The organism is Adhaeribacter sp., from assembly GCF_057359045.1.
The window spans coordinates 1-44,928 of sequence record NZ_JBMQUD010000002.1; the positions used below are offsets into that span (position 1 = coordinate 1).

32 protein-coding genes and 1 pseudogene are annotated in these 44,928 nt (G+C 43.3%); 3 read left to right on the forward strand and 30 right to left on the reverse strand.

Going from position 1 to position 44,928, the window contains the following annotated elements; genetic code table 11:
* Positions 1 to 640 precede the first annotated feature (640 nt).
* On the reverse strand, positions 641 to 2,998 hold the full coding sequence (locus ACO1R6_RS00205; protein WP_486261265.1) for a M1 family metallopeptidase: 2,358 nt from the start codon (positions 2,996 to 2,998) through the stop codon (positions 641 to 643).
* Between the two features lie 15 nt (positions 2,999 to 3,013).
* Positions 3,014 to 3,604: a HupE/UreJ family protein gene (locus ACO1R6_RS00210; protein ID WP_486261267.1), complete on the reverse strand. Its 591-nt coding sequence runs from the start codon at positions 3,602 to 3,604 to the stop codon at positions 3,014 to 3,016.
* A gap of 68 nt (positions 3,605 to 3,672) precedes the next feature.
* On the opposite strand from ACO1R6_RS00210, the gene ACO1R6_RS00215 reads away from it, so the two are divergent.
* Complete coding sequence (locus tag ACO1R6_RS00215; protein WP_486261269.1) at positions 3,673 to 4,149, forward strand: DUF6702 family protein; 477 nt, start codon at positions 3,673 to 3,675, stop codon at positions 4,147 to 4,149.
* A gap of 142 nt (positions 4,150 to 4,291) precedes the next feature.
* Here ACO1R6_RS00215 and ACO1R6_RS00220 read toward each other — a convergent pair whose 3' ends face one another.
* From ACO1R6_RS00220 to ACO1R6_RS00240, 5 genes are all read right to left on the reverse strand, one after another.
* On the reverse strand, positions 4,292 to 5,347 hold the full coding sequence (locus tag ACO1R6_RS00220) for an MBL fold metallo-hydrolase (protein ID WP_486261271.1): 1,056 nt from the start codon (positions 5,345 to 5,347) through the stop codon (positions 4,292 to 4,294).
* A 142-nt stretch (positions 5,348 to 5,489) separates the two neighbouring features.
* Entirely contained in the window at positions 5,490 to 6,458 is a 969-nt protein-coding gene (locus ACO1R6_RS00225; protein ID WP_486261273.1) for an amidohydrolase family protein, read from the reverse strand.
* A gap of 247 nt (positions 6,459 to 6,705) precedes the next feature.
* Positions 6,706 to 7,803, reverse strand: coding sequence for an MBL fold metallo-hydrolase (locus ACO1R6_RS00230; RefSeq protein ID WP_486261275.1), 1,098 nt, complete (start codon positions 7,801 to 7,803; stop codon positions 6,706 to 6,708).
* Between the two features lie 448 nt (positions 7,804 to 8,251).
* Positions 8,252 to 8,842, reverse strand: coding sequence for a glutathione peroxidase (locus ACO1R6_RS00235; protein WP_486261277.1), 591 nt, complete (start codon positions 8,840 to 8,842; stop codon positions 8,252 to 8,254).
* 102 nt (positions 8,843 to 8,944) lie between these two features.
* Positions 8,945 to 9,397, reverse strand: coding sequence for a MarR family winged helix-turn-helix transcriptional regulator (locus ACO1R6_RS00240; RefSeq protein ID WP_486261279.1), 453 nt, complete (start codon positions 9,395 to 9,397; stop codon positions 8,945 to 8,947).
* Positions 9,398 to 9,874: 477 nt separating this feature from the next.
* Between ACO1R6_RS00240 and ACO1R6_RS00245 the strand changes: the two genes are divergently transcribed.
* Together ACO1R6_RS00245 and ACO1R6_RS00250 are read left to right on the forward strand one after the other, a co-directional pair.
* On the forward strand, positions 9,875 to 11,680 hold the full coding sequence (locus ACO1R6_RS00245) for a mechanosensitive ion channel family protein (RefSeq protein ID WP_486261281.1): 1,806 nt from the start codon (positions 9,875 to 9,877) through the stop codon (positions 11,678 to 11,680).
* 279 nt (positions 11,681 to 11,959) lie between these two features.
* Positions 11,960 to 12,562, forward strand: a complete 603-nt coding sequence (locus ACO1R6_RS00250; RefSeq protein ID WP_486261283.1) for a TetR/AcrR family transcriptional regulator — start codon at positions 11,960 to 11,962, stop codon at positions 12,560 to 12,562.
* Positions 12,563 to 12,672: 110 nt separating this feature from the next.
* Here ACO1R6_RS00250 and ACO1R6_RS00255 read toward each other — a convergent pair whose 3' ends face one another.
* From ACO1R6_RS00255 to ACO1R6_RS00365, 23 genes and pseudogenes are all read right to left on the reverse strand, one after another.
* Positions 12,673 to 13,626: a phosphatase PAP2 family protein gene (locus ACO1R6_RS00255; protein ID WP_486261285.1), complete on the reverse strand. Its 954-nt coding sequence runs from the start codon at positions 13,624 to 13,626 to the stop codon at positions 12,673 to 12,675.
* Between the two features lie 8 nt (positions 13,627 to 13,634).
* A complete protein-coding gene (locus ACO1R6_RS00260) occupies positions 13,635 to 14,246 on the reverse strand; it encodes a sterol desaturase family protein (protein ID WP_486261288.1) in 612 nt (203 codons plus the stop codon).
* Positions 14,247 to 14,251: 5 nt separating this feature from the next.
* Positions 14,252 to 14,824, reverse strand: coding sequence for a DUF4833 domain-containing protein (locus ACO1R6_RS00265; protein ID WP_486261290.1), 573 nt, complete (start codon positions 14,822 to 14,824; stop codon positions 14,252 to 14,254).
* Positions 14,821 to 15,564 carry a CDP-alcohol phosphatidyltransferase family protein gene (locus tag ACO1R6_RS00270; protein WP_486261292.1) on the reverse strand — a complete coding sequence of 248 codons (744 nt, stop codon included), beginning with the start codon at positions 15,562 to 15,564 and terminating at the stop codon, positions 14,821 to 14,823. The genes ACO1R6_RS00265 and ACO1R6_RS00270 overlap by 4 nt, the downstream gene beginning before the upstream one ends.
* Positions 15,565 to 15,575: 11 nt before the next feature.
* On the reverse strand, positions 15,576 to 18,170 hold the full coding sequence (locus tag ACO1R6_RS00275; protein ID WP_486261294.1) for a DUF5686 and carboxypeptidase-like regulatory domain-containing protein: 2,595 nt from the start codon (positions 18,168 to 18,170) through the stop codon (positions 15,576 to 15,578).
* Complete coding sequence (locus ACO1R6_RS00280) at positions 18,157 to 18,528, reverse strand: GtrA family protein (protein ID WP_486261296.1); 372 nt, start codon at positions 18,526 to 18,528, stop codon at positions 18,157 to 18,159. Before ACO1R6_RS00280 ends, ACO1R6_RS00275 begins: the two co-directional genes overlap by 14 nt.
* On the reverse strand, positions 18,529 to 18,987 hold the full coding sequence (locus ACO1R6_RS00285; protein ID WP_486261299.1) for a phosphatidylglycerophosphatase A family protein: 459 nt from the start codon (positions 18,985 to 18,987) through the stop codon (positions 18,529 to 18,531).
* Positions 18,988 to 18,989: 2 nt separating this feature from the next.
* Positions 18,990 to 20,315, reverse strand: a complete 1,326-nt coding sequence (locus tag ACO1R6_RS00290; RefSeq protein ID WP_486261301.1) for an inositol-3-phosphate synthase — start codon at positions 20,313 to 20,315, stop codon at positions 18,990 to 18,992.
* A gap of 44 nt (positions 20,316 to 20,359) precedes the next feature.
* Positions 20,360 to 21,352, reverse strand: coding sequence for an NAD-dependent epimerase/dehydratase family protein (locus tag ACO1R6_RS00295; protein WP_486261303.1), 993 nt, complete (start codon positions 21,350 to 21,352; stop codon positions 20,360 to 20,362).
* Complete coding sequence (locus tag ACO1R6_RS00300) at positions 21,349 to 22,470, reverse strand: GNAT family N-acetyltransferase (RefSeq protein WP_486261305.1); 1,122 nt, start codon at positions 22,468 to 22,470, stop codon at positions 21,349 to 21,351. Before ACO1R6_RS00300 ends, ACO1R6_RS00295 begins: the two co-directional genes overlap by 4 nt.
* Entirely contained in the window at positions 22,448 to 23,689 is a 1,242-nt protein-coding gene (gene spt / locus ACO1R6_RS00305) for a serine palmitoyltransferase (RefSeq protein ID WP_486261307.1), read from the reverse strand. The genes ACO1R6_RS00300 and spt overlap by 23 nt, the downstream gene beginning before the upstream one ends.
* Positions 23,690 to 24,902: 1,213 nt before the next feature.
* Positions 24,903 to 26,525: a hypothetical protein gene (locus tag ACO1R6_RS00310; RefSeq protein ID WP_486261309.1), complete on the reverse strand. Its 1,623-nt coding sequence runs from the start codon at positions 26,523 to 26,525 to the stop codon at positions 24,903 to 24,905.
* 1 nt (position 26,526) lies between these two features.
* The gene (locus tag ACO1R6_RS00315) at positions 26,527 to 27,582 is read right to left on the reverse strand and encodes an HlyD family secretion protein (RefSeq protein ID WP_486261311.1); all 1,056 of its coding nucleotides are present in this window, start codon (positions 27,580 to 27,582) and stop codon (positions 26,527 to 26,529) included.
* Positions 27,583 to 27,618: 36 nt separating this feature from the next.
* Positions 27,619 to 28,965 (reverse strand): TolC family protein, encoded by a 1,347-nt coding sequence (locus ACO1R6_RS00320; protein ID WP_486261313.1) that lies wholly within the window; start codon positions 28,963 to 28,965, stop codon positions 27,619 to 27,621.
* A gap of 115 nt (positions 28,966 to 29,080) precedes the next feature.
* Complete coding sequence (locus tag ACO1R6_RS00325; RefSeq protein ID WP_486261315.1) at positions 29,081 to 29,548, reverse strand: MarR family winged helix-turn-helix transcriptional regulator; 468 nt, start codon at positions 29,546 to 29,548, stop codon at positions 29,081 to 29,083.
* Between the two features lie 565 nt (positions 29,549 to 30,113).
* Positions 30,114 to 32,921 (reverse strand): hypothetical protein, encoded by a 2,808-nt coding sequence (locus tag ACO1R6_RS00330; RefSeq protein WP_486261317.1) that lies wholly within the window; start codon positions 32,919 to 32,921, stop codon positions 30,114 to 30,116.
* 376 nt (positions 32,922 to 33,297) lie between these two features.
* Positions 33,298 to 34,380, reverse strand: coding sequence for a metallophosphoesterase (locus tag ACO1R6_RS00335; RefSeq protein ID WP_486261319.1), 1,083 nt, complete (start codon positions 34,378 to 34,380; stop codon positions 33,298 to 33,300).
* Positions 34,381 to 35,122: 742 nt separating this feature from the next.
* Positions 35,123 to 36,106 (reverse strand): glycerophosphodiester phosphodiesterase family protein, encoded by a 984-nt coding sequence (locus tag ACO1R6_RS00340; protein ID WP_486261321.1) that lies wholly within the window; start codon positions 36,104 to 36,106, stop codon positions 35,123 to 35,125.
* Between the two features lie 400 nt (positions 36,107 to 36,506).
* The gene (locus ACO1R6_RS00345; RefSeq protein ID WP_486261323.1) at positions 36,507 to 37,997 is read right to left on the reverse strand and encodes a sulfatase family protein; all 1,491 of its coding nucleotides are present in this window, start codon (positions 37,995 to 37,997) and stop codon (positions 36,507 to 36,509) included.
* Positions 37,998 to 38,580: 583 nt separating this feature from the next.
* Entirely contained in the window at positions 38,581 to 39,975 is a 1,395-nt protein-coding gene (locus tag ACO1R6_RS00350; protein ID WP_486261325.1) for a sulfatase family protein, read from the reverse strand.
* A 347-nt stretch (positions 39,976 to 40,322) separates the two neighbouring features.
* Positions 40,323 to 43,184, reverse strand: coding sequence for a type I restriction endonuclease subunit R (locus ACO1R6_RS00355; RefSeq protein ID WP_486261327.1), 2,862 nt, complete (start codon positions 43,182 to 43,184; stop codon positions 40,323 to 40,325).
* Between the two features lie 33 nt (positions 43,185 to 43,217).
* Positions 43,218 to 43,556 carry a hypothetical protein gene (locus tag ACO1R6_RS00360; protein WP_486261329.1) on the reverse strand — a complete coding sequence of 113 codons (339 nt, stop codon included), beginning with the start codon at positions 43,554 to 43,556 and terminating at the stop codon, positions 43,218 to 43,220.
* A gap of 52 nt (positions 43,557 to 43,608) precedes the next feature.
* Positions 43,609 to 44,928: pseudogene (locus ACO1R6_RS00365) on the reverse strand (TrlF family ATPase); the annotation flags it as partial.

Below are 44,928 nucleotides of genomic sequence, written 5' to 3' on the forward strand. Positions count from 1 at the left end.
GTTGGGCGTATAAATTTGGATACTGTTTCCGGCATTGGGCGGAAATTTTTGTAGAAAAGGTTTAAGTTTATTTTTCCAGACTTCGCTATGCATAAAACTTGCAGATAGATTTACTTAATTTCTCCTCATACGGAATTTAGGTAATTCGGGGACAAAGCAAATAATACGTCCTGACCAAAAATCTATTAATCTTAGTAGCACTATGTGTTTTGGATCAGGATTTAAGTAAGGGTAGAAATAAGCAGGCAAAATATTACCTAAGAATATACGCCCCCTTCTAAAACAGGCTACCAGTATAACATAAATGGCAAACGGCTTATTAACTATAAAATAATTACCATTCTAAGGTCATTTTTCGGAAGGGTTCTTTGGGTAGATAGTCATACTGGCAACTAATTGTATGGCTCATTTACCTGTATTGTTTTCTAATTAGAAGATTCTTCTGGAATTCTTCCAACTCTCTTTTATGAATGAAGGGCTTAGATTGGCTAAGTTTCATGACTTGCTGCTATTAAATCTGATCTTAACCAGGTGATATAAGTAAACTAAAGGATACAAAATTGTTCTACCGGAATGTATAAAAAAAGAGGGGCTGTTTACCCCTCTCCTATTTTCTAATTCCGAGATATATGAATAATACTTAATTAGCCGGGCTGTTGCCCTCCGTGGCTTTGGGGCGGCTTTGCTGCATGGGATTAGAGCCGGCCGCAGAACCGCGGGGTAACCGTTGTTCTTTAAACAGCTCAAATTTAGAAGGCTGATTTTCCCGCGGCCAGCTATTATTCGATTCGTCTATATCGGCGGTTTCGCGCAACGGATCTAGTTTTACGCTTTTAACCTCTTTGCTTTTGGCAAATACCTTCGTCACTTTTTCTTCGTTTTTCCGCCAGATGTAAGCCGGTACGCGTTCTATTTCGGTCGTTCCGTCGGAGTACGTCCACTCCAGAATCAAGGGCATTACCAGGCCGCCAATATTCTGGAAATTTAGTTCGTAAAAATAAGTTTTGTTCTGGTATAAAGCTTTTTGCGCCGGATTAAGCGAATTATAGTACCGGGTAAATTCTTCTTTCGACGAGGCCGTTACCGCATCAGGATCGTACTTGTTGTAAAAATCGAGTAAACTGGTATCCTGCTCAACGGCAAATTTAATGCCGGCACTGCGGTTACGGCTTTGGCTAAGGGAGGTGTTCTCGCGTTGGCGGTTGCGGCGGGCCTCTACGTTTTCAATCTCCGGATTCTTCGTATCGAGGCGGAAATAGCGCATGTTGGTAATGGCAATATCTACCGGGTCGGTTCCGTAGAACCAAGCGCGCCAGAACCAATCTAAATCAATGGCCGAGGCATCTTCCATGGTCCGGAAAAAATCGGCGGGCGTGGGGTGTTTAAAGGCCCAGCGGCGCGAATATTCTTTAAAAGCATAATCGAATAATTCGCGGCCCATTACGGTTTCGCGCAAAATATTAAGCGCGGTTGCGGGCTTGGCGTAGGCATTCGGACCAAACCTGATTATATTTTCAGAGTTGGTCATGATGGGCTCCAACTGATCTTTGGGCAACTTCATGTAATCGACAATTTTGTGGGCCGGACCGCGCTGCGCCGGGTAATTGTTGTCGAATTCCATTTCGGCCAGGTATTGCAAAAAGGTATTCAGGCCCTCGTCCATCCAGGTCCACTGCCGCTCATCGGAGTTTACAATCATTGGGAAAAAATTGTGTCCAACTTCGTGAATGATAACGCCAATCATGCCGTATTTGGTTGCTTCGGAATACGTACCGTCTTTTTCCGCACGACCGTAGTTAAAGCAAATCATGGGATATTCCATACCGTTATTGGCTTCTACCGAAATGGCTACCGGGTACGGGTACGGAATGCTATGTTTAGAATACGATTGCAGCGTGTGCGCCACTACTTTGGTAGAATACCGGTTGTAAAGCGGGTAAGCCTCCGGCCCGTAATACGACATGGCCATTACTTTTTTCCCTTCGATGTTTGTAGCCATAGCATCCCAAACCAACCGTCGGCTCGCCACAAAAGCAAAGTCGCGCACGTTGCTGGCCACGTAGGTCCAGGTCTTCTTGTTTTTAGCTTTGCCTTTCATGGTTTGGCGGGCTTCAGCTAAGGTAACTACTTCTACAGGGGCTTTAGCGGTTTGGGCCTGATTCCAGCGTTTAAGCTGCGCGGCCGTAAGTACCTGGTTATAATTCTGGCACTCGCCGGTAGCCCCAATCACGTGGTCGGCGGGAGCGGTAATATTTACTTTAAAATTACCAAAAGTTAAAGCAAACTCGCCGGTACCGGTAAACTGCTTATTTTGCCAGCCCTGGAAATCAGAATAAACGGCCAGGCGGGGGTACCACTGCGCAATGGTGTACAGGTTATTGCCGTCTTCCGGAAAATATTCGTAACCGCCCCGGCCACCAATGGTTTGGCGGTCCGAAATATTGTAAGACCAGTCTACCTTAAACCGGAAGCGCTCGCCGGGACTTAACGTATTGGGCATTTCAATGCGCATCATGGTTTGATTAATGGTATAGCGCAGGTTTTTACCGTTGGCATCGGTTACTTTTTTAATTTTAACACCTAAATCTTGCCCATGCCCCATAATGCCTTGCAAGTCCCGCATCGACATTTTCTCTTTCATCTGGCTTTCGTTAAAGCTTTGGTTGTCGCTTTTGGGGTCGTGCTCGTTTTCGTCGAGTTGCAGCCAAATATAAGTAAGCGGGTCGGGCGAGTTATTAAAATAGGTAACCGTTTCGGAACCGGTAATGCGCCGTTGCTCATCGTCTAGTTCTACGTTTATATCGTAATCGGCGCGTTGTTGCCAGTATCTGGGTCCGGGCGCCCCCGATGCCGAGCGGTACATGTTGGGGTCGTGCATTAAGGTACCCAACTGCTCAAATTTATTGCCGTGGTTAGACCCCGGATTATTCTGGTGCTGCGCCCAAGCCCCGGTAGCCAAGCCCAGCAGCAGGCCAATCGATAATATTTTTTTAGACATGAATAAACGAATAATTTAAGAAAACAAAGCCCCTACCCGCGACAAAACCATGGTTAAGGCAATACCAAAAATAGCTGATGATAGAAACAGCGTCCACTCCCGGCGGGCAACTTTAAAAACTTCTAAGATAAAAAAGGTTAGTATAAGCGTAAATAAAACAATTACCAACTGCCCTACTTCTAAGCCTACATTAAACGCCAGCAACTGGAATATAATTTCTTTACCCAGCAAACTTTTGAGGTAGTTAGAAAACCCCATGCCGTGGATTAAACCAAACAACAAGGCTAAAAAATATGTAGCCCGCGGGTTAGGCTGGCGCGAAGTAAAACTTTTTTTAGGCAAAATATTGGCCAGGGTGGTGCAAAGGATTGTTACCGGAATCAGGAACTCAATTAAAGGCATAGAAACCGGTAAAAAGTTAAAAACACTTAAAGCCAGCGTTATGGAGTGACCAACTGTAAATGCTGTAACTAATATTACCACCCGCCGCCATTCGTACCAGGTATATATCCCGCAAAGGGCCACTACAAATAAAATATGATCGTACCCCTGCCAATCCAGAATATGTGCAATACCTAATTTAAAATAAAGGAGGAAGTCCTGCAAAACGGTACTTTTTGATTAATTTGGCACAAAAATAGCGCTTTAGGTGTTAATTTGAAATTAAAAATCACATGTTTCCTATATTTTTAGTCAATCTCCTGTTACTTTTTCACCCGTTTTTTGTAAGTGTAACGGAGGTAACGCACAATGCTAAAACCAAAAATCTGGAAATTAGCTGCAAAATATTTTTTAACGATTTGGAAGCCGCGCTCGAGAAACAAAATAAAACCCAGCTCGATATTTTAAAACCAGCGCAACGCGAACGCATCGACCCGCTTCTAAACAATTATTTACAACAACATTTTGGGGTTAAAATAAACGGCAAGCCGGTTGCACTTAAATATTTGGGTTACGAGATAGAACAGGATGCGGCCTGGTGCTACCTGGAAGGGCCAGCCGTAAATAAGATTAAACAGATTGAAATTAAAAACGATATTCTGTTTCAGGAACACGACACCCAAACCAATTTATTGCACATTACCGTAAACGGTAACCGCAAAAGCACCAAACTAGATAACCCCGAAAGTATTTTTAAAACCAGCTTCTGATTTAAATATTAAAGCAATTTAGTATTCATGCTTCTAATTGAATATCGTGCCATGGGGGGCTATTACTGCCAATTCTGAAGCTTTTGAATAATTTTCTTATTTAGGAACGTAAGTCCCCAGGCAAAGCTGGTGCTATTAAATTTTAAGGTTTATAATGATAACTCTCGCCCCAGGTCATTAACAAGCGGGGATAATCTGATTTTTGCAAGCGCACGTACGTCAGCCAGTAAGGCTCCCGGTGATCAATGCTGTGGCCCATTTCGTTTTCGTGACCGGTAATGACCAGCTTGGGGTTGAAACCCTTAACCAAGCGCGTTATATCAGTTGTCCAGCAATTAGGCAACACCACATCTACCGGCCATTTCCCTTTTATTTGGTCAATCCAGGTTAAATCTTCCAGATTAGACTGATCGCCGGTTTGAGAAAAAGTCATTCCTTCGGGAGTGGTAACCAGCGGAATATTATTCAGGATATTTTTGCCCTGGTGACCGGGCAATATAACTATTTTGAGGCTGGCTTTATTCTGTAAAGGCAAGGTATGCACCACCTCCGGATTGCGTTCCAAATGCTGTATATGGTTGTAAATAGGTTTATTTTCCCAAACACCCGGCGGCGTTATTACGGGTTTGCTGCTGTTAATAAACTGCTGCGCTACCCATTCATCGGCATGGTCGCCGTGAAAATGACTGATAAACAAAGCATCGCATTCGCTTATTATTTTATTCATGATAGAATCCGGTAAAGCAAAACCTTCGGCTTTCGCCGAATAAGCCCGCACCAAATCGAACGCGATGGTTACGGTAGCCGTTTTTACCACAAAGCCGTGGTTGTACAGCTTCCAGATTACGGCACCTTTGCGCACTTTGGTTTGGGCAATATTTTGTGCAGCCTGACCAATACGTTGGTGAAAGAAATGCTGCACATTCGGCCGTTTGGCCGCATTTGGCTCGTGCAGCACATTATCGAGCAAGAGCAAAGCCTGGCGCCGTTCGTCCGGCTCTTTTGTTTGGGGCTTATGTTTGGTTAATATTTTGGTTACTAAATCTAAACTGTGTTTTGCCTGCTGATTTAGAAAACCATCCGGATCTTCCCACCAGTTTAGCTTCTCTTCCGTTAGTTTTACCTGCGCCTTCGCGGAAAAAATGAAACTGCTCGTAAAAAGCATAACCAGCAACGGTATCCGGAAGAAATACAGCATACAGCACTTAGTAAAATTAACCAGAGAATATTTTGTTCGCTTCCTTTATATCAGGTATATCAGGCCAATAGAATTGTTAAAGCTTATCTCTAATAAAAATTTAGATCTTATTCCTATCCGGCATAAGTTACCCCAGTATTTCCTAAATTTTGAGTTTAAATAATTTTTTGGCGTTGTCGTAAAGTAGTTTGCGTTCTATTTTTTTGCTGGGCGATAATTTACGGATAGCCGCAATGGTCTGAGCACCCTGGCAAGCTTCGCCCTGGCCGGCGGTATCGGCACAGTCGCTGCCGTAAATTAATTTATCCTGGTGGCGTTTTATAAATTCGCGGGCGTGCTCTTCGTCGCGGGTAAGGGCGCTTAAACCCGATCCGCCCGACATATCGGCGTACATATTGGGGTAATCGCGCAGTAGCCGATCGGTTAAGCCGCCGGGCGTTACTTTGGTTTTGGGATACAATATGTTTTGGTCGGTATGGCTTTTATCGATATTGGCCCACCACGTTTGCGAATGCCCCAGGAAATTTACTTTGGGGTATTTCTCCAGCATTTTATGGAACCGCTCAAAACCCCAGTTATACATTTTGTGCTGCCAATGCATAATTACCGGTACATCGTAGGCCTGGGCCAATGCATATATTTTCTGCATTTCCGGTGAATCGCATTCAATATTAAATTTTAATTCGCCGATAACCGGTGCGCCCAACTTTAAATACTTTTCTATTTCCGGAATCGCATTGGGTACATCGGGTACTTCGTTGGCGCCAAACAAGAACTCTTTGGGGTACTGCTGGGCTACTTTATAACAAGCTTCGTTGGCAGTAGCTTTGGCTTGCAAGCCGTTAGAAACCCCGTAGTGGGTAGAGCCAGAACTTACCGGATGACCTGAAGGCAATAAAATGGTGGTGGTTATGCCCATGGCCCGCTGGTGGGCTACAAGTTGGTCGGTGGTAAGGCCATGATAATCGGTGTGCTGGTGAATATCGATGATGGGTTCAGCGGCGGGTGCGCTCAGCAAACTGCCGGCATTAAGTTTTAACGCCGATCCGGCTATTAAAAGACTGGTGCCGGCCAAAAAATCGCGCCGGGTAAAGGTTTTACTTGTAGCCATTATTCAGGTTTGTGCTTGTATAAAAAACCAGAACCCGCCGCTGCTTTATAAATTAAATAAAATGTATAGCCGCCAGGCTGGCCTGTTTTACCGTTTAGTTATGGCCAAATGTATAAACTTTATCCCCTATAAATCAAGGCCCAACCGGCGGCTAAGCTTACTTTTTGAGCATTTCTTTAATATTATATATATATCTGTATAAACGCTAACTTTCCGGAAGCAATATTCTGAAAAAGATACCGGAGTTTTATTTCACCTGGGTCCACCAGGTAGTAAATTGCTGCGCTTGGTTTTGCAGGTATACGGGTTCGCCAATAATGGGCGTTACCAGCGGAATGGTAGCAGCCTGGTTTAAAGCCGTAATTTGGGCTAAAGGTTCTGACCAGGCATGATTGGCCATGGCAAACTTACCTGAATGCACCGGAAATAATCTTTTTGCTTTTAAATCTTTGGCAGCTTGTAAAACTTCTTCCGGGTGCATGTGAATATATTTCCAGGCTGCATTGTACTGTCCGTTTTCCAGAATAGCTAAATCTATGGGTCCATGTTGGTTACCTACTTCAGCAAAATGGGTATCGTAGCCGCTATCGCCGCCAATGTATATTTTCTGGGTGGGCGTTTGTATTAAAAAGGAAAGCCAGAGCGTATTGTTGCGGGAAAATCCCCGGCCCGAAAAATGGCGCGTTGGCACGGTGTAAACCACAAAACCGCTATCCAGTACCGCTTTTTCGTACCAATCTTTTTCCAGGATATTTTCGGGGGCAAAGCCCCAGTGCTCTAAATGACTGCCTACGCCCAATCCGCAAATAACTTTCTTTGTTTTTGTTTTTAATTTACGCAGCGTTTCAAAATCTACGTGGTCGTAATGGTCGTGGGAGATAAACAAATAATCTATGGCGGGTAAATCATCTACGGTATACCGGTTGGTGCCTTTAAAAGCTTTGTTACTGCCCGGCACCGGCGAAGCGTTATTGCTAAAAACCGGGTCTACCAATAGGCGTTTACCATTAAGCTGCATAAAATAAGACGAATGCCCAAACCAGATTAATACATCCTGATCGGGTGGTAAACGTAGCAAATCAGTTTTAGTACTTGGTATATTTCCGGCCGGCTCGCGGTTGGCGACTCGCTTAAACAAAAAATCCACCATTACGCCCAGCATGTTAAAACCTTCGGTTAGTTCTGGGGTTTGGTGGATGTTCTGAAACTGGCCGTTGTGGTAGTGCGGCGATTTTTTAATTCTTTCCAGGCGTTGGCCGCTGGGGCTTTTACCAAACAGCGGTTGGCGCATATAAAAGAAAGTAACCAAACCCAGTAACGCAACGAGTGTTAGTAATACTAACATACTTTTTTTAAATATTTTAAATACTTTGTTTTTCATACATAAGACCCAGCCGGCATTAATCCTTCCGGTGGGTAAAAGCAAATTATTTATTGGCTGCCCGCTACGGAGAAGTCAACTAAATGAAATGAGTTAAATAATTTTATAAACATCAGCTACCGGAAAGTGGCCTGATACTGAACTTGTTTAGTGTTTTGTAAAATAGCAGGAACCGCTCCCATTGGTGGTGTTATCACCGCCAATATTTTAGCTTCTGCCGGACTACTTGCCGGTGAAAACACGCGGCAAGGGCAAATGCTAATACCATTTACAAAACCCTAAACAGCTTCTCTGCTTTAGAAATGCAATAATAAAAATGCCGAAAGCCTTCCTGACGGATTCTTTCGGACATTTTACTAACCAAAAATCAAAACAACAATTTTGTAAAAGCAGCTTTTAAATTGATGCGCGCCTAACTTTTAAGAGCGGTTAAAAATTCGTGGCTCAACGGCGAAACCGCTGAACCAAAATAATGGGTTAACTCGCCGGTTTCGTTTATCAGGTATTTGCTGAAATTCCAATCAGGTTGGTGTTCGTTCCAGCCATTTTGCCTGGCTTGGGTAAGCCACTGGTAAACCGGGTTTTGGGCATCGCCTTTTACAACCGAACTTTTTTTAACCAACGGAAAAGTAACCCCGTAGTTTACCTGGCAGAACTGCGCAATTTCCGCATCATTGCTTTTTTCCTGTTCCTGAAAATCGTTAGCCGGGAAACCCAGTATAACCAGGTTATTCTGGTTTTGTACGTGCAGTTGCTGCAGTTCTTCGTACTGACCGGTATAGCCGCAATTAGAAGCCGTATTTACCAACACTATCTTTTTGTTTTTAAACTGGCTAAAGTCTAATAGCTGCCCATTGTTCTGGGTAACTTTCAGGTCATAAAAAGATTGGATGGGTTTAGCGCCATTGACATTCTTTAGAATTTTGCCCCGGCCGCCCGGCGACTTACTCAGCCGCATAATTAAGGGGTATAACTTTTTTAGTAATACTTGTTTAAAGGTCATTTCTTATAGATTAAGTAGCTGCACAAAATAATTTGTATTTAAAAATTACGTGAGCTATTTAGTTTAAAAATAATATTCTGAGCACCGGTACTCCTAAATTATTTACTCCGGGGTAATAGCTTTGATTGTTTCAAATACCTGGTTAAACATACTTCTGAGTTCTTCTACGGGTCGGTCTTGTAAGCCTAAACGGCAAAGCAACTGAAACGGAATATGAATAGCTTGTTGTCGCAACTGTGTGCCGGCATCAGTTAACGCAACCACCAAGTTTCTTTCGTCGGTTTTGGAGCGCTGCCGGGTAATAAGCTTTTTAGCTTCTAATTTTTTAAGCAAAGGCGTTAAGGTACCACTATCCAGCTTCAGGCGATTGCCTAACTTTTTCACGTTCAATGTTTCTTGTTCCCACAAAACCAACATAACCAGGTACTGCGGGTACGTAAGACCCAGCGGTTCTAATAAAGGGCGATATAAATTAGTAATAGCCCTGGCCGCCGCATAAAACTGAAAGCAAATTTGCTCCTCCAACAATAAAATATTCTCTTCCTGCTGTTGCATGAAGCAAATTTAGTTTAAAATTAAATTGTATACAATTTAATAGCGTATTATTTAGATTAATATCTATAAACTTGAGTTCATGTTGCTTAAGCTATACCAAAGCTATTTGCTACTAAGCTTAAAAGGTTTAAATACTTAAATTGCAAAGCGCAATTTTCCTTCTTTACATATATTTAAAGCGCGAAAAATAAACCCGGAAAAGCGTAAACCCAACGCAAGCCGGTATCCATCGTATTATTAGCATGCGCCAGGTTTAGGTAAGCAATATAGTTTACTGGCTAAATCAGTAAATCTAAACGTAAATTTTTTATCTAAATAATTTACCGGCAATGTTGTATTTAACTTTAAGACTTAGGATTTATTCTTACTGATTTTTAATGGTTTAATCTAAATTATTACGGTTACAGATTTAGATACTACTTTAAGGCTATACATCACCAGCTTAGATTTTTTATTATTTATTAAGTTTTAACCTCAATGCCATATTTTCTAAAACACGCTTTTACACCTCTTCGATCAACTGTATTCTTTTTCTATATTCTATTATTCCTGGGCTTCGCCTTACCGGTAACAGCCCAATTGCTCCCTACCGATACCACCCAAAATCAAGTTCAGGTAACACCAACCTGGCCGGAAGATTCTTTGGGCCGGCGTACGCCCCGGGGTACCGTACAAGGTTTTATCAAAGCGGTTGCCGATGAGAATTACCAAAAGGCGGCCGGCTACCTCCATCTCGATTCTACACTTAAGACAAACCAGAATGGCGTACAGCTCGCCCAGGCGTTGCAACGCTTACTCGATAAAAATGGCCATATTTTTCCGTATTCCTGGATTAGTGACGAACCGGAAGGCCTAAAAGGTGATAATTTAGGCCTTGGCCTGGACCGCGTAGGAACTGCTACCGTGAACAACGAACAATTTGACATATTGCTGGTAAATAGAGCCGATTCGGTAAGCGGTCCTATTTGGCTGTTCTCTTCCGAAACCATCCAGCGAGTGCCCCTGAAAATAGAAGAGCCAGCCGGTACCCAACTCGTAAAAAAAGTTTCGCCGGATATATTAAAAGTGAGAAAATGGGGTGGCGTACCCATTGGCCATTGGCTAGCCGTGGTCTTGCTTATTGCCACAGCATATTTATTGGCTTGGGGTATAACGGCATTTTTTCTTTTCTTCATACCATTGGTTTGGCACAAAGCCCGCATAGAACCTACTACCGGCATTATAAAAGCCTTTTCGCTCCCCATCCGAATTTATTTATCTATCTGGATATTTGTGGTAGCCTGCCAGGAAGCAGGTATTTCCATTATAATCCGGCAGCGCTTTAGCGATATTACCGTAATTGTTGGTTTGATAGCCTTGCTCTTGTTGCTTTGGCAGTTACTTGATTTTATTACCCGGTTTTTTGAAAAACGCATGGGCCGCCACGGTAACCAGGCTGGGGTTTCGGCCATATTGTTTTTACGCCGGGCAGCAAAAATTGCAATTGTTATATTTGGTACAATTATTATTCTCGATACGTTTGGGTTTGATGTAACAACTGGTTTGGCCGCTTTGGGTATTGGTGGTATTGCTTTAGCCTTGGGTGCCCAAAAAACGGTAGAGAACTTTGTGGGTAGCGTAACCCTGATAACCGACCAGCCGGTACGCGTAGGTGATTTTTGTAAAGTAGGTGATATTTTGGGAACCGTTGAGCAGATTGGCATGCGTTCTACCCGCCTCCGAACCTTAGACCGCACCATTGTTACCATACCCAATGGCGAACTATCGTCCCTGAAAATCGAGAACTTTGCCCACCGCGACCGGTTTTGGTTTCATCCTAAATTTGGTTTACGCTTCGAAACTACCCCCGATCAAATCCGGTATTTACTCGTAGAATTGCGGTCTATCTTGTATGCGCACCCCAAAGTAGACCCGAATCCCGCGCGTATACGCTTTGTAGAAATTGGAGCTGATTCTTTAGTTCTGGATGTTTTTGCCTATATCAATGCCAAAGATAACGACGAGTTTTTGGAAGTGCAGGAAGACTTATTTCTGCGCATGATAGATGTAATAAACGCGAGTGGCAGTGGTTTTGCCTTTCCGTCGCAAACACTTTACCTGGCCCGCGACCCGGAATGGCCCAAAGAGAAAGCCGCCGCTGCCGAAGAGCAGGTACGCCAATGGCGCGAAGCCGGAGAAATGCAAATTCCAAGTTTTGAGCCCGAACGAATCCAAAATTTAAGAAATACCATTGCTTATCCGCCCGAAGGCTCCAGCCGGTACACCCCGGATAAAGGCGTATAACTGGTATTTAACATTGCAATAAATAAAGGTAAACTCAATAAACCGCTTAAAACATTCCTATAAGTTGTGGCCGATTATATAATTAACTTAAATATTTAACTATACTGGATACCGGAATAAGGCTAGTTAAAAAGCACCTATTAAGGTATCCAGTATAATTAAACCTCCATTTAATTACCGGTATGTTAATCAAACGTTAACTTATATTATTTACATTTTTTTAATGACAAATACAGATTTTTTTAATAATTTTGGACTATTAAACCGAAATGGTCGAAAATGGAAAAACTGAGTAAAGATGAAGTAATTAAAGCCGAAATTTTAAAGGGCGGGCAAAAGCTTTTTCAGCAATATGGTTTAAATAAAACCACCATGGAAGATATTGCCAAAAGCATTGGCAAAGGCAAAAGTACGCTTTATTACTACTTTAAAAGTAAAGAAGAAATTTTTCAGGAAGTGATAGAAATGGAAATGCAGCACGTTTTTGAGGCTACCGAAAAAGCTGTTGAAAATGCCACTACCGCTCCCGAAAAGCTAAAAGCATACGCAATTACCAAAATAAGAGAAAGCAGAACCCGAAAAAATTTATATAATATTATCCGGTTAGAATTACCTAACAGTTTCCAGTTGGTTTTTGAGCTGCGGAAAAAGTTTAGTACCCGCGAATTTAATATTGTCCGGAATATTCTGGAAATTGGTGTTAAACATAAAGAATGTATGAACTTGCAAGACGGCGATTTAGATATTATTGCCAGCGTTATTGTAAGTGCCTTACGCGGCGTAGAAGTAGATTTAGCTATAGAAAATAATTATCCGAATTTAGAAACCCGGTATGAGGTAATTACAGCCGTTCTACTGAATGGCCTGAAACCTCAATGTTAACCACCTCTCTTATTAAAATCTTATTCTTTTAAATTCTGCAGGATATTTTCGTAAAACGGCTTCTGGTTTTACCATGCGGCTATTAGCTGAATAAAGCAGCGATATTTATATTATCTAACAGCGTTTATCATATTCTGCACCAAGCCGTAAACTTTCCCTTTTTTATTCATCAGCCAGTTAAATAAATCGTAACCCAAAACGGCGCAAATAACACCAAAAAACACGTCTAGTACATAGTGGTGCGAAGAGTACACCGCGGCAAACCAGATACCCAGCATAATAAACCCGAAGAAAACATTTAGCCAACCCATTTTATTCCGGATACCAAATATTAATACCAGCACCGGGTAAGCCGAGTGCAACGACGGCATAGCCGCAAATACATTAGAACTTTTGGCGTAAATGCCATTAAAAATATTTACATTAAAAAAGCTATCAAATCGGGCTAGGCCAGCTGTATTGCCGGGCGTTCCTGGCAAAAAATCGAAACCGTATTGCTGTACATACCAGGGCGGCGCTGCCGGATAAACGTAATAAACCACAAAACCCAGCAGGTTTACCAACAGGAAAGTAAGCGAAAAATAAAAAAATTGGGTCTTGTTTTTTACGAATAAATAGGTGGCAAAAGCCAGGGGCACCGGAATCCAGGTTAAGTAAAATAATCCCGAAATTACATCCAGAAAGCTATTGGTATGGGCCAGCCAGTACTCGTTGGGCGTTACTGTTTGGCCCTGAAAATTGATACCAAAAATGTTTTTTTCAATCTGGTATAAATCCTGAATATGCACCGGGTTAAACCAATAATTGGGAAAAGCTTTCATAAAATCGAAAAGCACCCAAAACAAAATAAATATGGAAAACCCCTTCACAAATTTGCGGGTAGCCAAGGATATAAAAAACAGCCCATTAACTAAACCAACCAATAATAGTTGCTCGGGTTTAAAGCCAATTAAAAGGTAAGCCGCTAATAAATAAACGAGCGAAAGTGCAATAACCACCCAAGCTTCCTGGTTAAGTTTTACTTTAGATTCTTTTGGGGCAATGCGGCTGGATGTATTGAACATGAAATTAGTTAAAAATCAGATCTAAAAATTTTATCCCACAACGGCGAGCTCACCCCATAGCCTTTGTCGGCATCTGAATAATGGTGCAGCATGTGGTGCTTTTTTAATTTTTGCCAGAAAGGATGCCTAAAGTTAAAGTGATGCAAGGCGTAGTGCGAAATATCATAAATAAGGTAACCTAAAATAAAGCCAGCAAAAAAGGCATACAAAATACCCTGGGCTAATACCAGCGAAAACAAACCGTAAAAACCCAAAGCCATGGGAATACTTGCCGATGGCGGCATAACCAAGCGTTTGGCATCGTTGGGGTAATCGTGGTGCACACCATGAAAAATAAAATGAATGCGCTGGCCCCATTTAGAGGTTGGCTGGTAATGGAATACAAAGCGGTGCAACACGTATTCGGCCAGGCTCCAGAATAAAAGTCCTAACCCAAAATAACCGATAAAAACCGGCACACTTAAATTGCCGGGGGCAAGAGCTTTCCAGCCAAAATAAAATATTACGGGTAGGTAAACGTACAAAGGCACCGAAAAATGCACCTTCGACAAGGCTTCCATCCAGTCGTACTTAAACATCCGGACAGATTCTTTGGAATTAGATACAAAATTCTTTTTCATTATACTTAAGGTTTAAACCGCCGGGTAACTACTTTATCGCTGCCGGGCTCCTTACCTATTAAATCTACGTGCACCACATTGGGTACCCAAAAAGTACCGCCCTGAATACGGACAAAAACCCGGTTTAGAATTGATTGTTTTTGATTGATTTGGGTATAAACGTGGTACTTGCCATCAGCTCCTTTTTGTAGATACAAGGGCAATTTTGCGTAGCAAACAAATTTTAATTCAAACTTTTCGGGGCCTAACTTTTTTACGTTCAGGCCATAGGCAAACTTTTGTTGAATATAGCTTAAATCGCGCCGCTCTCCTTTTTCGGCGTACCGGATCCAATATATTTTAACGGGCTCTTTTTCGATTATTTCACCTTCGCTATTCAGGTTCAGTTCATAAATTACCGTATTGATATTGGGGTCACGCTGTACGTAAAACAGCAGGTTTTTAATGCCTTTGGGAACTGGCAAGGTATCGGTCTGTACGGTGGTAAATTCCCGCCCAGTAAGGCCATTTGCCAGCGCCGGTTTAAAGAGGCCAGTCATACCCAAAGTGGTTAGCAGCACTATCAGTAAATTCTTCATGCAATTTTGCCGAGTGTTCTTTCCTTTTTATTTGCTTCTTTTATTGTCAACGCTTTTTTCGCATCAAACAAACGGTTTATAGCTGTAATATTGGCCAGTACTGCCAAAAAGGTTATGGGCAAGGTAAAAATGGACATGGTTTCGAAGACATGAAACGGAATACCCGGCAAGAATAATTTATAATCGCCGCCCAGGTAATAACTGCTTACCCCACAAGCAATAGCCGATACCCCCACCAAAACTACCCGCTCGGGGCGTTGCATTAAACCGCCCTTACACTCAATGCCTAAACCTTCGGCGCGGGCCCGGGTGTAGCTTACCATCATAGAACCAATTAAGGCAATAAAAGCAAACAGCGAACTCAAAAAATAATGGTGGGAAATTAAATAGTAGCAAATGCCCAGAAACATAATCAGTTCGCTGTAGCGGTCCAGCACCGAATCGAAAAGGGCACCGAATGTAGAACCCATATTGCCTAAGCGGGCTACCTGGCCATCCAGCATATCAAACAAACCAGCAAATAAAACCAAGGCGCCGGCCCAGCCCACGTAAGACAAATCGCCGCGGTTACCTTCTTCGGCCCCCAGAATAAAAATAGCGGCCACCCCAATATTTAAAATGAGCCCGGTTACGGTAACAGCATTGGGCGTAAATCCTATTTTAATCAGCAACCGGACAAAAGGATTTATAATTTTATAAATGCCTTGTTGCAAAATATCTCTGAACTTAGATGCTTGCATACTATTTTTAATTAAAAATCGAATTTAAACCGGCCCCGGATACCTAACTCCGAAACGTTGGGATGATCCAGATAAGAAAACCGCTTTACCAGATCTACCCGGAAAAATTTAAAAATATTGCCAATGCCCACACTACCTTCTATATACGGTTTCTTTTCGAGGGTGTAAGTAATGGGCGCACCCTGCGCATCTACCGGTAATCTTAATAAGCCATGGTTGTTAGCCGGCCGGTTTTCTTCGCGCAGGCCGCCGTACAATACTTTTATCGTAGCAAATTCGCGCAGCTTGGTTTTCTTTATTAAAGGCAGTTTGTTAAAGATAAACCCGTTAAACGTGTGGTCTAAAGTAATACTGGCGTACTGGTCGCTTACAAATTCCAGGAAATTCATGAGGTTGTACGATTGCATCTGATACGAATACGTTTGGTTGGCCCGGTGAATACCCAATAAAGGAAACGGTGCCTGCCCAAAAATATAACCACCCTCGGCTACGGCATCGGTGTACCCTAACTGCGACAGACCAAACCGTTTAAATATATTTAAGGAAACGTTCTGGTAATTATACTGCCCATCGAGCAAGCCTTTTACCCCAGCTATGCCCCGCAAAGTAAATACCGGATATTTGTTTACAAAGGGCGTCCGGTAAAGTTTACCCTGGAAGAATTTTTCGTTGGGTGCCCACCGCAATTCCAACATAACCTCGGCGGTGGTTACATTGTTAACCAACTCTGTTTTGCCTTCGGCATTTACTTTCTCGTACACTAGGCTACCGGCCGGGCTCTGCTCCCATCTTTTTAACCCCAAACGGTACGAAAAATGGTTTTCATATTCGTGCAGGTATTCCAGGTTAAAGGTTTTATTATACAGCCATTTATCGTTGTTGCCCCGTTTAAACGATAACAGGAAATTATCTTCCTGCACAAATTGTAATTCCTGGCCTGGTATTTTGGTATCCTGCTGGTAACTTACCCGCAAGGAGCGCACCGGAAATTCAAAGATAGATCGGTTGGTAAAAGAGTAAGAACCGCCTAAGTAATATTTTACTTTTTCGTCTTTAAAGCCGTAAGCCGCGTAGGTTTCTAAGTTAATTTTTTTACTAAACGTATTGGTGGTGCGGCCGCCAAACCGCAGCCGAAAACCTTCGACCGGGTTAAAAGAATAAAAAGCATTAAGCGGACCAATCTCTACGTACGGGCCGGCTTTTTTATAGCCCGCAATAAAAGCGGTAAGCCAATCGGCGGTTCTTTTAAAACTGCGGTCGTTGCTTAATCTTTGAATATTGGCATAAGTATTTCTTTCGGCTGTTGTTAAAGAATCGGGGCGGCTTTCCTGCCAGAGGGCATTATTTTGCTCTTCCGCAGCAGCTTTTTCCGGTGCCAACGGCACTACCGCTAAACCCGCGTATAAACTATCCGGTCGGCTTTTGCCAGTTACGTAATTTTTAAAATGTAAAGTACGGGTGCCGTACATACCGGCCGTTCCGTTAGCCAGGAGGCCAAAGTTGGCCCGCAACTCACTTTTGGCCAAATTATATTTGCTTTCACTGCTTTTATCAAAATCGAGTTTGATGTTTAAATCCCGGACCCAGTTAATATTTACGCTTTTGCTGATGCCCATTTCTACTTTTTTCACGGCATAGCGGCCGTCCTGGGTTACGTAAAGCTGACCCTGAAACAAGAAGTCAGTTTTATTTCGGGGTTCAAACGAAAGTTCTATCAGTTTATCGCCGTTTATATGTAAAGTATCGGTAATAAAAAACTTATAAAAAGTAGGGGCCATATCGGCAATCGGGCTTAAAAACTGGCTGGTAACTACCGTAATATTGTTTTGGTAAATATCTATATCTTGGTATAAATGTTTAAAATAATCGTTTACTCCTTTTACACTCAGGTACTCGCCAAAATCAACTTTCTTTTCGGCTTTAATAAAAGTTTTCTTTTTATCGGGGTGCGCGCGCCGGTAGTTTTCCGAAACAATTTCGGTTAGATAAAATGGCAAAAGCGCCCGCCCTTTTAACGTAGTCGTGTCGAGGTTTTCGGTTAAGAAAGGAAATTTACGGAGCATGAAATTCTTGCGCAGCTTTTCCGGCGTATTCACCAAAGAAAACTGCATTTTTTCGTATTGCTCATACTCCACAAAGTTGTAACTGGCCAGGCGGTTTTGGGCTTTGTGGTCGATTACCAACCGGATTAAATCTACGGCCGGGTTATCTTTATTTTTATAACGTGCTCTTTTGGCCGAAATAACCACTTCGTTCAGCGCCTTAGAATCGGTTTCGAGTTTTATATTGATTTCCTGCACCACGCCCGGGGTTACATTGCGCGAAACGGTTTTAAACCCGATGTAAGAAAATTGTACTTTCGTTAAATTCCGGGAGGTTTTTAAAACATAAGTACCATCTATATCGGTAGCGGTACCCACTTCACTATCCTGGAAGTATACCGAAACGCCAATCAGCGGCTCGTTGGTAAGGGCATCGGTTATTTTACCTTTAATAACGGTGGGTGGGGTTTGGGCCATTGCCAACAAAGGCCCCAGCAGCCAAAGCAGGCCGCTAAATATAAGTACACGCCGGTACTTATAATATATATAACTATTGAAAGACATATCTCTTTTGAAGTAAATAATTGTAGAAAAGGCCAACCAGCAGCGAAATGGTGATTTTAGAAAGTATATAGTTTAAAGAGAGCAAGTGCGTAAGCACATAAACTCCTGCTGCATTTAATAAGAGGTTACCTAACCAAACGAGTAAGTATTTTACGGCCTGGGCCGGTATATTTTTATGAGTAGCGGCAAAAACCCAGTTCCGGTTCAGGGCAAAGTTTATAATGCCGCCCGACACCGTACCCGCCACACTACCAGGAACATACCGCCAACCCAGCAGCTCCACTGCCATAATGGTCACCAGGAAATCAACCAATGACGCTACCAAAGAGGCCGCCTGGGATTTAATAAAGGTGAACATTTAAATTAACGGTAAACGTAAGAGTATAAAAATTTGTAAAGTTAAATTTGCCAATATCCCCGCCAACACATCATCCAGCATCACGCCCCAGCCGCCCCGCATATTCTCCGCTTTCCGGATAAATAACGGTTTGGCAATGTCGAAGTAGCGAAACAAAACAAGCGCCGTAAACAGTGCAGGTAAAGTAACCGGCACCCACAGCAAACTAATGCACATGCCGGCTACCTCATCTATCACTACTTTTTTATTGTCCTTTCCCCACAAAGGCTCCATGGCATCGGCCGACCAAACACCTAAAAAGGTGATGAGTACGGTTATAAACACTTGCAGGGAAATATTTTCATTTCCGCCGGCCTGGGCCAGGTACCAGCAGAGGCACGTAAACAAAGCTGCTACCGTACCGCCGCCGTTCCTTATGTAGCCTATACCCAGACTGGTGGAAATGATTTTGTGTAGCATTATTACATTACTTCGGCCAAGTCCTGATAATAGTCTAAACCTAAGTGGGTTATCAGGTCTTCGCCCATCAGGTGGCGCAGGGTATTTTGTAATTTAATTAACTGCTTAAAAATATCGTGTTCCGGACGTAATTCCGGGGCCGTTTGCGGCGACTTAAAATAAAACGACAACCATTCCTGAATACCGCTCATGTCGGCGCGCTGGGCCAAATCCATAAACAAAGCTAAATCCAACACAATGGGCGCCGCCAAGATAGAATCGCGGCACAAAAAGTTAATTTTAATCTGCATCTGGTAACCCAGCCAGCCAAAAATATCGATGTTGTCCCAGCTTTCTTTGTTGTCGCCGTGAGGCGGATAGTAGTTAATCCGGATTTTGTGGTAAATATCACCGTATAATTCCGGGTTATCATCGGGGCGCAGAATATCTTCCAGTACACCTAACTTAGATACTTCTTTGGTTTTAAAGTTATCCGGGTCGTCGAGTACCCAGCCATCGCGGTTACCCAAAATATTAGAAGAGAACCAACCCTTAATACCCAAAGCACGGGCTTGCAAGCCAGGGGCCAAAATGGTTTTCATTAAGGTTTGGCCGGTTTTAAAATCTTTACCGCCAATGGCTACGCCATTTTCTTTGGCCAATTGCACCAAGGCCGGAATATCGCAGGTTAAGTTAGGCGCACCATTAGCAAAAGGCACGCCCAGTTTTATGGCGGCGTACGCATAAATCATGGAAGGCGCAATTTCCGGGTGATTATCCCGCAGGCCCTGCTCAAAGCTTTCGATGGTGGCGTGTACAGCACTTTCCTCTAAATATATTTCGGTAGAGCCGCACCAAACAATAACCAACCGGCTGCAATCATTAGCTTCTTTAAAATTCTGGATATCGTCCATTAAAGCCAAGGCCAAATCGTATTTGGTAGCCGCTTCTTTTACGTTGGTTCCATCCAGGTTTTTTGCGTAGGCTTTATCAAATACCGCTTTCATGGGTACTATTTTCTCCAGCTCGGGCTTTACGGCCTGCAATAAACCGGGTTCCAGCACTTTGGCGTTTACAGCCGCCTCGTATACGTTATCTTTGTACACATCCCAGCCGCCAAATACAATATCCTGCAGGTTAGCCAATGGCACAAAATCTTTAATTAGCGGAAAACGGTTTTCAGTTCTTTTGCCTAACCGGATGTTGCCCATCTGGCTAAGAGAACCTACCGGCTGCGATAATCCTTTTTTTATTGCTTCTACGCCGGCAATAAAGGTGGTGGCTACGGCGCCCAGGCCGGGCAACAGCACGCCCAAGCGCCCTTCTGCCGGTTTTATTTCGTATTTCATATAGATTTATTAATTGATTTTAATTTTAAATTCTTTTTTATATTTTAAAGCCATTTATGTTTGGTATACCACTGCAATGTTTGCGTAAGGCCCTTTTCCAGATCGTAAGCTGGCTGGTAACTTAATTCGGTTTCAGCTTTTTCTATGCTGCAAAACCAGTTTTCGGCCGTTAATTCATTTAATTTTTCTTTATTCAGGGCCGGCAAATTTTCTTTGTGGCGGTACCATTTTTCCAGAAATAAAGCTACCAGGTTTACCAAGGGCAAAGGCAAGTGCAGCCGCCACGCTTTTTTACCTAAAAGTTTTTTGGTGTAATCTGCCAGGGCATACCGGCCGTACTTTTTCCCATCCGAAATATTATAAGCGGTATGCACCGGCCGGGCATTTAAAGCGTTTAAAACCACTTGGGCCAAATCTTTTACATAAACAAAACTAAACTGCTGTTGTCCCCGGCCAATATACGGGTCCAGGCCTTGTTTAATGGTTTTAAAGATGATAAAAATATCTTTTTCCAGGGGCCCGTATACCGCCGTAGGCCTTAAAATAACCCAAGGCAAATTTTTAAAGGCCAAAAGGTGTTTTTCGGCGAGTAATTTGCTTTTGCCATAAGCCGTTACCGGATTAGGTGGCGTATCTTCGGATATTGGCTGGGTATTGTTATAAGCCACCGGGCCAATCGCCGCCAGGCTACTGATAAAAACAAATTTTTTCAGCGGAATATTGGCGATAGCCGCTGCCTGGGCCAAATTACGGGTATATTGAGCATTAATGGTAGTATATTCCTCGTTAGTTTTGGCTTTGGTAACCCCAGCTGCATGAATAATATATTGTACCGGGTATTTTTCCAGTTGCAATTTCAAGGCTTCTATATCTGTAAAATCCAGCTCAGTATAGCGTATATCTAATGCTTTTAACTGCGCTGTTTTACTGGTTGGCCGGATAGCCGCTACCACTTCCAGTTGATTAGATAAAGCTGCTTGGATTAAATGATACCCCACAAAGCCCGTTGCTCCCGTAATTAATACCCGTTCTTTCATAGCGCCTGCTCGTATATCCGGTAGGTTTTGTATGGGTTTCCGTTCAGGTTTTGCAAGGCCTGGTTCATCATTACATTGTTTTCCAGAATCCAGGAAGCTTCGGCCATTTGCATGTTTTTCTCCCGGTATTTTTGTATAAGCGATCCGTAAAAGCAAGCTTCAATGCCCAGTTTGCGGTAACCTTCCAGCACGCCTAAAGTAATAATTCTAATACCGGTAATTTTTTTAAGCCCGAATAATAGCTTGAAGATACCCGTTGGCAGCAACCGCCCACGCTTAATTTTTTTCTGAATCTGGTTAATGTCCGGTATAGCCAGCGAAAACCCAATTACTTTACCGTTGTGCTCGGCCAGCATACAAAAATCGGGGTCCAGTACCAGCTTTAAATCCTTTGCCAGGTGGTTAAACTCGGCGGGCGTCATGGGCACAAATCCCAGGTTTTTTTCCCAGGCATGGTTGTACACGTCCAGCACTTTGGCCACTTCCGCTTTAAAATCTTTTAGGTTTATGGGCCGGATAATAATGTTCTTCTGGGCTAAACGCTGCTTAATAACGTCTGTCATCCGGAAAGATTTATCGTTATACTGGCTTTCCAAAAACTGATAAGCGTATAAATCAACCTTTTTTTGTAAACCCAGTTTTTCCATAAAATCCGCGTAATACGGTGGGTTATAGGGCATCATGGCCACCGGCGAGCTGTCGAAACCTTTAATTAACAGGCCGCAAGTTTCATTGGTAGAAAAATTAGTAGGGCCAATAATATTTTGTACACCTTTTTGTAGCAACCATTTTCTTGCCTCGGCCAGCAATATTTGGGCTACTGCTAAATCGTTAGTCGTTTCAAAAAAGCCGAAAAAACCATCGTTGGCCTTATTAAACACATTGTAGTTATTGTTTAAAATAGCCGCAATGCGCCCTACTACTTTTTTCTGCCCATAAGCCAAAAAAAGCTGTACTTCCGAATGGTCGTGGAAAGGGTGTTTACCAGGAGTGAGCAAATCGCGCTGCGCTATATAAAGCTCCGGCACATAGTACGGATCGGCTTTATATAAGTCGTGCGGAAAGTCGATAAAGGCTTTTAGCTCGGCAGCTGATTTAACCGATACTACCTGGTACATACTGTTCCTGTAACTTGTTTATTTCTAATTCCCGGAAAGATTGCGCTAATTTATCAACGGCTTCGTCTATCTGAGCAAAAGTATGGGAAGCCATAATAGACAGCCGGATTAGCGTAGAATTGGCCGGAACCGCCGGCGAAACTACCGGGTTTACAAAAATACCGGCATCTTGTAAAACGCGGGTTAACTTAAATGTTTTATCATTATCGCGTACATACACGGGTATTACGGGCGTTTCGGTGGGCCCTAAATCAAACCCTTCTTCCCGCAGCAGCTTGGTGGCATAGTGGGTATTGGCCCATAGCCCATCAATCCGCTCCGGCTCCGACTGAATAATATCCAAAGCCGCCAGCGTGCTGGCCACCGAGGCCGGCGACATACTAGCACTAAATATTAAAGAGCGGGCGTGGTGTTTCAGGTACTGGATGGTATCAGCATCGCTGGCAATAAAGCCGCCCAACGACGCTAAAGATTTGCTAAACGTGCCCATAATTAAATCTACCTCATCGGGTAAGCCAAAATGAGAAGCGGTACCGGCCCCGTTTTCCCCAATTACCCCTAAACTATGGGCATCATCTACCATAATACTGGCACCGTAACGGTCGGCCAAGGCTACAATTTCGGGCAGTTTTACAATATCACCTTCCATACTAAAAATGCCGTCAACCACAATCAGCTTTATGGCATCCAGGGGCAAGCGGCTTAGTTTTTGCTCCAAATCGGCCATGTTGTTGTGGCGGTACTTCAGCGTTTTAGAAAAAGAAAGCCGACTACCGTCGATAATGGAAGCGTGGTTGTATTCGTCCAGAATAATATAATCGTTACGGCCGGTTAAGCTGGATATTACGCCCAGGTTTACCTGGTAGCCGGTACTAAAAACAATTGCTTCATCTTTTCCCACAAAGGCCGCTAACCTGCTTTCCAGTTCCAGGTGAATATCCAGGGTGCCGTTTAAAAACCGAGAGCCGGCACAGCCCGAGCCATAAACATCGATGGCGCGTTTGGCCGCTTCTTTTATTTTAGGATGATTGGTAAGCCCCAGGTAAGAGTTAGAGCCAAACATTAATACTTTCTTACCATTCATCAGCACTTCGGTATCCTGGGCCGAGGTAATGGACCGGAAATAAGGATAATTTCCTTCGATGGTGGCGCGCTGAGCAGCCAGATAAGCCTCACTCCTTTCCCGGGCAATCAGGCGCTCCCGTAATTTATTTTTCATGATGGGTAAAATTTAAACCTTCGTATATAGGGAAAAGATTTTATGGGTTAATATGCTTTTTATTTAATAAAACTACCTTTTTGCCGGCAGGGTAATCAAGGCAATAGTTAAAGGCTTTGGGGGTAGCTAAGAACAGAAGATTAAAGCAACCTTTACTTTGAACCGGAATATGCCTGGGAATATTTTTAGCAGTAGTATCGCGGAGCGGTATTACGGGCTTTAATAACTTATGCTGATTTATGTTCATAAACAGTACGCTTAAGGAATAGCGTTACCAGCTAAATACTTCTTTTTTAAAGAAGCTTGTTTTAATCTGGTATAATATGCGGCCCAATATTTGGCCAGACCTTTACCAGCACTTTCTTTTCTGCAATTTTTTGCCTGGACCAGCTATCCTTTATAAATTATTTAAATATTAGCCGGCCGCCACTAACTTACCTCAGTTGTAATGCGCTCTTATTACAAATTACAATATGAAGTTAACCTTTAGCGAAAAAGTAAAAAATTAAAATCGTCTTTTTTTGCGGCTTTAATGTCGCATTATCTTGTTTACCGTTGTATATGACCAACTCAAGTAAACAATTAGACCATATCCGTTTTTCGGTCCAAAATTATCAAAAATAAGTTAATTAAAAAAAACTACAGCATAAAAGTTTATTCATTTTGTCAAATATTTAACTATTAAATATAGTACTAGCTTAGATTATAATTATTTTCTAAAGCCAAGTACCATTTTAGGATTAATATTACAGTATTTATTTACCAGCCCACGAGAATTTTAAAGACAATTATTGGCAGAAAATTACCGTTATATGCTATTAGCTGTTAATATTTTCAAATCTAAAAAATCATTGAACAAAGCTGAGTGCAGATTTAATACCAAATTGTATAAATGTTCTGTCATAGGAATAAAATACGTCATCTTGGCAGGAACAATTGCGTAGAAAAAAAGTAGGTAACTCCCGCCTTACTGGTTGCTACCGATAAGACATGCTAAACAATAGTTCTTTTCAAGAGGTCACATAAGTCGTGATAGATATAGTATTTACTTTTTACTACTTGGTATATGATTTAAACTTTGGCTGCAAAGATTACTACCGCAAATTGACTTCGCCTAAATTTAGAGACCTGGCGCTGCTATGCGCGTCAAAGTTAGTCTCACACCAGCACCCTGCAATCTCTTTGGCTCGCAAGAGCAATATTTAAACATGCTCTAGGCCTGTTTTGCCGGTAATGGGTCTAAGCCGCGCCAGGGCCGGAGAAAATTACCCCATTTTCTTTTGTTTGACGGCATAACCCGAAGTAATATGATTAATGCCATTATGGCCATACCGGCTATTATTACATAACCGAATATTTCTTTAGCCGTTACCAACAGGGCCTGTATTTGCACATTGCCGTATAAACTTTGGGTAGCTAAACTTTGGGCCACATCGGCACTTTGGCCTTGTGCCATAGCTCCCCGCAGGGTACTTTGGTAACGCAGCATTGCATCCGGATTTACCACATCAATCTGGCTAACCATTTCGGCAGAGTTTTCCAGTTGCTTCTGGTAAAGCATATTGCCGTACAAGCCGGTAAATATAGCCGGGCCAATGGCCGACCGGAACAAAAGCAAAAACAAACCACTCATGAGCATTTGCAGCATTTGTAAGTTCTGTGCCGCCAATACCCCCAAACTAACGTACAGCAACAGCATGCCCAGGCCTTTAAATACCATGGCACAGTATAAGTCTTGCGCGCCCGCCCCCGGATGAAACGTAAAATACAACAGCACGTGGTACATAACCAGCGAACCAAAACCCAGCAGAATTAAGCCTTTGAGGGCTACTTGGTGTTTAAACCAAAAGAAACTCAGCACTGCACCAATTAAAACACCCGGTATCATCCACATGCTCAGGGTGGTGCTGTGCAGCGTATCGAGTTTTAAGACTGACGAGGTAAAAGCGCTCTGGATATTGCCGGTAGAAAACAATACTTGCATTAATATCATCAGCAACATAGCAATCTGCAAGGTTCGTACTTTTAAAACAGCAAAACTTAAAAACGGACGCTTACGGCCTAACTGGCGCTTAATAAACCAAATAATTAAAATGGGCAAACTAACTACCGCGGCCTGAATAGAATCGGAGTTAAACCAGTCGAGCACCCGGCCATACACAAAAATGTAGTTAATTAGCATTAAGATGGTACTAAATAATACAAAGCTGAGCCAGTCTACCTGGTAAAGGGGTACTTTGCGCATGCTCCGCTCCCCGTGGAAAATTAACATGACCACTGCTGCTGCTACCAACAACACCGGAATCATGAAAAAATAGATATACTGCCACTGGTAATTGTAGGCTAACCAGGCGGTAAGCCACGACGAACCTTGCCCGATAACAATGCTGATGGGGTAGAAAAAAGAATAAAAACGGCCACGGTCGCCACCCGGGCTTAGAATAAGCATGAAAGGAATAATTAATTCTATCATGCCCATTATTTTAAGGCCGCCACTTAAAAAATTGCCCAGCATCAGCACGGGTGTAGCCGTAGTAACCGCGCAAACAGCATTTAAAATAACCTGCCCAAATAAAACCAGAAGTAAAATATTGCGGCTGGTCAGGTACATTTTAAAGCGCATCATGAGCGGGTAAACGGCAATCATACCTACCATGGAGGCATAGCTGGCCAGCAAAATAGGTTCCGATTGGGTACCCAGGTAACCTACCATGTCGGTGGTATTAACGGTATACACCCCATTTACCATTAAAAGCGGCAGCAGAATAATAAACAACCCGAGTAAACCCAGAGGTTTGGGTACGTTATCTTTAAAAAGGCCTTTATTGTAAGCCATATTATTGCAGTTTTGCTTCTACTTCTACGTTCATGCCGGCCCGCAGCAGTTCCTGATCGGTGGCCGTATTACCTACAAAATCGATGCGCACGGGAATGCGTTGCTGAATTTTTACAAAGTTACCGGCCGAGTTATCGGTGGGCACGAGGGAATATTTGGCGCCGGTTGCCTGCGAAATAGCGGTTATTTTGCCGTGAAATTCTTTGTCTTTTAAGGCATCAACTTTAATGGTAACCTCCTGCCCGGTGTGCAAGTTGGCGGTTTGGGTTTCTTTGTAATTGGCCACTACCCATTTCTGGTCGTCTTTTACCAAGGCTACCAAAGCCTGACCGGGTTGTACCAACTGGCCTTCCTGTAAATTCCGGCGGCCGGTAAAACCATTGTAAGGCGCCGTAATAACAGTATAACTTAAATTTAATTTGGCCATATCTACGGCGGCCTGCGCCCGCATAATATTGGCGGCTACTACGTTTAAGCGCTGGCTCACTTCGCTGGTTTGCAGGCGGGCACTTTGTTTCTGCCGTTGCAAGGTTTGGTACTTGGCTTTTAGGGCTTTGTATTCGGTTTGTACTTGCTCAAACTGCTGGCGGCTCACCGATTCGTCGTGCAATAAATTGGTATAGCGCACATAATTCTGGCGGGCATTTTCTAAACGTACCCGCACTTCATCTAAACCTGCTTCGGCTACGGCGGTATTGTTGCTAACCGTGTTTATACTCGATGAGGCCACCGTTTTATTTGCCTGGGCATCTAATAAAGTAGCTTCGGCCTGGGCCAGTTGTATTATTAATTCCCGATCGTCGATGATGACCAGGGTATCGCCTTTTTTAACGGGCTGGTGTTCGGTAAACCTGATTTCTTTAATGTAGCCGCCAATGCGGGTATTTACCGGCGAAATATATTCTTCTATTTGCGCATCGTTGGTTACTTCGTTTTTATTAAATCGGGCAAATTTGCCGATAGACCACACCATACCGGCCGCTATAAATAGCACCCCCAATACATTAATAATAATATTGGTTTTCTTTGATTTCTTTTTTTCGGTTGCAGTTGACATTCTTTTACTCTTAAGCTATTCTTTTACTGGTTTATATTATTCGTTTAATCGGCCGACGGCTTTTTGTAAGCGATAATAGGCGAGCTGCGTATCTACTTTGGCCTGTAATAAATTTAATTGCGACTGCAGCAGCAAGGTTTGAGCCTCGAGTAAATCGCTTGATAACAGCATGCCGTTGCGAAACTTGGAATCGGTGAGTTTGAAGCTGCGGGTAGCCTGGGCCAGCGCGGTATTGGCTACAGCTATTTTTTCCTGCGCCGACTGGTAATTTTTGTACTGGCTAAAAACTTCGGTATTAATCTGGTCGCGTTGCAAAGCTTGCTGGTTGCCTACCTGCTCTATGTTTAATTTGGCTTCCTGCAAGCGACCTTTCCAGGCATACAATGAAGAAATATTGTATTTTAATGAAACGCCCAGGTTAAGCGCATTTAAAAACTGGTTGGTTGGCGGTATAAATGCATGATTAGGAGCCGGATTTAAATAAATATACATGGCCGAAACATCTAAGTGCGGGTAAAAAGCACTTTTGGTTTGTTTTAAACCTAATTGGGCCGTTTTAAAGCGGTAATCAGTTGCTTTTAAATCCAGGCGGTAGGTTAAAGCGTTTTGCGTAAGCTCGGTTACATCGGCTATCGGCAGCGGGGTTAAAATTAAACTGGTATCTATGGTTACCGGCGAGGACTCGGGCAAGCCCAGCAATAAATTAAAATTATGATGTGCTACTTCGCGGGCGTTTTTAACATCTACTTGGGCCAGTTGCAAATTGCTTTTCTGTAGCTGCACTTTTAACAATTCGTTGGAGGTTAATACCCCTTCGCGCAATAAATTCTGTACATCGTGTTCTTTGGCTTCCAGCAGTTTTAAGTTTTCGTCTAAAATTTCGCTGGATTTAATAATTTTAAAAATATTGTAGTAAGCCGCAATTACATTAAACGTTAAGTCTTCGCGGTCTTTTTCGGCATCCAGTTTACTCGCTTCAATTAAATATTCCGCCGATTGGTGCTGGGCTTTTTCGGCAAATCCGGTAAATATTTCCTTACTCGCCGAGGCCATTACAGGGTTGGCATCAAAGTGGGTTTTGTGCAAGCCAAAAGCCGGCTCCGCCGATTCGCCCATATACATTTGAAACGGCGATAACACGTACAAACGGCTATACTGCGCCGACACGCCCGCCTGCGGCAAATTTTTATCTTTTACCTGCTGCATTTTGGCTTCGGCCAGCTTTACTTTGGTATCCGATACTTTTAAACTGATATTATTTTTCAGGCTGAAGGCAATTGCTTCATCCAACTTAACTACTTGGGGGCTGTTTTGGGCATAAGTACTTTGCCCAAATGGCAAAAGCAATACCAGTAGTCCGGCTAAATATTGTTTACACTTCATATAATTGGTAATAGGCTAATTTTTACTTTTTTTATTCAGCTTAAAAAGTTAAATAGTAATAGGTTTATTATTTAATGGTTAAATATTTAACTATTCGATTAAAAAAATTGAATCCCTAACTTAAAGTTTTCAGGTTATTATAAACTTTCTCAATGGTACCCATGGCACTTTGCAACTCTTTTTCCGAAATATCATTTCCGGCAAAATGGTACATATCTGCAATCCAAACCGACAGGGTTTCGCGTAATTCGTGACCGGCCGGAGTTAAAAAAATTAATTTATTCCGGCGGTCCTGCGTGTCTTCTCTTCTTTCTACTAAGCCCCGGCGGGTTAAATTATCAACCAAATAAGTTAAGCTGGTTTTATCTTTTAAAATGGCATTCGCAATTTCCTGTTGGTTTACCCCATCGTGGTACCACAAATGCCCCATTACCTGCACCATTTCAAAAGTTAAATCCAGGTTATGTTCTTTAAACTTTTGCTGCATAAACTGCCTGAAAGCCATGTGTACCATGTTTACTAACTTAGTAAAGGCTTTGGTGGTGCTATTTGGTGTTATGTCTTTTTCGTTGGTCTGGCTCATTTCTGGTATTTCCCGGCCTTTAAAGCAGGCCGCAAAGTTAATTATTTAATAGTTAAATATACAACTATTTTATCTTCTTTTTAGGGACTTTTTTTATATTTTAAATCGGCTACTCTATTTTATATGGCTAAGCCCTCTTATACAAGATATTATTTAAACTGTTGCGAAGAACATATAACTAACAAAGAATTTATACCAAATAGTAAATAGTGTATTCCATAGTAGCCCAGCAAATAGCTTCCCCACCGGGCAAATCTTCGGCATGGAATGTATAAACAGGTAATTAACTGAACGCTGAATTTACCGGTTACGCTTTATAGACAGAAGATTCCCGCGGGGAATGACTGGTGGGCAGAGAATTATTTGTATTTCCCTTTTACAGGTATTTTTTACGAACAGGTATTAATTCATCCATTAAGGTCATTCTGGAATTTCTCTAATTCCGGAAGAAAAATTAAAGAATTCCAAAAGAATCTAACCGGCAGTTAACCGATTAAATTCTTTTGGAATAACTCCCTTAATATAATTTATTTCTTATAGCGCACGAATGGTAAACTAATCAGTATTATTTACCCGCTGGCATAAAATTCTCGTCGGCGGGTAAAGGTTTGGCTTTGGCGTTTTGGCCCGGTGTAATGACGTATTCGCCACCTTCGGCCCGGAAAAAGATGGTATTTTTATCGGCAACTACCTGGGTATTGTAATTAAACTTGCCTTTGCGGCTTTTAATATGCCAGTTGCCCGGTTGCATACCGGCCAGTACTACCTGGTATTTTTTTCCGGCCGGTACTTTTATGGTAAAACTTTTACTTACTAACTGGGCGCTGTTGCTCATGCTTACTACCCGGTCGGCCAATGTAACCACAAAACTTTGCTCCGTTTCATAGTGACTTACCGGCAGCGGTTTGGTATCGCCGGCGGTCATCTGGAAAACTGTTAAAAACCGATCGTGGTTGCTGGCGTTCTTCGGCGAGATCATAATGCGGTGGGCTTTTACTTCGGGCTGGTTCATGTCGGGCGCCTCGTATTTATGCTGGAACACATTATTAGCCGCAGCGCCGCTTAATATTTCTATTTGCCGCTCGGCTGGAGCCGGAACCAGCATCTCGACGTGCATTTTACCAATTAAACTACCGCGCTGGTTATGCAGCAGTACGCCGTTAGCGGTTTGTTCCGGTAAATTAAGCGCATTAATCTGCCAGTATTTCTTAAACTCCGGTTGGGCGGTAGTCATGTCGTCGGTCAGGATAATAGCCGCCGGAATATCTGCCCGATCCAGATTGAGAAAACAAAAACTGCGGGTATAGGCACTCAGTTTGGCAGTATAAGCCCCGGTCAGGTCGACGCCAAAATAACTGAAATACGGCTTTAATTTAGACGGGCCAAAATCGGCGGATAATACTTTACCGTTGTTAAATAGCGGATTGGTTTGTACTTCCTGCGGTGTTTTCGGGAATACCTGGTTAAACCGGGTGCCGCCATCGTTGGCTTCGGTCCTTACAAATTTTTCCTGCGGATCAACGGCCAGCATCATGCTGTGCGAAGCCGAACGTTTGTTAAAGTTAAAATCGTAAGGTGTACCGTAAAATTTGTAAACGCCAATATCGCCAAACTGAAAACCCCGGTAATAAAGCTGTATAGAGCCGGCATCGGAATGCTGGTGATTGGCAAAATGATACCCACCGCCCTTAATCTCGGCTACCACATCGTTGCTTTCCAGCCCAATATTCCAGCCAGTGCGGGCAATCATGCCACCCAATATTTTACCAAAATCAATGGTTAAAGGCATAGCGGCCATGCTGGGTTCGGGTTTCAGATTTGGGTCGTTGAGCAATAAAAACAAAACTGGGTTTTGGGGCAAGCCGCCCTGGCGCTCAAATTCTGCTTTTAAAATCGGGTCGGCGGCGTAGGCGTAGTTCAGTAACATGGTTTGGGCGCTTTTCCAGTAGTAAAACTTACCGGGTTCGCCAGCCGAAAAACCATCGCCGTCGCGCAGCATCTGGCCATCGGGCACCCGCATATATTGCCAGAATTTACGAACGTCTTTGATATTTTCGTCGAAAACCGGTTTGCCGGCCATGCGGTACATTAACCACGCCGAGTGCATATCCCAGCCAAAGCGGTAAGCGCCGTAATTTACCCCCTGGTTGTGCCGCGGCGATTGGTACTCGAACTGGCGCATGGGCACTAAATCTTCCAGAATAATATAAGAAATATAGCTGTAAGCCTGGGGGTTTTCGTTGTAAATGGCAATACTCATGGCCAGCAAATCGCGGTTAATTTGGGCTTCGTTGCCGTGACCATTAATAATGCTTTGCTTAAAAGGTGGCCAGCCGCACTCCATGTCATCCGACAGGCGCATGAGGTTATCGTTAAATGTTTTTTTATCCTGGGGGCTCAGCAGGTCGTAACACCAATCGTACACTTCCGAAGCCGTATAAATGGCCCGGCCCATTTCGCGGGTAATATCCAGCAGGTTGCCAAATTCTACGTGCGCCAAATAATCGCGCATTAATGTAATGGCCTCCTGCCCTACTTTTTTATCGCCGGACATAAGGTAATAAAAAGCTTTGGTCTCGGCGGCACTTTCTAATTTTTCGTTAAATGATAATTCGGCCCGGGGGTCGAAGGTAAATTTAAAGGGTTGTTGAGCGGTGGTTTTAACTTTTTCCCAGGCGGCTTTATTTTCACCTACGGTTAAGCGGGCTTTTACTTGGGGCAACGATTGCTGGTTAACCCACAGGCGCGGATGCGTAGCCGGTGGCACTACTTTGGGCTGGTAGTTTTGGGCTCGGGCTGGTACGGCGGGCGGATTATACGGAGTTACTTCTATGTATTCTAAACGCACCCCCCGGGGCAACCAGATTTTTAATGGCTGATTGGCTTTTAACTCAAATTTACCTAATTCCTGCCGGGCTACATCCCAGGGTACGTACACGACCCTTTTTGTAGGTCTGTTTTCGCCGATTTGCAAACGCATAAACAACGACTCAAATTTTGATTTTGCTTTCTTCATCAGAGCCGCTCCTTCGGTATCGGTTACTGCATAGGAATGCAGCACGTAGCGGCCGGCGGTGGGAACTTTCAGGGTAATTACCACATCGGGGACTGTACGCTCGCCATCCAGGGCATTGGCTACGCCGGCTTTAAGCGTTATGCCTTTCTTTGTGCTCAGGCGTTCGTCGGTTACAACTTCCGCCGCATTGCTGTTAATTTTAGCCGCCTCGGCACCGAAGCGCAGAACATTAGGTGCCACAACCGCAGTATTTTTCACGGGCAAGTGCCTGGCCGGAGCCGGGTGGTTGCCTTTATCGGCAAAAGAACAAATGAAGGTAGCTAAAAAGAGTAAGCAGTAACAGTAGAAAGATTTCATGGTGTGCTTTTTATGCTAGTTGGTATAAATGGATAATATAGCCGGAGAATAAAATAGTAAGCTTTAAACCTGGTTCTGTGTGCCGGCAGCAACCATTTTGGGCGCTTTTACTATTTTACTAGGGCAAGTATATATCTTTTTTTTTAGATATCAACCGACCTATTTGGGCTAAAAAACAATTACTTGGGTTTATAAAAAACCGTCAGAAATACACCTATTACCACTTAGCCTGCCCAGCAAGCACCATTGATTCTATAAAAAAGGTTTACCAAAAATAAAGGCTAATTATTTTTGGTAAACCTTGCGGAGAGGTTGCGCAGGCAAACCTGCCTTTTTATCAGATCCTAAAGCACAGAATCTAACTCATACCCCTTTATTAGTCCAGCTCAAACGAAAACTCATCGTAAGCATCGGTGCGCCAGGCAAATTGTTGGGTAGTCGGCGAAATGGCAAAGAGCGGAGAAAAGGTTTTTACTTTAACCGTTTTACCATCGGGCATAAATTCTAAAATCCGCAGCCAGCCGTCGCCGCCATTGCCGTGCCAGCCCCCACCCAAAGCCTGGGCATTAAACGCCATTTGGTGCACTTTTTTACCCGCCGCATTTTTATCGGTCCGGAAACCCAGGTGCTCTTTGGGTTTATCGGGGGCGCCAATGTGGCCCGATACCACCAACTGAATATTTTTAGAAGGCTGAATTAATTTACTGAACATGGCCGCCCCGTAATTGCCGTTGGCCAGTGGATATTTTTCGTGCTGAATTTGTTCGTTTTTAGCATTTAAATACGAGTGCGTTAAAACAATAACTTTGTGGTCTTTGTATTTTTCTTGTTTTAACACGCGGTTGGCCCAGGCCAGGGCGGTATCGCGCGGGGCAAACTCCAGGGCCATTACCAGAAATTTTTTGCCGTGCGGCGAGGTTAATTCAAAAGCGGCATTTTCCAGGGTGGGAATACCCTCGGCGTTAAAACCTACTTCACGTAAATGTTTCTGGTTTAAAAAGTTTTTATCTACCGGAAAATATCGGTTGTAATTAGATTTGCGGTTTTCAACGCTGCGGTAACCGTAGTCGTGGTTACCGGCCGCAGCTACATACGGTACGCGCCCGTCTAAGCGGCTAAAAGCGCGGGCCACCGATTCCCATTGGGCTTTGCTGGGTTGGTTATAGCGCGTTCCGTCGGGGTCTACCATTTCGTTTGTTTCTACCAAATCGCCGGTGCACAAAACCATTTTAATATTTAAAGGATCAATATTTTCACTAATCCAGGCGGTCATCAATTCAAATAACGGTTGGTTGCGGCCAAATTTCACGTAGGTTTGCGGGTCGGGCAACAAAATCATCGACCAGGAATTAGGGTTGCTTAAAGCCGGCGCGACATATTTTTTCTGGCTCCAGGCCGGAACCGCCAACATTAAGAAAAGCAGGAAGGCAATTAGTTTTTTAGCGTAATCTACTTTCATTTGAATTAATAAGGATTTAGTGGTTAAACGGTAAATATTCAGGTATAATAAAAAGGAAAGGTTCGGGCGGCATAAAATTTAAAACAGCAATTTATCAAATCGTAAATATTGCCACTATAACAAGCAGATACAACAGATTATTTCGGGTAAACGCCCGCTCATGCAGTTAATTTAATATTCCTGGCTAATGGTGCAAAATATGCTGGCGCAAAGTAATTAAGGTCGATTACATTTTTAGCTTTAAAGGGCAGGTTAAATCAATAATAGCTGAGAATTGGTTTAACGTTTTCAAAATCTCAGAAAGATTGCCCTTGCCGGGTGTTATCACCATAGCCGTCAGGCCAAGGAATATTTTAGCATAATTCACGTCTGCTCGTGCCAGCTTGTAGCCGGTGTGTTGTTATGAAAGGAAGTTTTTTCACTTCCTGCCAGTTGAAAACTGGCCTTAACTTCTAGACACAAGTTATGCTTCGCTAAACTTGCGCCAGTTCGAGCCAGATCCGGTATTTTCACTAGCCAGCAAACAGGCACAAACTAATTAATGGGCGGTGTAAACATCACCTAGGGCACTTATCTAAAATCGCCTAAACACTCACAAAAGCGCATTAGCTTTTATATGTACCAGTAACCGGACCAAATTATTTTACCCTATTTATTTGAATAAATATTGTAAAAGCAATTTTATAAAAGCTTAAAACTGATTGCTAAACAGGTTGTATATAAATAATCAAAAAGCTGATGGTTAGTTTTTGAAATATTTGGCTTTAGTTGATGTAGTAACTTTGAAGGATTTTAAGGCTTCTCCTGCTTCAATACCCAAATCGGCTTCAATAATATCGGCATCCTGTTTAATTAAATGGCGGTAGCCATTGGCCAGTTCGTTGGCGGTAATCTGGCCGGAAATAAATTGCTGGTCCAGGTTGCGCGAACTGCCATAAATGCCCATGGCACCCCGTTTGTGCAGCGCGTTGATGATAGTATTGTCTTGGAGCAGGTCGTGGCTTACAAAAGCTACCACATTTTCCCAGGGTACGCCGCTGTTATCCATCAGGGTTAGGTTTTCGGATTTACCCATCATTACTTCCATTAAAAGTTCCGGGTGCAGTTGGTACACTTTTTTGGTATCTTCCAGGGAATAAGAAATTAGAATAGCGTTGGCTTCGGCCTTGTTCTGAATTATTTTGTTCGCCCGCACTTCAATGGGCACATCTTTCGCATCAATTACCAAAATGGTTTTGCCTTTGGCCCATTGCAGCGCTTCGTCGAGGGTGGGCACCGCGTAATTGGTCAGGTTGCCTTCAGTATCTTTCAGGCGCAGCTTTTTAATTTCGGCTAAGGTAAAATCAATTACTTTGCCGCGACCGTTGGTTGTTCGGTCTAAGGTAGCGTCGTGCATAAGCACAATTTGGCCATCTTTGGTATAACGCGGGTCTATTTCTAATAAAGCCGGGGTATGCGCCAGCGTATTCTCGAAAGTAGCCAGGCAGTTTTCGGGAAAGCCTTTCCGGGGTCCGCCCCGGTGCGCACTTACCAACGGAATTCTGTCCGGCGAATATTTAAAGAAATCTCTTAACTCTTTGGCTGTACGGGTATTAATGGTATGGCCTTTAAAAGAGTTCTTCTGGTTGTGAATAGCGATTTTACCCGTAAGATTACCAACACTTTTAAAACTGTAAACGCCAACCAGCAGCAACAAAAGCGCCGGGATAAATAAATATTTCTTCATTAGTTTATTTTTTAAATTATTAGTGGTGGCTAAAAAGATAAAAATCCCGGCAAAGTATCTGGCAGCCGACTTCTCCTAAGCTAATATATTTATTTTGCTACCCATTTCTGCGCCAGAGCACTATCCTAAAGTAGATAAAGTTCGGTGGTAATTTTCAGGTTAACCGGAATAAGCTTGGTAAGTGTTTGGTACAATGGTTGGGCTTTGGTATTTCCGGAAGATTAGCCGGCTAAAATCTGCCGACAATCATTCTGCCTAGCTCCTTTCGATTGAAAAATCAACCATAATTATTATAGCTATGCTAAAATTAATACGCGTAGCCATAATTTCTATTTAACATATTAATAAAAATAATTGCCAAATAAAGCCTTTAAGCTAAAGAGAAGTTTCTTTTAATATATTACCAGGTACCTTTGTACAAGTGGTCGCCTTTTTTACCGTTAATTGGTTTAAGCGGTATTTCCAGGCCTTTTGTTTGTTCTAGCCACGACCAGAGTTGTTTATTCAGGTCCTGGGCCAATGGTTGGTGCTGCGGGCTACGGATTAAATTATTTACTTCTAAGGGGTCCTGCTCTAAATCATATAGTTCGTTAATGTCCCAAACCCCTTGCGTACGAATAAATTTATAGCGGTCGGTCCGGATGCTGAACATGGTAGGCGTTTGCGGAAAGGCATTTTCCCAGTAATATTCGTAAAATATTTTGTCGCGCCAGTTGGGTACGGCCTGGCCCTGCAGGAGCGGTAAAAAAGAAATTCCCTGCATTTGCGCCGGCTTTTTCACGCCCGCCATTTCCAGAATAGTTGGGGCAATATCCAGGTTTAGGACCATCTGCTTTATTTGGGTGTTGGGCTTAATCAGGGCCGGACAGCGGGCCAGCAAAGGCACCTTCATGGATTCTTCGTAAGCGTGGCGCTTGTCTATTAAGCCGTGCTCGCCAAACGAAAAGCCGTTGTCGCCCATGTAAAACACCAGCGTTTCTTTATCCAGGCCGGTTTGTTTTAAGTAGGCCAGCACCTGCCCCACGCTGCTATCAATGCCCAGCAAGGTTTCTAAATAATCCTGATAAAACCGGTCAAAATCGGTTTGGCCGTGGTACATATAATCTACGCCGTGCCAGCTGTGGCGCTGCGCCCTTACCCAATTTGGAATGTCTTTGGTGTTAAAGGTATATTTACTGCCGTCGGCCCGTTTGCCTTTAATAAACTTCGGGCTTTCGGCGGTTTCGGTCATAAACATAGAAGCCGGGTACTGAATCTGGATATTGCGGTAGCGGCCTCTGTCTTTTTTGGCCGGCATAAATTCTGAATGCACCGCTTTGTGCGACAAGTACAGGAAAAAAGGTTGGTCTTTTTTCTGAGCTTTTAACCAGGTAATCGCGTGGTCGGTGAGCAATTCGGTTACGTAAGTGCTGTCTTTATAAGCAACGGTTTTGCCGTTTATGTTTAAAGTAGGATTGTAGTAAACGCCCTGCCCCCGGAAACTTTCCCAATGGTTAAAGCCCGGCCGCGGGTCGGGGTTGTCGCCGCCCATGTGCCATTTGCCAAAGAATGCCGTTTGGTAGCCAGCTTTTTGTAAATACTGCGGAAAAAACAACAAACTAGCCGGGGCGGGTGCCGCGTTGTCTACCACGGTATGGGTGTGGGCGTACTGGCCAGTTAAGATAGAAGCCCGACTGGGTGAACACAGCGCCGTGGTAACAAAAGCGTTTATGAAATGCGCACCTTCTTTGGCTAACCGGTCTAAATTTGGCGTTTGCAGCCCCGGCACTTTGCCAGTAAAGCCCATAAAATCGTAGCGGTGGTCGTCAGATAAAATATAAATAACATTCCGTGGCTTCACGCCCGCAATAGGCGCGTGTACTATACTCGGCTTGGCCTGCTGTGCCCACAAAACTAGTGGATTATACAGCCAAGAAATAAAAAGAATCCTGAATATTATTTTTGTTTTACTTAAGCAATGTTTCATAACATGGGCTTATTAAAAGAAGAATACTTATACCAAATCGTTTAATTAGGTAATATTAATTTTGAAGCTATTTAGTATTTTATAGCATAGCGGATACCGCTGACCTGGCTGCGTGTTTTTACCGGCAAGCAGTCAGCTAGACGTTAATAGCTTGGCGATGATAACACCACCAATGGCCCCCAGAAATCTGTTTGAAAAAATGCTAACAACATTCATTAAATCTAAATGAGGTCACAAAAGGTAAAAGAACGCTTATTACCCCAAATTCATAATTTTTACTTTAGAGAAGTTTTTATTTACTGTAATCCTTTTAGGAGCAGGTTTAAATTTAGTAGAATCAGTCCAAATCCGTCATTCCCAAAGAATCTTCTGCTTAGGTAGTACATAAGATTCTTCCGGAATGACGGAGATTAATGGGAGAAAGTGGCCATTCTATTCCGCTTTTTTAATCGTTAAATAAAATTTAAACCTGCGCTAAACCTGAGTAATTCAGGCCAATATACCCGTTTTATTTTAGTCTGCTGGCTTCCGGCTTTTCCGGATACTGGCCCTGGTCGTTGGTTTCTTTAATCCAGGCGGTTAAGATGCCCCGCATTTTGGTTAGCGTTGCCTGGTATTTGGGCAAAGCCGCCAGGTTATTTAGTTCGTAGGGGTCTTTTACAATGTCGTACAGTTCTTCGGCGGGTTTGGTGGGGGCCACAAACAAGGCCTGGGCCGGCGTTAGTTTACCCTGGGCGTTTAGTTCTTTTAGCAGGTTCCACATGGGGTACTGGGTTTCTTTGTACTGGTTGGGTTGCATGTAAGGGCGCTCGGGGTAATAATTTTTAATGTACTTAAATTGCTTATCGCGCACGGCCCGCATTTTGTCCACCGTTTCGTCCATGCGGTCGCGGGCACCAATAATGTAGCTTCTTTTCTTCGCTTCGGGGCCCAGCATTACTTGTCCATCCAGGTAAGCCGCGGGCTTAATGCCCGCCAACCGCAAAATAGTAGCCGACACATCAATGGCGCTAACTAAATCTTCGTTCGTTTGGCCGGCTTTTAACTGGCCCGGCCATTTTATAATTAACGGAATGTGCAAGCCGCCATCGTATAAAAACTGTTTATCGCGAGCGTGGCAGCGGCCGTTATCGCCGGAAAAGATGACCACCGTATTTTGGGTAAGCCCTTCTTCGTCGAGGCGTTTTAATATTTTCTCAATGTAAGAATCTATTAGTTGAATTGACTCCAGGTACGTGGCATAGTCTTCGCGGGCTACGGGGTGGTTGGGGTAAAATGGCGGCAGTACTACCTTAGCGGGGTTTATCTGGGGCTGAAACGCCTGCACCGTAGTAGACCAGGCTTTGCTCCTATGCGACTCGTCGAGGGTACACTGCACAAAAAATGGTTGGCCGGGCCGGCGGTCTTTCCAGTCGGTGCCTTCAAAAACCGGGTTTTGGGTTTTAAAGTTAAAATCGGTTTTAAGGGGGGTAGTTACGCCCGGGGCTGGTTTGTTCGCGTTTACGGTATAGTAACCCGCGGCGCGCAAATATTCCGTAATAGGTTTTACCGGTTCGGGCAGCGTGTAGCCATCGGTGCGGTGGCTGCGGTGGTGGTGGGCCCCAATGCTGGTCTGGTACATCCCGGTAATTATGGCCGAGCGGCTGGGCGAACAAACCGGAGCCGTGGTGAAGGCATTGGTAAACCGGATGCCCTCGCGGGCCAGCTTATCTAAGTGGGGCGTTTTAATTACCGGCGTACCGTAACAAGACAGGTCCGTCGAAATATCCTCGGCCAGTATCCAGATAATATTAGGTTTCTGCTCGTACAGTGCCGGGCCCTGCGCCCAGGCTGGACCGGTTAAAACTACCCAAAACCAAGCCGTTATTACCCAGCTTTTATGCTTTTGTAAACGATTTACCATATTAACCCCTTACGTTTAAATCAAATCCTTAATAACCAAACAGGACTGGTTGGCTTTTCTAACCTGTTTTGAATTGTTTTTTAAACCTGTGCATTATAGGCTAATTGATTACCTGGTGCAGCATTTGTTTTTAAAGCCTAAAACCTCAGGATAATACTGCACAAAGCATTGCTACATTAAAGATAAACAAGTTGCGGAAACTTCTTAGCGACACATGCTGGCTCTGCTTGCGGCAGCTTGCTGGGATCCGAAATGAATTTAAGTAAAGTTTAAGAGAAGTAAATCCTAAATTAAATTATTTAGGTTCATTAAACATACAGGAATCTTCGAATAAAACATGGTGAAACTTACGCCACCCCAAACTGCCACTCTTTATACCGTTCCTCGGCCTGTTCCATAATTTCGGCTAATATTTCCTGTAACTCTTCGGTAATACCTTTGCGGCGCAATATTGATTTTACAGAAAGTAATATTTGGGCTTTGGTATCCGATTTTTTATACCAATCTGGTTGCTGGGCATTCTTTTTTATCACCTTTGTCACGTCTTTTACCACTTCCTTAATCAATTCAAAATCCTGAACAGCGCCGGGGTGTTTGGCTAATATTTCGTAGAAAGCTTCTTCGTCTTCGGTTAAGCCCAGTTGCAGGCGGCGCTGGTCTTCTTCCTGTACTTCTTTGGCTACATCGCGGAGCTTTTGCATGGCAATAAGGCTGTCGAAAAAGTGGTTGTGGTAATCTGATAATATTTTCTCTACCTCTTCTTTCAGTTTGCGGTACTTCACCAGGTTCTTGGTGGAGCGTACTTTTATTTCGTTATTTAAAATCTGGCGAAGCAGTTCCAATTTTAATTCGTTGCCGGTTTTTTGTTCTTTAGCCGTGGCCAGGAAATCGTCGTTGATGATGGAAATATCGAAACGCTCGATACCGGCCATCTGGAAAACGTCTATTACTTCTTCGCTTTCGATGCTGCGGTGGATGAGGTCTTTTATCTGGCTTTCCTTCTTTTTGATATTAGTTTGCGGGTATTTTACTTTGCGTACGGCGGCTCCCAGGTGCTGGAAAAACAGAATATCTATCGCTATGTCGTTAATGGCCGGATAGTTTTTAATAATTGGTACCAGCGCGCTGAGCTTCTTTTCGTTCAGCATAAATTGCTTACACACTTCCTCATCGGCCACCAAAATATTAACTGCCCGCATCACCAGCTTAAACTTGTCGCCTTCTTTTAAATATGGCCAGCTATAATAACTCCACCTAAACCGCTCTAGCAAAGATTCGCCAGTAGAAGTTGCATTAGCCCGACTGTCCCCTTGAGGGGACCGCAGGGGTGTAATATTATCCGGTAAATTAACACCCCTCTGTAAGAGCTCCGCTCGCAAGTTTCGAACTCCCGTTCTCACTTGTCCTCTAGGGGAGAGTGTGCCAGTAGCCGGCGTTTTATGCTCAGGGCCTATAGAAGAATCAGCCGGTGTACCGTGCTGTCCCCCTTCGGAGGGGGTTGGGGGAGGATTTTTCCCCGGCGTACCCGAAACCGGCGGTTCTCCGGCAGTTGCGGTAGATGAGTCATAGGTTAAAGGCGGTTCGGCGGCGGTGGCTACGGTTTCAGCATTGGCGAAGGTATTGGTCCTCCCCCTACCCCCTCCAAAGGGGGACTGTTCAATAGGCGTGGAAAAATATTCGGGTAAGTGCTGTTGGAGGTCGTAGATTACTTCTTTGGTTAATTCAAAAGCTTCTTCTAAATCAATGGTAACGGCACCCTGGCCACCGCCGCCGGTGTATTTCTTGGTGGCGTCGCGGAGTTTGTCGCCGATGCCGATGTAGTCTACAATGAGGCCGCTGGGTTTGTCGCGGAAAACGGTGGCGACGCGGTTTACGGCCTGGATGAGGTTGTGCCCGCTCATGACTTTATCGACATACAGCGTGTGCAAGGCCGGGTTATCGAAGCCGGTGAGCCACATATCCCGCACAATAACAATTTGCAGGGTATCGTCCGGGTTTTTGAAGCGGGTTTTAACTTCTTCCATCGCCTCCTTGGTGCGCACGTGCGGGTTCCACTCCTTCGGGTCTTTGGCAATGTTGGTGGTCATAATCACGGCTACTTCGGGGCAGTTGGGCAGGGCCGTGAGGGCATCATACATCTTCACGCAATTACGGCGGCTCATGCACACCACCATGGCTTTGCCGGGCAGGTTGGCAGTCCGGTTCAGGTAATGGCTTAAAATATCACGGGCAATGGCTGCTACGCGTTCTGTGGCCCCGGCGGCATCTTCCATGGCCGCCCACATAATTTTATTTTTATCGCTTTCTTCCAGGCCGGTAGTTATTTCTTCGGCTTCTTCTTCTATCTGCTCGTTGCCCAGGTGCAGTTTGGCTAAGCGCGGCTCGTAGTAAATGGGAACCACGGCTTTATCGGCGGTGGCCTGTTTGATGTCGTAGGTATGAATAATTTCCCCGAAAACCGCGACCGTATCAGCGTCTTTGGAATCGACGGGGGTGCCGGTGAAACCAATAAACGAGGCATTGGGCAAGGCTTTGCGCAGGTTGTTGGCAAAGCCGGTAATTAAACCGTACTGGGTGCGGTGGCACTCATCGGCTATTACTATAATATTTTCGCGTTGGCTCAGTACGGGGTGTTCGGCTTCGCGCAGGCCATCACCAGTATCTTTTAGCCGGAACTTCTCGATGGTACTGAACACCACGCCGCCGCCTTCGCCGCTGAGTAACTGGCGCAACTCGTCGGTGGTTTGGGCCAGGGCTACATCACCCACCAAATCTTTGGCGGCCACAAAATCTTCGTAGAGCTGCTTGTTTAAATCGAAGCGGTCTACCTGCACCACAATGGTGGGGTTTTTGAGTTCGGGTAGCTGGCGCAGGATACCGGCGTAAATGGCCATGGTAATGCTTTTGCCCGAACGGGTGGTATGCCAGATAACGCCAATGCGGCCATCGCCGAGCGGACGAATGGACTTTTTAGTTTCCTCCAAGGCATACTGGATACCGAAAAACTGGTGGTATTTGGCGCCTTTTTTTATAAGCCGGCCGTTATCCAGCTCGTGGAAAATATAATACCGGATGTAGGCCAGCAAGCGCTCCGGCACCAGTAAACCTTTTATCAGGGTTTCGAGGGCAAAATCGTCGTTTACTACTTCGCGGCCATCGGTGCTTTTCCAGGCGGCAAACCCCTCCAGGCCGCTGCTATACAGGGGCACAACCAAAAGTAGATTTTAATAAAACTTACGGTATTAAGAAATAATCTCCTCTAATTCTTCTTGATTGATTTGATAAGCATCTAATAAAAATTGTACAAAAGGTACACCTGTATTACTAAGCATTATAATAGGAATGTACTTCGTAGAATCTTGATCTGTAAATTTCTTCAGCCAATCTCCCTGCAACACTCCAGCGTAGAAATTTGCTATAAATTTCTCATATGATCCATAATTGGTAGGATAGGGGATGATATCTATTACTTTACCTGTTATTATTTCTCCGTCAGGGTTTTTAAAGTTAATTTCTTGATTAATGTAAAGGTGTTTCTTTTCAGTAAAAAGTTTAGAGACTTGTTCTATAGTGAATTCCATAAAAATGTCAAAAATTGATTATAATATCAGAGTTTGCGTTAAACGTATAAAATTAATAATTGCTTAATGAATATTTATTAGTTCTATTATTAAAGGCAGGTTTTGTACCTTCTAGTATATCAACAATAGTAGAATTTATTAGTGAATCCTCTATAGCTCCGGATTTATAAGAAACTGTATTATTATTTGTTTTATCAATTACCATATGAATAACTTGCTCCGCATCACAGACTACAGCTAGGTTAGGATTATGAGTAACAATAATTATTTGCCTTCTTTTTTTTGCTTCTTTAATAAAGTGTACTAAATACTGATAAACACTTTGGTTATCAAGGTTTTCTTCAGGTTGATCAATTAGTAACGGTTTATCGTCCTTATCTAGAAATAAGTAAAATATTAATAGGAGGGCACCTCTTTCACCAGGGGATAATTCTGATAGTGATTTATCTCCTAAGTTTAATTTAAAGGTAGGCTTTAGGAAGTCAATTCCGTAGAGGAACCTGTAGAAGTCATCAATTGTATAACTCTTTTTAAGTTGTTGTTCTAACTCTCTTTTAGAGTTGTTTTGATCTAGTCGTTTATCAAATAATAGACTTTCCCTTATAGCATTAAGGAACTCTAGGAGGCTGTTGGATTCATTAATATCAAATTGTGGAATTAAGTCAATTAGAAATTTTTGACCTTCTTCTAAACCGATGTAAGTGCCACGTGCACCTTGAGAAATGTGGTCAAAGAATTTAGTAATAAAACCATCAAGTGTAAACTCTACCGAAATATTAACTTGGTAGTCCTTCATCAAATAAGTATACTTTTCAATAAATTCTGTGATAGGTTTATAAGAACTTTTATAAAGACCTAATATCTCTGATTTCTTATCAAATAACTTTTTAACTAATTGGTTTCTTTCACCTATTGCACTTTCTAATTCCAGCGGGAGCTTCTCATCTAGATATTTTAATTCTGACTTTGAGTGCTCTATGGTTCCATAAGAATCTGTGTCCCCGATGATTCCTTTTCTCCTATTTTCCCATTCATCCAAGTCATTCAAATACTTTTGATAAAGCCTGTATGGTTCATCAAGCTTTTCTTCTAAATAAGTGAGCTTTTGGTATAAATCATTAATAGCTTCTTCAAGTCCTTTATTATTTTCATCTTGACCTTGTAACTCAAGTTGTATAGCATCTAAATCTCTATTCTTTTCTTCTATAAGACTTACAATTGGTTCTAGACTAACTTCATATTTTAAAATATTCTCCAAGTTTAGATTATATCTTCCCAGTGCTGTTCTGTACTTTACAGAACTTTGGTCCAATGTATCTTTTAAATTTTGGAACGATTGTCGGATTTTTTCAAGCTCACTTGAATCTTGTAA

Excerpts from the sequence above, each read along its gene's own strand:
- ACO1R6_RS00235 (WP_486261277.1), bottom strand. The coding sequence starts at position 8,842 with ATGACCTTTAAACAAGTATTACTAAAAAAGTTATACCCCTTAATTATG.
- ACO1R6_RS00255 (WP_486261285.1), bottom strand. The coding sequence starts at position 13,626 with ATGTTCAATACATCCAGCCGCATTGCCCCAAAAGAATCTAAAGTAAAA.
- ACO1R6_RS00350 (WP_486261325.1), bottom strand. The coding sequence starts at position 39,975 with ATGGTAAATCGTTTACAAAAGCATAAAAGCTGGGTAATAACGGCTTGG.
- ACO1R6_RS00300 (WP_486261305.1), bottom strand. The coding sequence starts at position 22,470 with ATGTACCAGGTAGTATCGGTTAAATCAGCTGCCGAGCTAAAAGCCTTT.
- ACO1R6_RS00335 (WP_486261319.1), bottom strand. The coding sequence starts at position 34,380 with ATGAAAGTAGATTACGCTAAAAAACTAATTGCCTTCCTGCTTTTCTTA.
- ACO1R6_RS00220 (WP_486261271.1), bottom strand. The coding sequence starts at position 5,347 with ATGCTGTATTTCTTCCGGATACCGTTGCTGGTTATGCTTTTTACGAGC.
- ACO1R6_RS00230 (WP_486261275.1), bottom strand. The coding sequence starts at position 7,803 with ATGTTAGTATTACTAACACTCGTTGCGTTACTGGGTTTGGTTACTTTC.
- ACO1R6_RS00260 (WP_486261288.1), bottom strand. The coding sequence starts at position 14,246 with ATGAAAAAGAATTTTGTATCTAATTCCAAAGAATCTGTCCGGATGTTT.
- ACO1R6_RS00325 (WP_486261315.1), bottom strand. The coding sequence starts at position 29,548 with ATGAGCCAGACCAACGAAAAAGACATAACACCAAATAGCACCACCAAA.
- ACO1R6_RS00265 (WP_486261290.1), bottom strand. The coding sequence starts at position 14,824 with ATGAAGAATTTACTGATAGTGCTGCTAACCACTTTGGGTATGACTGGC.
- ACO1R6_RS00340 (WP_486261321.1), bottom strand. The coding sequence starts at position 36,106 with ATGAAGAAATATTTATTTATCCCGGCGCTTTTGTTGCTGCTGGTTGGC.
- ACO1R6_RS00315 (WP_486261311.1), bottom strand. The coding sequence starts at position 27,582 with ATGTCAACTGCAACCGAAAAAAAGAAATCAAAGAAAACCAATATTATT.
- ACO1R6_RS00330 (WP_486261317.1), bottom strand. The coding sequence starts at position 32,921 with ATGAAATCTTTCTACTGTTACTGCTTACTCTTTTTAGCTACCTTCATT.
- ACO1R6_RS00290 (WP_486261301.1), bottom strand. The coding sequence starts at position 20,315 with ATGAAATACGAAATAAAACCGGCAGAAGGGCGCTTGGGCGTGCTGTTG.
- ACO1R6_RS00285 (WP_486261299.1), bottom strand. The coding sequence starts at position 18,987 with ATGCTACACAAAATCATTTCCACCAGTCTGGGTATAGGCTACATAAGG.
- spt (WP_486261307.1), bottom strand. The coding sequence starts at position 23,689 with ATGAAAAATAAATTACGGGAGCGCCTGATTGCCCGGGAAAGGAGTGAG.
- ACO1R6_RS00310 (WP_486261309.1), bottom strand. The coding sequence starts at position 26,525 with ATGGCTTACAATAAAGGCCTTTTTAAAGATAACGTACCCAAACCTCTG.
- ACO1R6_RS00270 (WP_486261292.1), bottom strand. The coding sequence starts at position 15,564 with ATGCAAGCATCTAAGTTCAGAGATATTTTGCAACAAGGCATTTATAAA.
- ACO1R6_RS00205 (WP_486261265.1), bottom strand. The coding sequence starts at position 2,998 with ATGTCTAAAAAAATATTATCGATTGGCCTGCTGCTGGGCTTGGCTACC.
- ACO1R6_RS00225 (WP_486261273.1), bottom strand. The coding sequence starts at position 6,458 with ATGGCTACAAGTAAAACCTTTACCCGGCGCGATTTTTTGGCCGGCACC.
- ACO1R6_RS00275 (WP_486261294.1), bottom strand. The coding sequence starts at position 18,170 with ATGTCTTTCAATAGTTATATATATTATAAGTACCGGCGTGTACTTATA.
- ACO1R6_RS00320 (WP_486261313.1), bottom strand. The coding sequence starts at position 28,965 with ATGAAGTGTAAACAATATTTAGCCGGACTACTGGTATTGCTTTTGCCA.
- ACO1R6_RS00295 (WP_486261303.1), bottom strand. The coding sequence starts at position 21,352 with ATGAAAGAACGGGTATTAATTACGGGAGCAACGGGCTTTGTGGGGTAT.
- ACO1R6_RS00250 (WP_486261283.1), top strand. The coding sequence starts at position 11,960 with ATGGAAAAACTGAGTAAAGATGAAGTAATTAAAGCCGAAATTTTAAAG.
- ACO1R6_RS00215 (WP_486261269.1), top strand. The coding sequence starts at position 3,673 with ATGTTTCCTATATTTTTAGTCAATCTCCTGTTACTTTTTCACCCGTTT.
- ACO1R6_RS00280 (WP_486261296.1), bottom strand. The coding sequence starts at position 18,528 with ATGTTCACCTTTATTAAATCCCAGGCGGCCTCTTTGGTAGCGTCATTG.
- ACO1R6_RS00240 (WP_486261279.1), bottom strand. The coding sequence starts at position 9,397 with ATGCAACAGCAGGAAGAGAATATTTTATTGTTGGAGGAGCAAATTTGC.
- ACO1R6_RS00360 (WP_486261329.1), bottom strand. The coding sequence starts at position 43,556 with ATGGAATTCACTATAGAACAAGTCTCTAAACTTTTTACTGAAAAGAAA.
- ACO1R6_RS00245 (WP_486261281.1), top strand. The coding sequence starts at position 9,875 with ATGCCATATTTTCTAAAACACGCTTTTACACCTCTTCGATCAACTGTA.